Origin of the sequence: Sphingobium ummariense RL-3, assembly GCF_000447205.1 — a bacterium.
Classification (GTDB): domain Bacteria; phylum Pseudomonadota; class Alphaproteobacteria; order Sphingomonadales; family Sphingomonadaceae; genus Sphingobium; species Sphingobium ummariense.
In genome coordinates this window covers 7501-65171 of record NZ_AUWY01000048.1, presented here as the reverse complement: position 1 = coordinate 65171, position 57671 = coordinate 7501, and the positions used below count along the sequence as shown (strand labels likewise).

50 protein-coding genes, 1 other RNA gene and 1 pseudogene (2 of these 52 only partly in view) are annotated in these 57671 nt (G+C 66.2%); 43 read left to right on the top strand and 9 right to left on the bottom strand.

The window, feature by feature from the left end:
* The 7 genes from M529_RS30895 to M529_RS30865 all read left to right on the top strand — a co-directional run.
* Positions 1 to 615: the 3' end of a DEAD/DEAH box helicase gene (locus M529_RS30895; RefSeq protein ID WP_021317125.1), read on the top strand. It extends 762 nt beyond the left edge of the window; 615 of the gene's 1377 nt are visible here — the last part of the coding sequence; its start codon lies beyond the left edge, outside the window; its stop codon occupies positions 613 to 615.
* A 98-nt stretch (positions 616 to 713) separates the two neighbouring features.
* Positions 714 to 1271: a nicotinamide riboside transporter PnuC gene (pnuC, locus tag M529_RS30890; RefSeq protein ID WP_021317124.1), complete on the top strand. Its 558-nt coding sequence runs from the start codon at positions 714 to 716 to the stop codon at positions 1269 to 1271.
* On the top strand, positions 1268 to 2236 hold the full coding sequence (locus M529_RS48260) for an AAA family ATPase (RefSeq protein ID WP_021317123.1): 969 nt from the start codon (positions 1268 to 1270) through the stop codon (positions 2234 to 2236). Before pnuC ends, M529_RS48260 begins: the two co-directional genes overlap by 4 nt.
* A gap of 63 nt (positions 2237 to 2299) precedes the next feature.
* Entirely contained in the window at positions 2300 to 5194 is a 2895-nt protein-coding gene (locus M529_RS30880; RefSeq protein ID WP_021317122.1) for a M16 family metallopeptidase, read from the top strand.
* A 69-nt stretch (positions 5195 to 5263) separates the two neighbouring features.
* Positions 5264 to 6541 carry a Xaa-Pro dipeptidase gene (locus tag M529_RS30875; protein ID WP_021317121.1) on the top strand — a complete coding sequence of 426 codons (1278 nt, stop codon included), beginning with the start codon at positions 5264 to 5266 and terminating at the stop codon, positions 6539 to 6541.
* Positions 6542 to 6714: 173 nt separating this feature from the next.
* Positions 6715 to 7830, top strand: coding sequence for a glycosyltransferase family 4 protein (locus tag M529_RS30870; RefSeq protein ID WP_021317120.1), 1116 nt, complete (start codon positions 6715 to 6717; stop codon positions 7828 to 7830).
* Between the two features lie 45 nt (positions 7831 to 7875).
* Positions 7876 to 8997: a glycosyltransferase family 4 protein gene (locus M529_RS30865; RefSeq protein WP_021317119.1), complete on the top strand. Its 1122-nt coding sequence runs from the start codon at positions 7876 to 7878 to the stop codon at positions 8995 to 8997.
* Position 8998: 1 nt separating this feature from the next.
* On the opposite strand, the gene M529_RS30860 is transcribed toward M529_RS30865, so the two are convergent.
* The gene (locus M529_RS30860; RefSeq protein WP_031294610.1) at positions 8999 to 9586 is read right to left on the bottom strand and encodes a TetR/AcrR family transcriptional regulator; all 588 of its coding nucleotides are present in this window, start codon (positions 9584 to 9586) and stop codon (positions 8999 to 9001) included.
* A 116-nt stretch (positions 9587 to 9702) separates the two neighbouring features.
* Between M529_RS30860 and M529_RS30855 the strand changes: the two genes are divergently transcribed.
* Together M529_RS30855 and M529_RS30850 are read left to right on the top strand one after the other, a co-directional pair.
* Positions 9703 to 10851, top strand: a complete 1149-nt coding sequence (locus M529_RS30855) for an efflux RND transporter periplasmic adaptor subunit (RefSeq protein WP_021317117.1) — start codon at positions 9703 to 9705, stop codon at positions 10849 to 10851.
* 4 nt (positions 10852 to 10855) lie between these two features.
* Complete coding sequence (locus M529_RS30850) at positions 10856 to 13591, top strand: efflux RND transporter permease subunit (RefSeq protein WP_021317116.1); 2736 nt, start codon at positions 10856 to 10858, stop codon at positions 13589 to 13591.
* Here M529_RS30850 and M529_RS30845 read toward each other — a convergent pair.
* A complete protein-coding gene (locus M529_RS30845) occupies positions 13486 to 14850 on the bottom strand; it encodes a transposase (protein ID WP_013039168.1) in 1365 nt (454 codons plus the stop codon). The genes M529_RS30850 and M529_RS30845 overlap by 106 nt on opposite strands.
* 70 nt (positions 14851 to 14920) lie before the next feature.
* Here M529_RS30845 and M529_RS48255 point away from each other — a divergent pair.
* From M529_RS48255 to M529_RS30805, 9 genes and pseudogenes are all read left to right on the top strand, one after another.
* Positions 14921 to 15496 (top strand): annotated as a pseudogene (locus M529_RS48255) (efflux RND transporter permease subunit); the annotation flags it as partial.
* A 17-nt stretch (positions 15497 to 15513) separates the two neighbouring features.
* Positions 15514 to 16941: an efflux transporter outer membrane subunit gene (locus M529_RS30835; protein ID WP_031294606.1), complete on the top strand. Its 1428-nt coding sequence runs from the start codon at positions 15514 to 15516 to the stop codon at positions 16939 to 16941.
* Positions 16942 to 17023: 82 nt separating this feature from the next.
* Entirely contained in the window at positions 17024 to 17518 is a 495-nt protein-coding gene (locus M529_RS30830) for a methylated-DNA--[protein]-cysteine S-methyltransferase (RefSeq protein WP_021317113.1), read from the top strand.
* Positions 17519 to 17568: 50 nt separating this feature from the next.
* Positions 17569 to 17973, top strand: a complete 405-nt coding sequence (locus M529_RS30825) for a DUF6766 family protein (protein WP_021317112.1) — start codon at positions 17569 to 17571, stop codon at positions 17971 to 17973.
* A gap of 90 nt (positions 17974 to 18063) precedes the next feature.
* Complete coding sequence (locus tag M529_RS30820; protein WP_021317111.1) at positions 18064 to 18576, top strand: hemerythrin domain-containing protein; 513 nt, start codon at positions 18064 to 18066, stop codon at positions 18574 to 18576.
* Between the two features lie 15 nt (positions 18577 to 18591).
* Positions 18592 to 18935: a transfer-messenger RNA gene (gene ssrA / locus M529_RS48250) on the top strand.
* 292 nt (positions 18936 to 19227) lie between these two features.
* Positions 19228 to 19596 carry a tetratricopeptide repeat protein gene (locus M529_RS30815; protein WP_330217773.1) on the top strand — a complete coding sequence of 123 codons (369 nt, stop codon included), beginning with the start codon at positions 19228 to 19230 and terminating at the stop codon, positions 19594 to 19596.
* A gap of 227 nt (positions 19597 to 19823) precedes the next feature.
* Positions 19824 to 21410 carry a hypothetical protein gene (locus M529_RS30810; protein WP_021317109.1) on the top strand — a complete coding sequence of 529 codons (1587 nt, stop codon included), beginning with the start codon at positions 19824 to 19826 and terminating at the stop codon, positions 21408 to 21410.
* A 92-nt stretch (positions 21411 to 21502) separates the two neighbouring features.
* Entirely contained in the window at positions 21503 to 23800 is a 2298-nt protein-coding gene (locus M529_RS30805; RefSeq protein ID WP_021317108.1) for a TonB-dependent receptor domain-containing protein, read from the top strand.
* Positions 23801 to 23838: 38 nt separating this feature from the next.
* On the opposite strand, the gene M529_RS30800 is transcribed toward M529_RS30805, so the two are convergent.
* Positions 23839 to 25188: an IS1380-like element ISSp1 family transposase gene (locus M529_RS30800; protein ID WP_013039775.1), complete on the bottom strand. Its 1350-nt coding sequence runs from the start codon at positions 25186 to 25188 to the stop codon at positions 23839 to 23841.
* 169 nt (positions 25189 to 25357) lie between these two features.
* On the opposite strand from M529_RS30800, the gene M529_RS30795 reads away from it, so the two are divergent.
* Positions 25358 to 25825, top strand: coding sequence for a hypothetical protein (locus M529_RS30795; RefSeq protein WP_236617655.1), 468 nt, complete (start codon positions 25358 to 25360; stop codon positions 25823 to 25825).
* Positions 25826 to 25955: 130 nt separating this feature from the next.
* Here M529_RS30795 and M529_RS30790 read toward each other — a convergent pair whose 3' ends face one another.
* Entirely contained in the window at positions 25956 to 26300 is a 345-nt protein-coding gene (locus tag M529_RS30790) for a GntR family transcriptional regulator (protein WP_021317106.1), read from the bottom strand.
* Between the two features lie 72 nt (positions 26301 to 26372).
* Positions 26373 to 26951 (bottom strand): nitroreductase family protein, encoded by a 579-nt coding sequence (locus M529_RS30785; RefSeq protein WP_031294601.1) that lies wholly within the window; start codon positions 26949 to 26951, stop codon positions 26373 to 26375.
* A 209-nt stretch (positions 26952 to 27160) separates the two neighbouring features.
* Between M529_RS30785 and M529_RS30780 the strand changes: the two genes are divergently transcribed.
* From M529_RS30780 to M529_RS30770, 3 genes are read left to right on the top strand one after another with little or no spacing between them, the layout of a single operon-like run.
* Positions 27161 to 28681, top strand: a complete 1521-nt coding sequence (locus M529_RS30780) for a peptide MFS transporter (protein ID WP_021317104.1) — start codon at positions 27161 to 27163, stop codon at positions 28679 to 28681.
* A 14-nt stretch (positions 28682 to 28695) separates the two neighbouring features.
* Complete coding sequence (locus M529_RS30775; protein WP_031294599.1) at positions 28696 to 30093, top strand: amidohydrolase; 1398 nt, start codon at positions 28696 to 28698, stop codon at positions 30091 to 30093.
* The gene (locus M529_RS30770; protein WP_021317102.1) at positions 30090 to 31439 is read left to right on the top strand and encodes an amidohydrolase family protein; all 1350 of its coding nucleotides are present in this window, start codon (positions 30090 to 30092) and stop codon (positions 31437 to 31439) included. The genes M529_RS30775 and M529_RS30770 overlap by 4 nt, the downstream gene beginning before the upstream one ends.
* A gap of 31 nt (positions 31440 to 31470) precedes the next feature.
* Here the strand turns inward: M529_RS30770 and M529_RS30765 are convergent, their stop codons facing one another.
* Positions 31471 to 31938, bottom strand: coding sequence for an SH3 domain-containing protein (locus M529_RS30765; protein WP_021317101.1), 468 nt, complete (start codon positions 31936 to 31938; stop codon positions 31471 to 31473).
* Positions 31939 to 32065: 127 nt separating this feature from the next.
* Between M529_RS30765 and M529_RS30760 the strand changes: the two genes are divergently transcribed.
* The 4 genes from M529_RS30760 to M529_RS30745 all read left to right on the top strand — a co-directional run bounded on the left by M529_RS30760 (position 32066) and on the right by M529_RS30745 (position 35438).
* On the top strand, positions 32066 to 33064 hold the full coding sequence (locus M529_RS30760; RefSeq protein WP_021317100.1) for a 2-hydroxyacid dehydrogenase: 999 nt from the start codon (positions 32066 to 32068) through the stop codon (positions 33062 to 33064).
* 70 nt (positions 33065 to 33134) lie between these two features.
* The gene (locus M529_RS30755) at positions 33135 to 33320 is read left to right on the top strand and encodes a DUF1328 domain-containing protein (RefSeq protein ID WP_021317099.1); all 186 of its coding nucleotides are present in this window, start codon (positions 33135 to 33137) and stop codon (positions 33318 to 33320) included.
* A 5-nt stretch (positions 33321 to 33325) separates the two neighbouring features.
* Positions 33326 to 33529, top strand: coding sequence for a DUF5818 domain-containing protein (locus M529_RS30750; protein WP_021317098.1), 204 nt, complete (start codon positions 33326 to 33328; stop codon positions 33527 to 33529).
* Between the two features lie 157 nt (positions 33530 to 33686).
* Positions 33687 to 35438, top strand: coding sequence for a DUF885 domain-containing protein (locus M529_RS30745; RefSeq protein WP_021317097.1), 1752 nt, complete (start codon positions 33687 to 33689; stop codon positions 35436 to 35438).
* Between the two features lie 30 nt (positions 35439 to 35468).
* Here the strand turns inward: M529_RS30745 and M529_RS49105 are convergent, their stop codons facing one another.
* Positions 35469 to 35702, bottom strand: a complete 234-nt coding sequence (locus M529_RS49105) for a hypothetical protein (RefSeq protein ID WP_152522546.1) — start codon at positions 35700 to 35702, stop codon at positions 35469 to 35471.
* A 257-nt stretch (positions 35703 to 35959) separates the two neighbouring features.
* Here M529_RS49105 and acnA point away from each other — a divergent pair, with 257 nt between their 5' ends.
* A complete protein-coding gene (gene acnA / locus M529_RS30740; protein ID WP_021317096.1) occupies positions 35960 to 38629 on the top strand; it encodes an aconitate hydratase AcnA in 2670 nt (889 codons plus the stop codon).
* Between the two features lie 106 nt (positions 38630 to 38735).
* On the opposite strand, the gene M529_RS30735 is transcribed toward acnA, so the two are convergent.
* Positions 38736 to 39383, bottom strand: a complete 648-nt coding sequence (locus M529_RS30735) for a prolyl hydroxylase family protein (protein WP_021317095.1) — start codon at positions 39381 to 39383, stop codon at positions 38736 to 38738.
* A 183-nt stretch (positions 39384 to 39566) separates the two neighbouring features.
* Here M529_RS30735 and M529_RS30730 point away from each other — a divergent pair, with 183 nt between their 5' ends.
* From M529_RS30730 to M529_RS30665, 14 genes are all read left to right on the top strand, one after another.
* Complete coding sequence (locus M529_RS30730; RefSeq protein ID WP_021317094.1) at positions 39567 to 40415, top strand: type II secretion system protein N; 849 nt, start codon at positions 39567 to 39569, stop codon at positions 40413 to 40415.
* On the top strand, positions 40412 to 42613 hold the full coding sequence (gene gspD / locus M529_RS30725) for a type II secretion system secretin GspD (RefSeq protein ID WP_031294597.1): 2202 nt from the start codon (positions 40412 to 40414) through the stop codon (positions 42611 to 42613). Before M529_RS30730 ends, gspD begins: the two co-directional genes overlap by 4 nt.
* 77 nt (positions 42614 to 42690) lie before the next feature.
* Positions 42691 to 44232, top strand: coding sequence for a type II secretion system ATPase GspE (gspE, locus tag M529_RS30720; protein WP_084490929.1), 1542 nt, complete (start codon positions 42691 to 42693; stop codon positions 44230 to 44232).
* Positions 44225 to 45442 carry a type II secretion system inner membrane protein GspF gene (gene gspF / locus M529_RS30715; protein WP_021317091.1) on the top strand — a complete coding sequence of 406 codons (1218 nt, stop codon included), beginning with the start codon at positions 44225 to 44227 and terminating at the stop codon, positions 45440 to 45442. The genes gspE and gspF overlap by 8 nt, the downstream gene beginning before the upstream one ends.
* Positions 45443 to 45516: 74 nt before the next feature.
* Positions 45517 to 45993: a type II secretion system major pseudopilin GspG gene (gene gspG, locus M529_RS30710; RefSeq protein ID WP_031294593.1), complete on the top strand. Its 477-nt coding sequence runs from the start codon at positions 45517 to 45519 to the stop codon at positions 45991 to 45993.
* 49 nt (positions 45994 to 46042) lie between these two features.
* Positions 46043 to 46534 (top strand): GspH/FimT family pseudopilin, encoded by a 492-nt coding sequence (locus tag M529_RS30705; RefSeq protein WP_021317089.1) that lies wholly within the window; start codon positions 46043 to 46045, stop codon positions 46532 to 46534.
* Complete coding sequence (gene gspI / locus M529_RS30700) at positions 46527 to 46910, top strand: type II secretion system minor pseudopilin GspI (RefSeq protein ID WP_021317088.1); 384 nt, start codon at positions 46527 to 46529, stop codon at positions 46908 to 46910. Before M529_RS30705 ends, gspI begins: the two co-directional genes overlap by 8 nt.
* Positions 46907 to 47560: a type II secretion system minor pseudopilin GspJ gene (gene gspJ, locus M529_RS30695; RefSeq protein ID WP_021317087.1), complete on the top strand. Its 654-nt coding sequence runs from the start codon at positions 46907 to 46909 to the stop codon at positions 47558 to 47560. The genes gspI and gspJ overlap by 4 nt, the downstream gene beginning before the upstream one ends.
* Positions 47553 to 48542, top strand: a complete 990-nt coding sequence (gene gspK, locus M529_RS30690; protein ID WP_021317086.1) for a type II secretion system minor pseudopilin GspK — start codon at positions 47553 to 47555, stop codon at positions 48540 to 48542. The genes gspJ and gspK overlap by 8 nt, the downstream gene beginning before the upstream one ends.
* Positions 48539 to 49657, top strand: a complete 1119-nt coding sequence (gene gspL, locus M529_RS30685; protein ID WP_021317085.1) for a type II secretion system protein GspL — start codon at positions 48539 to 48541, stop codon at positions 49655 to 49657. The genes gspK and gspL overlap by 4 nt, the downstream gene beginning before the upstream one ends.
* Complete coding sequence (gene gspM / locus M529_RS30680; RefSeq protein WP_021317084.1) at positions 49654 to 50139, top strand: type II secretion system protein GspM; 486 nt, start codon at positions 49654 to 49656, stop codon at positions 50137 to 50139. Before gspL ends, gspM begins: the two co-directional genes overlap by 4 nt.
* Positions 50136 to 50858 carry a type II secretion system protein N gene (gspN, locus tag M529_RS30675; RefSeq protein WP_031294590.1) on the top strand — a complete coding sequence of 241 codons (723 nt, stop codon included), beginning with the start codon at positions 50136 to 50138 and terminating at the stop codon, positions 50856 to 50858. The genes gspM and gspN overlap by 4 nt, the downstream gene beginning before the upstream one ends.
* On the top strand, positions 50855 to 51610 hold the full coding sequence (locus M529_RS30670) for a prepilin peptidase (protein ID WP_021317082.1): 756 nt from the start codon (positions 50855 to 50857) through the stop codon (positions 51608 to 51610). Before gspN ends, M529_RS30670 begins: the two co-directional genes overlap by 4 nt.
* A gap of 87 nt (positions 51611 to 51697) precedes the next feature.
* Complete coding sequence (locus tag M529_RS30665) at positions 51698 to 53845, top strand: glycoside hydrolase family 43 protein (protein WP_021317081.1); 2148 nt, start codon at positions 51698 to 51700, stop codon at positions 53843 to 53845.
* A gap of 228 nt (positions 53846 to 54073) precedes the next feature.
* Here the strand turns inward: M529_RS30665 and M529_RS30660 are convergent, their stop codons facing one another.
* Positions 54074 to 54958: a LysR family transcriptional regulator gene (locus M529_RS30660; protein WP_021317080.1), complete on the bottom strand. Its 885-nt coding sequence runs from the start codon at positions 54956 to 54958 to the stop codon at positions 54074 to 54076.
* A gap of 95 nt (positions 54959 to 55053) precedes the next feature.
* On the opposite strand from M529_RS30660, the gene M529_RS30655 reads away from it, so the two are divergent.
* Both M529_RS30655 and M529_RS30650 read left to right on the top strand, forming a co-directional pair.
* Positions 55054 to 56553 carry a CoA-acylating methylmalonate-semialdehyde dehydrogenase gene (locus M529_RS30655; RefSeq protein WP_021317079.1) on the top strand — a complete coding sequence of 500 codons (1500 nt, stop codon included), beginning with the start codon at positions 55054 to 55056 and terminating at the stop codon, positions 56551 to 56553.
* A gap of 215 nt (positions 56554 to 56768) precedes the next feature.
* Positions 56769 to 57671, top strand: partial view of a hypothetical protein gene (locus M529_RS30650; protein ID WP_021317078.1) — the 5' end (the start) only. 1518 nt of this gene lie beyond the right edge of the window; 903 of the gene's 2421 nt are visible here — the first part of the coding sequence; it begins with the start codon at positions 56769 to 56771; its stop codon lies off the right edge, out of view.

The window sequence follows — 57671 nt, the reverse complement described above, 5'->3', positions numbered from 1 at the left end:
CATGGCGCCGACCGCGTCGTGCGTTTCCTGGAAGGGGCCGGCATCGAGGCCTTTGCGATCCATGGCAACAAGAGCCAGGGCCAGCGCACCACCGCGCTGCAGGCGTTCCGCCAGGGCAAGGTCAAGCTGCTGGTGGCGACCGACATCGCCGCGCGCGGCATCGACGTGTCCGGCGTGTCGCACGTCATCAATTTCGAGCTGCCCAACGTGCCCGAGCAATATGTCCACCGCATCGGCCGCACCGCGCGTGCCGGCGCGGAGGGCGTGGCGATCAGCTTCGTGGCGGATGACGAGCGGCCTTACCTCAAGGCGATCGAGCGGGCGACGCGGGTGAAGCTGGACATCGTGCCGCTGCCGGAGAATTTCAGCGAGGCGGTGCGCAACCTGCCGAAGGCCGCGCCGCAGCGGAAGGGCAAGCCGCAGACCCCGGCGCAGCAGACCAAGCGTGCCGACGGCCAGCGCCGGTACCAGGACCAGCAGAAGCAGCAGCGCGGCACGGCCGATCGCGCCCATCGTACCGATGGCGAACAGCCCGCGAAGAAGCCCTTCCACCGCCGTCGCGGCAGCGTGGGCGCGCACAAGGGCGCGGTGCAGCGTACCGGCGCGCCGCGCTAAATCGCATCGTCCCTCGCAATCCGTTCCGCACGGGACGGATTGCGAGGGACTGGCGCTTCCTCTAGGCCCGCTGGCGCAATGATGACGAAGGCGCCGGCGTGAGTTCGCTTGAATGGGTCGCCGCCGCATTGGGGCTGGTCAATATCTGGCTGGTCGTGCGGCGGAGCATCTGGAACTATCCGTTCGGCATCGCGATGGTGGTGCTCTATGGCTTCGTCTTCTTCGAGGCGCGGCTCTATTCCGACGCGCTGCTGCAGATATTCTTCCTGATCGTGCAGTTTTACGGCTGGTGGAACTGGGCGCATGCGCGGGCGGACGCAGGTGCGGTGGAGGTGCGGCTGCTGACGGCGAGAGCCCGCATCGCCTGGCTCGGTGGCGCCGCTGCGGCGACGCTGGGCTGGGGATGGCTGATGCACCGATATACCGATGCCGCCTTCCCCTGGTGGGATGCGGGCGTGGCGATGCTGAGCGTCGCGGCGCAGATCCTGATGTCGCGGCGTTATGTCGAAAACTGGCTGTTGTGGATCGCGGTGGATGCGATCGCCATCGGCCTCTACGCCGCACGCGGATTGACGCTGACAGCCTTGCTCTATGCGGTCTTCCTGGGGATGGCGATCGGGGGATTGCTGGGCTGGCGGCGAGCGCTGCGGCGATGACCCGCGGCTTCCTGCTGGGCAAGTTCATGCCGCCCCATGCCGGGCATGTGCTGCTGTGCCGCACGGCGGCCGCGCTGGTCGATGAACTCACGATCCTGGTCTGCTGGTTGCCGGACGATCCGATCCCCGGGCCGTTGCGGCTGGAGTGGATGCGCGCGCTGTTTCCGAATGCGAGGGTGATCGGCCATGACGCGGTGGTGCCGCAGACGCCGGACGAGCATCCCGATTTCTGGCCGATCTGGCGCGCCATCGTCCAGACCGTGCACCCCGATCCGATCGATGTCGTCTTCGCGTCGGAAAGCTATGGCGCAAGGCTGGCGGCGGAGGTCGGCGCCCGTTTTCATCCGGTCGATCCGGGGCGGGAGGCGGTGCCGATCTCATCAAGGGCGATCCGTGCCAATCCCTGGGGGCATTGGCCGCACATTCCCGGGCCGGTGCGGCCTTATTATGCGCGCACCATCTGTCTGCATGGTCCGGAAAGCACTGGAAAGTCCAGCCTCGCGCCCCGGCTTGCCGCGTCCTTCGACACCGGCATGGTGCCGGAATACGGCCGCACCTGGTGCGAACAGTTCGGCACCGACCTCACGATGGATGACCTGTTGCATATCGCCACCACCCACGACGCGATGACCCGCGCGATGCTGCCCGAATGCAACCGTCGCCTGATCCTGGACACCGATCCGCTGATGACGGCGGCGTGGGCGCGGATGCTGTTCGGCCGGCGCGATCCCTGGTTCGACCGATGGCGCGGACATGCGGACCTCTACCTGCTGCTGGATATCGACCTTCCCTGGATCGACGATGGCACCCGCCTTTTCGGCACGGTGGAACGGCGGCGGCTTTTCCTCGACATCGCGCGCGAGGAGCTGGAACGGGCCGGCGTGCGATGGGCCTGGGTGCGCGGCGACGGCGAGGCACGGTTCGAAAGCGCGATGGAGGCGATCCGTGCGGCCGGGCTGGCCTGACGCTGCGATGCACCCCCATTTGTCAGTAGCCATTCAGGAAAATGCCACTAGGCTGCGGCGCCTATGAACCTTTTCACCCGGCGTTCCGCCGCTTCGCTTTCGGTCCTCGCGCTGTTTCTGTCTGGCCCCGTTTCGGCTGGAGCCCCGGCTGTCGCGCCGACGACGACTGCTCCTGCAACCCCCGGATCGACCAGGGCGCAGGTGCGCCCGTGGCTCTACGAGAACAGCGACGTCCCGATCGACACCGCCTGGACGTTCGGCACCCTGCCCAACGGCCTTCGCTACGCCGTCCGGCGCAATGGCGTGCCGCCGGGACAGGTGTCGGTGCGGTTGCGCATCGACGCCGGGTCGCTGATGGAGCGGCCCGACGAGCTGGGCTATGCCCATTTCATGGAGCATCTGACGATGCGCGGGTCGCGCCATGTGCCCGATGGCGAATCCAAGCGCATCTGGCAGCGGCTGGGCGTGACGTTCGGCAGCGACAGCAATGCGAGCACGACGCCCACCGGCACGACCTATGCGCTCGACCTGCCGCAGGCGACGCAGCAGAGCCTGGGCGAAAGTCTGAAGATTCTGGCCGGGATGATGGCCGACCCCAACATCGTCGACAGCGCGGTGGATGCCGAGCGGGCAGTGGTGCTGGCCGAGAAGCGGGAGTCGGATGGGCCGCAGCTTCGCGTGTCGGATGCGAGCCGGGAACATTTCTTCGCCGGGCAGCCGCTTGCCAAGCATCCGCCGATCGGCAGTATCGCGACGCTGAACGCCGTGACCGCATCGAAAGCGGAGGCGTTCCATGCGCGCTGGTATCGGCCGGAAAACACCGTGATCGCGATTGCGGGGGACATTGATCCGGCGCTGGCCGAGCAGCTGATCAAGGAGAATTTCGCGAGCTGGACGGGCACCGGCAAGGCAGAGCCGTTGCCGGATTTCGGCGCGCCCGATACCAAGGCGCCGGCGACCGCGGTTGTGGTGGAGCCGGGCGTGCCGCTGGGCCTTACCATGGCCTGGCTGCGGCCGTGGAAGCCCCATGCCGACACCATCCTCTATAACCAGGACAAGCTGACCGACATGCTGGCGCTGCAGATCGTCAGCCGCCGGCTGGAGCAGGCGGCGCGCGCGGGCGGCAGCTTCCTGCAGGCCGGCGTCGATCAGCAGGACGTCAGCCGATCCGCCGACGGCACGTTCCTGACCATATTGCCGTCCGGCGACAATTGGGAAAAGGCGCTGCAGGATGTGCGTGCCATCATCGAGGATGCGAAGGCCGCGCCGCCCAGCCAGATCGAGATCGACCGCGAATATGCGCAGATGGATACGGCGCTCGCGATCCAAGTCGAGAATATGGACACCGAGCCGGGCTCGCGCCAGGCGAGCGACCTGGTGAGCGCCGTCGATATTCGCGAGACGACGGTGAGTCCCCAGGCCGCGCTCGACATTTTCCGCAGCGGCAAGCCTGCCATGACGCCGCAGAAGATCCTGGATTCGACCCGTCGGCTGTTTTCCGCGGGCGTCTTTCGCGCGTTGCTGGTGACGGGCAAGGTGCAGCCCGGTATCGACGCGAAGCTGGCGGCCGCCGTTGCCGCACCGGTCAAGGCAGCGACCAATGCCCGCCTGGCCGAAAAGGCGGTGACGATGGACGACCTGCCGCCGCTTGGGACGCCCGGCACGGTGGTGTCGCGCACGCCCGTCGGCTTGCAGGGCATGGAAAGCATCACCTTTGCGAACGGCGTGAAGCTCACCCTGTTCGCCAATGACGTCGAGACCGAGAAGGTACGGATCAACGTCCGTTTCGGGCGGGGCCAGCAGGCCTTTTCCCCGACCCGGCCGGAACCGGGCTGGGCGGCGGACTATGCGCTGGTGGCGAGCGGCATCGGCAAGCTGGGCCAGCGGGAGCTGGACGACCTGACCAATGGCCGCCGCATGGGAATGGAATTCTCCATCGCCGATGACGCCTTCGAGCTGAAGGCGTTGACCCGGCCGGCGGATTATAAGGACCAGCTGAGGTTGTTCGCGGCGAAGCTGGCGGCGCCCGGCTGGGATTCCGCGCCGATCGCGCGGGTCAAGACAGGCGCGGCGGTCGCCTATGACGCGATGTCGCGATCGCCCGACGCGGTGCTGGGGCGCGACCTCAACTGGCTGCTGCACGACAAGGACGTGCGGTTCCGCACGCCCTCGCGCCAGGAGATCGAGGCGCTGACGCCGCAGGCTTTCCGCGCGACCTGGGAGCCGATCCTGGCTTCGGGGCCAATCGAGGTACAGCTGTTCGGCCAGGTCAAGGCGGAAGAGGCGATTCAGGCGGTCGCCGCAACCTTCGGCGCGCTCGCGCCGCGCGCCGCGCTGCCGGTGCCGCAGGCGAACCGGCTGATGCGTTTCCCGGCCCATGTCGAAACGCCCGTGGTGCTGCGGCACAAGGGCGACAAGGAGCAGGCCGCGGCGGTCCTGGCCTGGCCCACATCCGGCGGCTTCACGATGATGAAGGAAGCGCGCCAGCTGGAGATCCTGACCCAGATCTTCAACGATCGCCTGTTCGACAAGCTGCGCTCCACCGAGGGCGCCGCCTATTCGCCCAATGTCCAGAACAACTGGCCTTTCTCCTTCGAGAGCGGCGGCTATATCCTGGTGTCGAGCCAGGTGCGGCCGGACCGGATCGGCTATTTCTACCAGGTGGTGAAGGATACGGCGGCGGACCTCGCGAAGACGCCGGTCAGCGACGACGAGTTGCAGCGCGCGGTCGCGCCGATGCGCCAGTTGCTGGCCCGGGCGAGCACCGGCAACGCCTTCTGGATGAGCCAGATGGCGGGCGCGGCGCAGGACCCGCGCTATGTGACCGCGATGCAGACCATGTCGCAGGACATGCTGAACGTGACCCCCGCCGATATCCAGGCGCTCGCGGTGAAATATCTGCTGCCCGCCAAGAGCTGGTCGGCGGTCGTCCTGCCGGAAGGCGTGGCGGCGCGCTGAGAGGCCGTATAGGGTGATGCGCGGAATGTCCTCCCCGGCTGGAACCGGGGAGGGGCAGATGAAGGGGGAATGATGGTCGCAGGTCTTCGTTTATCCGTGGCGCTGGGCGCTGCGCTGGCCCTTGCCGCGCCGGCCCGGGCGGAGCAGGTGGTTGTCACCGCGGATCGCATGATCGACGTGCTGGCGGGCAAGGCGGTGGAGCATCCGGCGGTCTTTATCACCGACGGGCGGATCACCGGCGTCGCGGATGCGCGAACCGTACGTTGGGGCAGCGGCGTCAGGCACATCGACCTGACCGGCAAGACGATCCTGCCCGGCCTGATCGACATGCACGTTCACCTGACGGGGCTGGCCGAGGTCGGCGGCTATCAGAGCCTGCGCTACACCGACAGCTTCTGGACGGCGGTGGGCGTCGCCAATGCGCGCAAGACGCTGAAGGCCGGGTTCACGACCGTGCGCAATGTCGGCTCCGAGGACTTCGCCGACGTCGGCCTGGAGCAGGCGATCGACGGGGGCTATGTCCAGGGGCCGCGCATCGTGCCGGCGGGCTATGCGATCGGTGCTACCGGCGGCCATTGCGACGGCGGCGGGCTGCCGCCCTCCATGGACCGCAAGAGCCCGTCGGTCGTGGACAGCCCGGAGGAGGCGCGGGCCAAGGTGCGCTGGCTGCACAAATATGGCGCGCGGGTCATCAAGATCTGCGCGACGGGCGGGGTCTTCTCGCTCGGCGACTCGGTCGGCGCGCAGCAGCTGACCTTCGAGGAGATGAAGGCGATCGCGGACGAGGCGCACATGCTGGGCCTGAAGGTCGCGGCGCACGCGCACGGCAATGACGGCATCCGCACCGCGATCCAGGCCGGGATCGACACGATCGAGCATTGCAGCCTGGCCGACGACGAGACCATCAAGCTGGCCGCGCAGAAGAAGACGTGGTTCGACATGGATATCTATAATGACGACTATATCCTGGCGACGGGCATTGCGAACGGCACCGAGCAGGAGAGCCTGGACAAGGAGAAGTTGATCGGCCGCCTGCAGCGCGAGACGTTCCGCAAGGCGGTGCGCGCCGGGGTGCCGATGCTGTTCGGCACCGATGCGGGCGTCTATCCCCATGGCGACAACGGCAGGCAGTTCGCCAAGATGGTGGAATGGGGCATGACGCCGCTGCAGGCAATCCAGGCGGCCACGGTATCGGGCGCGAAGGCGCTGGGTTGGGAGGCCGATGTCGGCGCGATCGCCGTAGGGCGCTATGGCGACATTGTCGCGGTAGAGGGCGATCCGCTGCAGGACGTGACGCGGCTGGAGCATGTGACCGACGTCATCAAGGCCGGGGTGCTGGTGGAGTAGGGGATAGTTGGTGGGAATGGCGGATTGGGTGGGAGGCGGACGTCAGTTTCATCCTCCCCTGCCAAGGGAGGATGCTATGGCCGCCAGTGGCCGGAGCCTGACATTTCGACTAAGCGCCATCGATCAGTCATGGGGAAAGCGGCCATCATTCCAAGCCTTGAGGAAAGCGCCCCATGGGCCTGAAGGTCGCCCTTTCGGTCGAGGCGCTGTCGCCGCGCCTGTCGGGCATCGGGCGTTACAATCTGGAGCTGGTCCGGCGCCTGCGTGAAGAGCCGGGCTTGGAGGCGCTGCGTTTCTATCGCGGGACGCAATGGATAGAGGCGCCCGAGCGGCTGTTGATGGAAACCTCGCCGGCCGCGCGGCGCTGGCTTCGCCTGCCGCGCCCGCTGCGCGTCGCGCGCGACCGGCGGGTCGGGCGGGGGCATGTGTTCCATGGGCCCAATTATTTCCTTCCCGACTGGGTCGAGGGTGGCGTGGTCACCGTGCACGATCTGTCGATCCTGCGCTTCCCCGAAACCCATCCCGAGGAACGGCGGCGCTATTTCGAGCGGCGCTTCGCGGACTCGCTGGCGCGGACTGCGCATGTCGTCACCGACAGCGAGACGATGCGGCGCGAGGCGGTCGAGACGCTCTCGCTCGATCCGGAGCGGGTGACGGCGGTCCCGCTGGGCGTGGACGCGCGATTCCATCCGCGCAGCCGGGAGGAACTGGCAGGACCGCTGGCGCGCCATGGCCTTTCCACCGACGGCTATGCGCTCTGCGTATCGACGGTCGAGCCGCGCAAGCGCATCGCGGAGCTGCTGCTGGCCTGGGAGCGGTTGCCGGCATCGGTGCGCAGTCGCTGGCCGCTGATGGTGACGGGCGGCGAGGGGTGGCTGAGCGACGCCGTCCGCGCGGCCATGGAACGCGGCGCCCGAGAAGGCTGGGTACGCTATCTGGGCTACGTGCCGGAAGAGGAATTGCCGCTGCTCTATGCCGGAGCGGCGCTGTTCGTCTATCCGTCGATCTACGAGGGTTTCGGCCTGCCGCCGGTGGAGGCGATGGCGAGCGGCGTGCCGGCTCTGGTCGCCAATGCCTCCTGCCTGCCGGAAGTCACCGGGGCCGCCGCGATGCTGGTCGAGCCGGAGGACATTGCCGGCTTTTCCGCCGCGATCGAGCAGGCATTGACCGACGCGGCCTGGCGGGCGAAGGCAACCGCCACCGGCCTGGAGGTCGCTTCCGCCTATGGCTGGGATCGCTGCGTGCGGGAGACGGTGCGGGTGTACGAAGCGGTTGCGGCGAATTTATAGGGACAGCATGGACAGAAGCGACTTTCAGCAGGCCGGGAAGAGCCAGTGAGCCGGCAGGTCATCCTGTCCGTCGAGGCGCTCGACCCGGTGCTGACGGGCGTCGGCCGCTATGTGTGGGAACTGGTGCAGCGCATTCCCCGCGCGCCCAGCATCGGCCGCGTGCGCTTTCTGCGCAATGGCGAGTGGATCGCCGATCCGGCCAAGCTGCTGGTCGACCCCTCGCCGATCGAGCGGGCGCGCTGGCATCGCATCCTGCGCAAGAAGACGAAGCCGCAGCGCCAGTGGATGGAGCGGCAGCTGGCGCGGGCATCCGTCTGCCACGGGCCCAATTTCTTTCTGCCGGACATCGCCGAGACCGGCATCATCACGGTCCACGACCTGTCGGTCTTCCGCTTTCCCGAAACCCATCCCGCAGAACGGCGGGAGGAGTTCGACCAGCGGTTCGAGGATTCGCTGCGCCGCGCCGCCCATGTCATCACGGTGTCGGAAACGGCGCGAAAGGACGTGATCGACTTCACCGGTATCGATCCCGCGCGGGTATCGGCGGTTTATCAGGGCGTGGGAGCTGCCTTCCGTCCCCGCATGGCCGAGGAACTGCTGCCCGTGCTGTCGCGAATGGGGCTGATCCCGGGCGGCTATGGCCTTTGCGTGTCGACCATCGAACCGCGCAAGCGGGTAGCGGAATTGGTGCGGGCTTGGCGGATGCTGCCGGCGGGCCTACGCGTGCTGCGGCCGCTGGTACTCGCGGGCAGCTCCGGCTGGCTCAGCGACTCGATTTTCGAGGAGATCGCGCAGGGCGAGCGCGAGGGATGGTTGCGCTACATCCGCTATGTCGAGGAGGGCGATCTGCCGTTCCTCTACGCAGGGGCGGCGCTGTTCGTCTATCCGTCGATCTATGAGGGTTTCGGCCTGCCGCCCGTGGAGGCGATGGCGAGCGGCGTGCCGACGGTGGTTTCGGACGCGTCCTGCCTGCCCGAGGTGACGGCGGGCGCGGCGCTGCTGGCGAAGCCGGAGGATGTCGAAGGATTTTCCGGGCTGCTGCAGAAGGCGCTGCTCGATGAAAGCTGGCGTGCCGCTGCGCGCGACCAAGGGCTGGAAGTCGCCGGACGCTATAGCTGGGACCGCTGCGTGCGCGAGACGGCGGCGCTATACGCCAAGGTCAGGTAGCTCATCTCGCTGCGCGTAGCGCCGCCACGATCATCTGCGCGCCGCGCCGAGCTGTGGCGTCCGCGTCGAGATTGGGACGGGAAAGGGTGCGGTGGCCGAGGCCGAAGATGCAGGAAAGGATGACGTCCTCCGCGCCGTCCAGCGCCTCGCCGGACAGGTCGGGATTGGCGGCGCAGGCGAAATGGCGAAGGAAGCGGCGATAGCGCATGAACATGTCCTCTATCGTCTTTCCGACCGTTGCATTGCGCGTGCCTTCCGCCAGGATATCGAAGGATAGCGCTTCGTCCTTGTCCTCCAGCACCTGAAGCAGGAGCTGCTCGAAGGCTTTCTCCACGCTGAACTCGCCTGCGTCCAATCGCTCGCGAAGCAGAGTGGTCCGCGCGATATTCTCATCCACGTCGCTGGCCACGATGGCCTCGATAATGTCTTCCTTGCCCTTGAACAGGCGGTAGATGAGGCCGACCGATACCTGCGCGCCGTTCGCCAGTTCGGCCATGGACGTCTGGTGAAACCCCCTGTCACCGAACAGGCGCCGCGCGGCATCCAATATCCTCGCCTGCGCACCTGTTTCTTGTTTTGTCATCATCATTTTTTGGTTCAACCCCACCCGCCCCTTGAATATTATTTGCCAGTTTCCTACGTGCGCGGCAAGCGGAATGAACGTTCATTCCAAGCCAGGCACATCTGACAGGGATGGAATAGTCGATGCGAAAGGGGAACTTCTTCGGGCTGCTGGCCTGCGGCTCGGTGCTGGCGCTGAGCGCGTGCGGCAAGGAGCAGCCCCCCGCTCCGCCACCGCCCACCGTGGGCGTGGTCACGCTGAAAGTGGAAGCGGCGCCGCTGTTCAATGAGCTTCCCGGCCGTATCACCGCGTTCGAGACGGCCGAGGTGCGCCCACAGATCAGCGGCGTCATCCGCCGCCGGCTGTTCACCGAGGGCGGCTATGTGAAGGCCGGCCAACTGCTTTACGAGATCGACGACGCGCCCTACCGCGCGGCGCTGGGTCAGGCGCAGGGCGCGCTCGCCCGGGCGCAGGCTTCGATCAGCGCCACGGGCCTGCAGGCCCAGCGCTATCGCGAATTGGTGGGGATCAACGCCGTGAGCCGGCAGGAGCTGGACAATGCCGAGGCCGCGGCGCAGCAGGCCCGCGCCGACGTGACGGCGCAGCGGGCGGCGGTGCAGGCGGCGCAGGTCAACCAGAATTTCACCCGTATCCGCGCGCCCATTTCCGGCCGGATCGGCCGGTCGCTGTTCACCCCAGGCGCGCTGGTGCAGGCCGGGCAGGCCGACCCGCTGGCGACGATCCAGCGCACCGACACCGTTTATGTCGACGTGACCCAGTCGGCGGCGCAGATCATCGACCTGAAGCAGGCAATGAAGAGCGGCGGTATCAGCGAGGCGGACGGCGCGCGCGTGCAACTGCTGCTGCCCAACGGCAGCACCTATCCGATCGAGGGCCGGCTGCAGTTCGCCGAGGTGACGGTCGATCCCAGTTCCGGCGCTGTGACGCTGCGCGCGACCTTCCCCAATCCTGACGGGCTGCTGTTGCCCGGCATGTATGTCCGTGCACGCGTGGTCGAGGGGCAGCGCAGACAGGCCATATTGGCGCCGCAGCAGGGCATCACGCGCGACCCGCGTGGACGTGCCACGGCGCTGGTCGTGGGCGCAGGCGACAAGGTCGAGGCGCGCGAGGTGGAAACGGATCGCGCGGTCGGCGACAAGTGGATCGTCACCAAGGGGCTGAAACCCGGCGATCGGCTGATCGTCGAAGGGCTTCTGAACCTTCGGCCGGGCACGGTGGTCAAGCCCGGCGCGCCGCAGCAGGTGACCCAGGCGCCGGCCGGGGCGCGCTGACGCCATGGCCCGTTTCTTCATCGACCGACCCATTTTCGCATGGGTCATCGCAATCGTCCTCATGCTTGCGGGCCTGCTGGCGATCCGCGAGCTGCCGGTGGCGCAGTTCCCGGAAATCGCGCCTCCCACGGTGCAGATCAATGCGGTCTATCCAGGCGCCAACGCCGAGACGCTGGAAAGCACGACGACCCAGGTCATCGAGCAGCAGCTCAAGGGCATCGACCATCTTCGCTATTTCTCTTCGACCAGCGATTCCGCGGGCAATCTGGCCATTACCCTGACATTCGAGCAGGGGACGGATCCCGACATTGCGCAGGTCCAGGTGCAGAACAAGCTGGCGCAGGCGACGCCGTTGCTGCCGCAGGAAGTGCAGCAGCAGGGGTTGCGCGTCACCAAGTCGACCGCCGCCTTCCTGATGGTGCTCGCGGTCTATTCCGAGGACGGGGTGCATGACGACGTCGATGCGGCGGACTTCATTGCATCGACGCTGCAGGACCCGATCAGCCGCGTGACGGGCGTGGGCGACACGACGTTGTTCGGATCGTCCTATGCGATGCGCATCTGGCTCGACCCCTACAAGATGGCGACGCTGCGCGTCACGACGGGTGACGTGAAGAACGCGATCCGTGCCCAGAATGCGCAGGTTTCCGCGGGGCAGATCGGCGGCACGCCTTCGCCCGACGGGCAGGCGCTCAACGCCACCATCACCGCCCAGTCGCGCCTGAAGACGCCGGAGGAGTTCCGGGAGATACTCGTCCGCAGCAATCCCGACGGGTCGACGGTCCGCATGAAGGACGTCGCCCGCGTCGAAATGGGCGCGGAAAGCTACGGCTTCAAGGTGAAGTTCAACGGCCACCCGGCTTCCGGCTTCGCGATCCGGCTCGCGCCGGGCGCCAATGCGCTCGACACCGTGGAGGCGGTGAAGGCGCGCGTCGCCGATCTGTCCAAGACCTTCCCGACCTGGGTGAAATATGATTTCCCCATCGACAATTCGACCTTCGTCAAGCTGTCGGTGGAGCAGGTCGTCCATACCCTGGTCGAAGCCATCCTGCTGGTCTTCGTCGTCATGTTCGTGTTCCTGCAGAACTGGCGCGCGACCCTGATTCCAACTATCGCCGTGCCCGTCGTGCTGCTGGGGTCGCTGGCGATCCTCTACGCGGCCGGCTTCACGATCAACACGCTGACGCTGTTCGGCATGGTGCTGGCGATCGGCCTGCTGGTCGACGACGCGATCGTCGTCGTGGAGAATGTCGAGCGCATCATCCAGGAAGAGGGGCTCAGTCCCAAGGAAGCCGCGCGGAAATCCATGGACGAGATCAGCGGCGCGTTGATCGGCATCGGCCTGGTCCTGTCCGCCGTGTTCCTGCCGATGGCCTTTTTCGGCGGGTCGACCGGCGTGATCTTCCGCCAGTTCTCCATCACGATCGTATCGTCGATGGTGCTGTCGGTGCTGGTCGCGCTGATCCTGACGCCGGCGCTGTGCGCGACGATCCTGAAGCCGCACAGCAAGGATCATGGCGAACAGAAGGGTGTTTTCGGCTGGCTCGACCGCACCTTCTTCAGCTGGTTCAACCGGACGTTCGACAATGGCCGGCGGCGCTACGGCGACACGGTCGAGAAGGTGGAGCGGCGCTGGGGCCGCACCATGCTGGTCTATGCGCTGATCGTCGGCGGCATGGCATTCCTGTTCCTGCGCCTGCCGACCGGCTTCCTGCCCGACGAGGATCAGGCGCGCATCATCAATCAGGTGTCGTTGCCCGCGGGCGCGACGATCGAGGAGACCGAGCGGACTCTCGCCAAGGTGCGCGACTATTATCTGAACGACGAGAAGAAGAATGTGGATGCGGTATTCACCGTCGCCGGTTTCGGCTTCGTCGGGCAGGGGCAGAATGTCGGCATCGTCTTCGTTCGCCTTCGCGATTGGGAATATCGCAAGGGCAAGGAGAACGGCATCGCCGCCGTGGCGCAGCGCGCCAACGGGGCGTTCCGCAAAATCACGTCGGGCATGGTCATCGCCTTCGTCCCGCCACCGGTGCAGGAACTGGGCAACGCGTCCGGCTTCGACTTCCAGCTCCAGGACCTGGGCGGGCTGGGGCACGAGAAGCTGCTCGCCGCGCGCAACCAGCTGCTGGGGATGGCGATGGCCGATCCGCGCCTGATCCAGGTCCGGCCCAACGGCCTGGAGGACGTGCCGCAGCTCAAGCTCAACGTCGATCAGGCGGCCGCGGGCGCGCTCGGCATCGCGCAGGCCGACGTGAACGATGCGCTGGCGACCGCCATGGGCGGCTCCTATGTCAACGACTTCATCGACCGCAACCGCGTGAAGCGCGTCTATGTGCAGGCCGATGCACCGTTCCGCACCACGCCAGAGGCGCTGGGCAACCTGCATGTGCGCGGCAGTTCGGGGATCATGGCGCCGCTGTCGTCCTTCTCGACCACGCAATGGGCTTACGGACCGGCACGCCTGGAGCGCTTCAACGGCGTCCCGTCGATGCAGATCATGGGGGCTCCGGCTCCCGGCGTCAGCAGCGGCGACGCGATGCAGGCGATGGAGGAATTCGCCGCCAAGCTGCCGGCGGGCATGGGCTTCTCGTGGAACGGGATTTCCTATCAGCGCGGTGACGAAGTCGGTTTTCAGCCGGGTCTGTCAGCGCCTTCAGGGGTAAAAACGATGAGGAGCATGGCCCTTTCTCCGTCGAACTCGGCGACGAGGGCGATGACGAGCGCAACATCGGTCTGAACTACGAACAAGAATGCCTTGGATGCGCCCCTGGCGCCCCTCGGAGTGCCGCAACCGAACAGGGCGCGCATGAGAATGCCAAGATTGAACCCGGCGACGTGGATCAAATAACGCTTGTGAACATTCTCGCGCCCGCGCAGCCACGCGCGGCGCATGCCGCCGCGATCCAGGACGTGGGCAAAGCTACGCTCGACCATCTCACCACGCTTGCGCATCGCCTTGCGTCCGACGGCGGATTTCAGGCGAGACCGATTGGCGTAGACGGCCTTCTGGGCAGCCTCGTCGCCGTGCCAGCGCAGATATCCATTCGGCGGTGCCGGCTCGGCGATGCGCGTCTTCCAGATGTCGCCGTCGAGACCCTTGAGGAGCTCGCGCGAATGATAGCCTTTATCGGTCACAAGATCGCAGGGATCCCCGGACGTCGGCGCCAGGCCAATGTCGGCGAGGTTGCGTGCTGCCGTCTCCAGCGTGGCGTCGAGCGTTGTCGTGTCGCCCTTGTCGGCCGGGTGGATCGGCGCTGCCACGATAACACCCGTGTCGAGATCGACCGCGTGTTCGGGCTTGTAGGCCAGACGCGTCGAGCCGTTCTTCATCCGCGCGACCTTCGCGTCGGGATCGGTCTTGCTCGCCCAGTCCGCATTCGACAGCTTCTTGCCCTTGCGTTTGCGATCGAGCCGGACAAGGTCGTCGATCGTCGGCGTGTCGATGCCGCTCTCTTGCGCCATGCGCACCAGCATCTCGCGGTAGGTCTCGCCATTGTCACGCCGCACGATGGTACGCAGCGCGGCGTTCGCCTCCATGGTCGAGCCATCGACGCCGATCCGCTCGCCTTTCACCAGATCGTGCCCGGCGACGAGGGCCAGTACCCAGCCGAAGATCTGGTCATGTACCTCGTGCGGCAGGCGGCTCCGCGTCTTCGACAACCAGCTATGATCAGGGACCTTGTCGCGGCTCGACAGTCGCAGGAACTCCCGCAGCGACAGCGAATCCGAACAGCGCCAGACAATCCCGCGTTCGCTGTCGATGCCCTCGAAATAGCCGATCAGCAGCATGCGGAAATAGCGGCCCGGCGGCAGCGACGGGGCTCCCATCCGCGGCGCATAATAGGGCTTGCACGTCTTCTCGACAAAGCCATCGAAGCCCGCCTCGGCCAGCAGCTTCTGGAGCTTGTCGTAGAAAACATGCCCCGGTGAACGCGGTATCTCCGCCCACGTCACGATCAAATCGGACTGGACCTCGCTATCACGCCCCATCGCCATCGCCGCTAACCCGCCAGACAATCCCACTGCCGCACTGAATCAGCCACCGCCGACTTCGTCAACGGCCTGCTATGAGGAACGGACGGCGGGCGGACAGGCGCCGGCGCTCTATGCGCTGTCGCTGCTGATCGTCTTCCTGTGCCTGGCCGCGCTCTATGAAAGCTGGTCGGTCCCGATCGCCGTTATCCTGGTGGTGCCGCTGGGCGTCATCGGCGCCGTGTTGGCATCGACCCTCGTGGGGCTCAACAACGACATCTATCTTCAGGTGGGCCTGATCACCACGATCGGCGTGTCGGCGAAGAACGCGATCCTGATTGTCGAGTTCGCCGAGGAAAAGATGCGGGAAGGGATGCCGGCCGCGCGAGCCGCGCTGGAGGCGGGCAAGCTGCGCCTGCGACCGATCCTGATGACCAGCTTCGCCTTCATCTTCGGCGTGCTGCCGCTGGCGGTATCGACCGGGGCGGGTGCGGGCGGACAAAATGCGATCGGCTGGGCGGTGGTCGGCGGCATGCTGTCGGCGACGGTGCTGGCGATCTTCTTCGTCCCGGTCTTTTTCACCGTGGTGAAGCGCCTGTTCCGCGAGCATCACCACGGCGCGCACGAGCAGGAGGCTGGGGATGTGCCTGCCCAGCCGCAGGAAAGCTGAGAAAGTCCATGAAGACGATGACCACCATCCGACATCTGCTTTCCGGCGGCCTGCTGCTGAGCCTGGCGGCGTGCGACATGGCGCCCAAATATGTCCGGCCCGAACTGCCGGTGCCGGCCGACAGCCCGCAAGGGCCAGCCTATCCGCAGGACGGCGGTGCGGCCGCAGTCGCCGCCGCCGATACCGCTTGGCGGGACTTCTTCGTCGATCCCCGCCTCGCGCGAGTGATCGACACAGCGCTGGCCAACAATCGCGACCTGCGCATCGCCCTGGCCAATGTCGAACAGGCGAGGGCGCAATATCGCGTGCAGCGGGCGGGGATTTTCCCCACCGTCAGCGCCAATGGCAGCGCCACCTACCAGGACCAGCCCTTCGCCCAGCAGGGGCCGGGCGGCGGCGCAGGCGGAATTTCCGGCCGGACCGACATCTATAATGCGTCGGTCGGCATCTCCGCGTGGGAGATCGACCTGTTCGGCCGCGTGCGCAACCTCAGTCGGGCCGCGCAGGAGCAGTATTTCGCTTCGGTCGAGAACCGCAACGCGGCGCAGGTGGCCCTGGTCGCGGAGATCGCCACCGCCTGGGTCACCATGGCCGGCGATCAGGAGCGGCTGCGTATCGCGCGCGGCCTGGAAGCGGCGTTCGGACAGACGCTGGAACTGACCAGGGCGCGCTTCGCCAAGGGGATCGCGTCGGAACTGGAAGTGCGGCAGGCGCAGACCAGCTACGACCAGGCCCGGTCCGACATCGCCCAGGCGACGACACTGGTGGCGCAGGACCAGAATGCGTTGAACCTGCTCGCCGGCACGACGCTCGGCGCAGATGACCTGCCGTCCACCCTGCCGGAAGGCGACGTGACGCTGGCGAACCTGCCCGCGGACCTTCCGTCGACCCTGCTGCTGCGCCGTCCCGACATCGCCGCGGCGGAGCATCAACTGCGCGCCGCCAACGCCAATATCGGCGCGGCGCGGGCTGCCTTCTTCCCCACCATCTCGCTGACGGCGGCGTTCGGCACACTCAGCCTGGGGCTGTCGAACCTGTTCGGGTCGGGCAGCGACTACTGGTCGGTGGCGCCCTCGGCGCGGCTGCCGATCTTCGACTTCGGGCGCAATGCGGGCAATCTGCGCTATGCGCGGGCGACCTATGACGCGATGGTCGCGACCTATGAGAAGAGCGTGCAGACCGGCTTCCGCGAGGTTGCCGATGCCCTTGCCCGGCGCGGCACCATGACCGCGCAGCTGGAGGCGCAGACGTCGCTGCGGGATTCGGCGCAGACTGCCTATCGCCTGTCGGAGGCCCGGTTCCGTGCGGGGATCGACCCGTTCCTGACGACATTGGATTCGCAGCGCGCGCTGTACACGGCCGAGCAGTCGCTGCTCGCCACGCGGGTGGCGCGGGCGGCCAATATGATCGAGCTGTATCGTGCGATGGGCGGCGGGCTGAAATAAATAGCCGCTTTTGGCCGCAAGGTCCGGGAAGGCGTGGCGGAAAGACAGGTCTATCCCTTCCGCAGGCAGGAAGGAGAAGACCATGCTGGGATTCAGGACTTTCGCGTCGCCCGTGGGCGAGTTGGGGCTGGTGGCAAGCGACACCGGGCTGGTGGCCGTGCTGTGGGAGGATGACGATCCGAAGCGAGTGCGCCTTGCGGAACGGGCGGCGCGGCACGATCATCCGGTGCTTGAGGAAACGGCGCGGCAGCTCGACGGATATTTTGCGGGCGAACGCCGCGCGTTCGACCTGCCTCTGGATTTTCGAGGGACGGATTTTCAGCGGGCGGTGTGGGGCGCGCTCCTCGCCATACCCTTTGGCGAGACGCGCAGCTACGCACAGGTGGCGCGGGCGATCGGACGGCCGACGGCCAGTCGAGCGGTGGGGGCAGCCAATGGCCGCAACCCCATTTCCATCATCGCGCCCTGCCATCGCGTCGTCGGCGCCGACGGTGCGCTGACCGGCTTCGCGGGCGGTCTGGAGGCGAAGCGCTACCTCCTCGACATGGAAAGGGGACGACAAGGCCTCCTGTCCTGAACCAGCCCTGCCGGCGGGCGTTCTTCCGTCTCCGCTCGAGGAGGAGGAAGATGATGAAGCGCTACGCCTATGGCTGGATCACGGCCCTGTTTTTCCTGGTGTCGATCGCGGGGCACTGGCTGTTCGGCTGGTGGGCCTATGTCGATGAGGCGCAGGCGCATGGGCAGCCGCCGGAACTGGCGGCCTATGCCATCGAAATGGGCCGTGACACATTCGAAAACTGGCAGTCGGAATTCCTCCAGCTCATCTGGCAGGTCGTGGGACTCGCCTATTTCCTCTATGTCGGATCGCCCGCCTCCAAGGAGAATGACGATCGGCTGGAGGCGAAGGTCGATGAACTCATGAAGATGGTGGGCGGCGAGAAGGCGGAAGAGCTGCTTGCAAAGATCGATGCGCGCTATCTGCGCACCGACGGGCATGCAAAGCCCCATGCGCATGACGTCGGCTACGAATGAGAGGCAGCTTGATCCAGAGCAGTATGATTTCCTGGAACCCGTGAGCGCCTCGACCGCTTCCATCGCGCCCGGTTTCATGAGGAGGACAAGATGGTGCAGGAACAGTTCACGGACGCGATTGCTCTTTTGAAGGCCGACCACCGCAAGGTCGAGGATCTGTTTGAAAAGTTCGAGACCGCCAGCGCCGCCGCTCGCAAGCGCGATATTGCCCGGCAGATCTGCCTGGAGTTGAAGGTCCACACCATGATCGAGGAGGAGATCTTCTATCCGGCGTTTCGCGGGAAGATCGAAGACGACACATTGGACGAGGCCTATGTCGAGCATGACGGCGCCAAGGTGCTGGTGAACGATATAGAAGCGGGATCGCCGGAGGACGATTTCTATGACGCCAAGGTCAAGGTGCTGTCCGAGGAGATCAAGCACCATGTCCATGAGGAAGAGATGCGGGGCGAGGGCATGTTCGCCCAATGCCGCAAGACCGATGCCGACCTGGTGGCGCTGCGCGACGCGATGATCGCCCGCAAGCAGGAACTGATGACCCAGGCGAAGAGTGCCGGCCTGCCGCCCGCCGAGCCGCGCGTGGTCAATCTCGCCATCGCTTGAACGCGTCATGGGGAAGCGGTTGAAAATCGCGGCCGTTTCCCCCATATGGATAGTGCCGGGTTCGCCCGGCTATGGTGATAAATCGTGTCGTGCAATAGGCGCAGCGGACCCGGGGGCAGTACCCGGCGGCTCCACCAAAAGCCCCGTCGAACGGGGTGTTCTGATGGGGCCGAACTAGGATCGACGTGTGTTGAAAAGCGGTGCCTTCACCCGGCCTGAGTACGCCGTAAAAAGGTTCAAAACCTACAAGTGCCAACGATAACGAGGCTCTTGCTCTTGCTGCGTAATTGATGGCCTCACGGCCTGACATTACCCAAAAAGAACGCGGTTGAACCCACCGGGCAACAGAAGGGAATTCAGCGGCCGCCGGAGGGGCCGGGCAACAGAACCCTCCGGACCCTTCCCCACAGATGTTAAGCTGACGCCGTCCCGCCAGGGCAGGGCGGCCGTCGCGATTCGAATCGCGGGATTTTTTTGCTTCATCTTTCGATTGCACTTTTATGACAATATGGCGAAAATGTCATAACACTCTGATTCTTATGCTATAAAATTTGCTTGCGTGGCCTCCCGCCCATCTTGCTGCCATGTCATCAAAGTGAAATACTCCTGGCTATGATAGAAAGTTTTTTCAGGAGAAATGAGATGCGGAAGATGGCGATGGTTATCGGGTTCGCGTTCGCTGCGGCGCCGGCGATCGCCCTGGCTCAACCCCAGCAGGCAGTCAGCTCGTCCGACGGTCGGCTGGCGGCGGCGTCTTTGCAGGCTGGCGACTTCGAAAATGCAGTGAAAGTGCTGAACGCCGACCGCATCATCGACTCGGCAAGTGATCCTGCGCGGTTGATCAACCTCGGCAATGCCTATGCCGGCATGGGCAGGATGAAGGAGGCGCGTGCCTATTATTCGGCGGCGCGCGCAGCGCCCGACATGACGCTCGCGCTGGCGGATGGCAGCGAAGCGTCGTCGCGCCAGATCGCCATTCGCGCCATGGAGCGGCTGTCGCCCAGCTACGCGATGCGCTGATCGCCGGTCATAGGGCCTGGCAAGACAAGGGGGCGTCGCCGATGGGTGGCGCCCTTTGTCATGGAAGTGAAATTTTATCGTCTCCGTAGAGTCACAAAAGGAAAACGAGCCTGTCATCTGCGACGCCTAACTGCCGCCCCAGGGCGACAGGGGGCGTTGTCCGATTCGCATCCCCTTGGCGCTCCGCATTCCTATCACAAGCCGGCGCGCGCCGGAGCGGAGACCTCATGGCCAAGATCAACCGTTTCAACACCATCCTCATGGCGAGCTGCGCCTGCGTCGCCCTGAGCGCCTGCGGCGCTGACGACATCGCATCGCCCGGCACTGGCGGTGACGTTATCATCAATCCGCCGCCGACGCCGACCCCGACGCCCACCCCCACGCCGACACCGCCCGCGACGGTGACCCCGGCCGGCGGCTGTCCGACCCTGCCTGCGGGCGCAAATCCCTTCGTCGACCGTGGCGTGACGCAAACCACCCCGACCGGCGTGTGGCGCATCTGCGAGCTGCCCGCGACGATCAACCAGTCGATCACGCTGACCAAGGTGCCCGGCCTGCTCTATGCGCTGCCCGGCCGCGTGAACGTCGGCTGCGACCGCGGCCCGAGCGACAGCGCTGTTCCGGCCGGCTGCACCATTCCCTCCGTCACGCTGAGCATCGAGCCGGGCGTGATCGTCTATGGCTCGACCGGCACCTCCTGGCTGGCCGTCAACCGCGGCAACCGGATCAATGCCGTCGGCACCGCCGAGAGGCCGATCATCTTCACCAGCCGCGACAATGTGCTGGGCCTGTCGACCGACTCGTCGATCGGCCAGTGGGGCGGCGTCGTGCTGATGGGCCGTGCGCGCGTCACGGACTGCACCACCGGCTCGGTCGGTGCGGGCACCTGCGAGCGCCAGACCGAAGGTTCGGCTGACCCGGCCGTGTTCGGCGGCCAGATCGACAACGACAGCAGCGGCACGATGCGGTACGTCCAGATCCGCTATTCGGGCTACGTCCTTGGCGCCAACACCGAACTGCAGGCGCTGACCACCGAGGGTGTCGGCAGCGGCACCACCCTGGACTATATCCAGAGCCACAACAGCTCCGACGATGGCGCGGAATTCTTCGGCGGCGTCGTGCGGCTGAAGCACTATATCGCCACCGGCGCGGACGACGACAGCATCGACAGTGATACGGGCGCGAATAACCGCATCCAGTATGCGCTGGTCATCCAGCGTCCGGGCGCGGGCGACGCGCTGTTCGAGATCGACAGCAACGGCTTCGAGTCCGATACGCCGCGTCAGAGCCTGATGGTCGCGAACTTCACCGCGATCCAGAGCCAGACGAGTGCCAACAACGAAGGCAACGACCTGGCATCCGGCCTGTTCCGCGGCAATTCCGACACGACGCTGATCAACGGCATCATCGTGTCGCCGAACAATGAGTGCATCCGCATGAACGGTTCGGGCACGACGCCGGCGACGCTGACCGCCCGCTCGGTGGTCATGCAGTGCAACGCGACCAAGTATCTCGGCACCGGCAGCATCACCGCCGCACAGGTCGCGACGGCCTTCGGTACCGGCACGAACAACAACAACGATGCCTACACGGCTACACTGAGCAGCCTGTTCATCAACGGCGCGACCGAGACCGCTGTGCCGGCCTTCGATGCCAAGACGCTCGACTCCTTCTTCGACACGACGACCTATATCGGCGCGGTCAAGGACGCGAACGACAACTGGTACAAGGGCTGGACCTGCAACTCCGCCTACGCGCCGTTCGACAGCACCAGCAACGCGAACCGCGCGTGCACGTCGCTGCCGATCACCTAAGGGCCGCCTGAGCCCATATACGGGGCGGGAGACGGTCTCATGCGAGCCGCCTTCCGCCCCGATTGCGCAAATTCAATATTAGGGGACATTAGATGGCGACGCCGCTCAAGTTCGCGGGCCTGCTGCTCCTTTCATCCGCACTGATCGCCCCCGCCGCGATCGCGCAAACCGCTGATCCGCAGGCCGCCGATCCGGCCGCCGCGCCGGGGCAGTCGGCGACCGAAGCCGGCCAGGACGAGGGAACGCCGCCGGACGTGTCCATCCCTGGCGGCGACATCGTCGTGACCGGGCGGCGCACCGCCAACATCCAGCGCAGCGCGCCCGCCGTCGTGTCGGTTCTGTCGTCGCAGGACATCGCGCGCACGGGCGAAGGCAATATCGCCGGCGCGCTGGGCCGCGTCACCGGCCTCAGCGTCGTGGGCAACGGCTTCGTCTATGTCCGCGGCCTGGGCGACCGCTATTCGCTCGCGCTGCTCAACGGCTCGCCGCTGCCCAGCCCCGAGCCGCTGAAGCGAGTCGTCCCGCTCGACCTGTTTCCGACCAACATCGTCTCCTCCTCGCTCGTGCAGAAGAGCTATTCGGTCAACTATCCGGGCGAATTCGGCGGCGGCGTCATCAACCTGACCACCAGCGCGGTTCCGGCCGAAAGCTTCCTGACCGTCAGCGGCGGCATTGGCGCCAATACCGAAACGACGTTCCAGATGGGCTACAGCTATTATGGCAGCGCCAGCGACTGGACCGGCTTCGACAACGGCCGGCGTGATATCGCCCCTGCCATGGCCGCCTTCCTGAAGAGCGGCGAGCGGATCAGTTCCGGCAATGTCGACACCACGGCGATCGCAGGACAACTCGTCAACGCGAACAACGGCCTGGTGCACCGCATCAAGGACATCGAGCCCAATTTCACGACGACCGTCTCGGGCGGCACGTCCTTCGACCTGGGCGGTTCCACCCTGGGCCTGATCGCGACGGCGGGCTACAGCAATCGGTGGGTGACGCGCGACCAGCGCCAGCAGAACTCGCTGACCCCCGACCTCGGCACGCTGGAAAATGATTTCCAGCGCGTCACGACCGACAACCGCATCATCGTGAACGGCCTGCTCGGCCTCGGCCTGGAGTTCGGCGACAACAAGATCCGCTGGACCAACCTCTATATCCGCGACACGCTGAAGCACACGCGGCTCGGTATCGGCCATCGCCAGGAAACCGACGTCGATTTCATGCAGCAGGACACCGCCTGGTATGAGCGGCAGCTGATCGACACCCAGCTCGTCGGTGAATTCAAGCTGTCGCCCGAGTTCAGCGTGGACGTGCGCGGCGGCTATGCGAACTCGCAGCGCGAGGCGCCCGAGGAGCTGACGCTGGAATATGTGCGGACCAATGCGGCGTCCGACCCCTATGGCAATTATTTCGTCAACCGCCTGAACAACGGCAATGGCGGTGATGCAACGATCAGCTATTCGGACCTGAACGAGGATCTGTGGTCCGGCGGCATCGACCTGACCTACAAGCCCGTTCCGGACCTGTCGTTGACCGCGGGCTATGCCTACCTGGACACCAACCGCACCAGCTCACGCCGCGACTTCCAGTTCACCGCGCCCAGCGATTTTCCGCAGGGCGTCGGCATGTTCCGGCCCAACTATCTGCTCGAGCCGGCGGTCGTCGATCATTACAATATCGTCCTGATCGAGACCAACGAGGGCAATCCCGCCTTCCGCGCGACGCTGCGCAACCATGCCGGATACGGCAAGCTCAACTGGCAGATCACGCCGGAGCTGTCGATCGACGCCGGCGTCCGCTACGAGAAGGCCAAGGAAGTCGTTTCCCCGATCCAGGTCTTCACCGTTCCGGGCGCGAGCACCGCGGCGACGAGCCTCGATAACGATTATTGGCTGCCCGCCGCCACGCTCACCTGGCAGTTCCGCCCGGACATGCAGGTTCGCCTGAATGCGTCGAAGACCATCGCGCGGCCGCAGTTCCGCGAGCTGATCTATCAGTTCTACTTCGACCCGGACACCAACCGCCGCTATCAGGGCAACCCCTTCCTGCAGGACAGCAAGCTGTTCAATGCGGAAGCCCGCTATGAATGGTATTTCGGGCGTGACCAGCGCTTCTCGCTGTCGGGCTTCTACAAGAATATCGACAACCCGATCGAGACCTTCATCACGGGCGGCGAGTTCATCACCAGCTTTGCCAACGCCCCCAAGGCGCGCCTCTATGGCGGCGAAGTCGAGCTGCAGAAATATTTCGACCTCTCCAACCTCTCTTATTCACGACGCTCGGTTTCGGGCCCGCTCTGGGCATTTGCTGCGGCTGGCTGTATTGCGCGGACGACCGGCATCGCTGGCGTTTGTTTCACCGCATTCGGATTGATGGGCTTTTCGGGTTGAAGGGCTGGGCTCGGAGTTCTGCGGCGCTGCCGCATGGGCTACGTCGGCGCAGGCTTCAGCCGGAGAACGAGGGCGCGGAACAGGTCGGCATCCGGACAGGCGGAAGCGAAGGCAATGCGGATGCGGCTAGCACTTTCTACGACGCGCGCAGCGACCTTGAGCAGCCGCAGGCGCAAGGTGGTAAACTCCGCGCTTGCCAGAGCAGCGGTCCTGGGCATCGCCTGCTGGATGCGCCATAGCAGCCAGTATGCGGCAGTGTGCAGTATCAGGCGCATCTGATTGGCATTGGCCGAGCGGCACGAGGTTCGGTCGCTGGCGAGCTGGGACTTGTGGCGCTTGATCAGGTTCTCGGCCTGACCACGCGCGCAGTAGAGCGTGTCGTAGATGTGCTCGGCCGATCCTGTTGCCAACGAGGTGACGACATAGCGGATGTCCATGCCCAGCGTGCTGGCCTCGATCCGTGCAACGACGCGACGCTGGCACTTCCAGGTCTTTGCCCCATAGCGGGTCTCGGCATAGTTGCGCAGGACGGGACACTGACGCTGGGCGCGCTTGACCGCGCAGGCATCGGCGACCGCAACAATGGCGGGATCGGCGCGCAGCGCTGAATTGGTGGGCAGGCCGAACACGTAATCGACGCGGGCCGCATCGCAGTAGGCCATGACCTCGGGTCGACCATAGTGCCCGTCGCCGCGGATAGTGATGTGGGTATCGGGCCAATTACGGCGCAGGTGACGCACCAGGCGTCGGATGTGCCCCGCCGCCTCCTTTCCAGAAGGCGTCTTGCCTGTGCGCAGCAGCATGGCCACCGGCCTGCCGGTCGCGGTGTCGTAGATATGGATCGGTAGGAAGCAGCGCTCCCCATGATGCCCGTTCCAGAACGAGAGCTGTTGATAGCCATGCACGACGTCGCACGTGTCGTCGATATCCAGCGTGACCGCTGTCGGAGGGGCGGGATAGCTGGCGCAGTAGATGTCGATCATCGCGGCCATCATGCTGGCCAGTTCGCGCGTAGTCGGTGCATTTTCCCACCGGCTCATCGTCGGTTGGCTGGCCAGCCCCGCGCCCGATTCCGGCAGCTTGCCGAGCGCCAGGCGGAAGCCTGGATCGTCGCGCAGAGCATCGAGATCATCGGCATCCTCATAGCCGCACGCAATCGCGAACACACGGGCACGCAGAATGTCATCCAGGCGATGGATCACCCGCGCTGGATCGCGCGGATCGGCAATACAAGCCGCCAGGCGCTGGCAAATCCCCATCGCGCGCTCGGCCTGTGCAAGCAGTAGAACACCGCCATCCGAGGTAAGCCGGCCACCGTCGAACGCAGCTGTGATTTTCTTGCGGCCGACTGCTGGGAATCCAAATGAGCTTGCGATATCATCGTTCATGGCGGGTGTGGCCCGTGGCATTTTCTGCCCTGCGGCAGGTTCGGCTTAGACACCCAGTTCCTAATTCAGATCAGAGGCTTACGCCACTCCCGCCAACCCTTCAGGACACTTTTGGTGAATAAGGCGGGCCAACCTGGCGAGCGGCGAATTCTTCTCGACCCGCCGCGTGGTGGCGATCGCCAACTACACCTATACCAAGTCCAAGCTGAAGGTCAGCGAGGGCGACACGGTCGCGGTGTTCGGCGCATCGTCGACCCTGGCGACCGACTTCTTCCGCGACGGCGCGCCGCTCACGGGGCAGTCGGACCATCTGGTGAACTTCCAGCTTGGCCTGGAAGACCAGGAGAATCTGTCGCAGCAGACCCTGATCCTGTCCTATGCCAGCAAGCGCGTTACCAGCCGCGGCCTTGCCAACCAGGACCAGCCCGACGTGTATGAATATCCGGGCATAAACCTGGACTTCGTCGTCCGGCAGGGCATCCATGTGCTGGACCGCCAGTTCGACTTCAAGTTCGAAGCGCGGAACATCACCGGCAACAAATATAAGGAAACCCAGTCGAACGGCACCAATACGGTGACGTACAACGCCTATGACATCGGGACGACCTTCAACTTCTCGCTGTCGACGACCTTCTGATCCGCGGGATCAGGATGGAATGGGAAGGGCGCCTCTAGGCGCCCTTTCTTTTGCCGGTACCGGTCATGCCGGGCGGCATAATGGAAAACCCGACGCTGCTTCTTTCTTGCGAAGAAGGGCGGGAAAACGGTCAGGCCTTCTGCAGGTCCAGATCGTCCAGCCGCAGGCCGAGCCGGCGGATCTGCTGCGCCACCGGCGGCCACACCGTATCGAGGAAGCGGGAGCGTTCCGTCTCGCGCAGGCGACGGGTCGCGCCCTCGGCGACGAACATGCCGACCCCGCGCTTCACCACCACCAACCCGTCATCCTGAAAGCTCTGATAGGCCTTCGCCACGGTCAGCGGATTGGCGCCCTGCTGCGCCGCGAAGGCGCGAACCGAGGGAAGCAGATCGCCATCAGCATAGTCGCCGTCCAGGATGGAAGCGGCAATAATCTCCCGCAGGCGGAGATATACGGGCTTGGAGTCGTCGGCCATAGTGCATCAGTGGCATAATACAGCCATGCGCGTCAACTCAGGACGCTATGCTATTTTGTCGTACAAAAGTAACTATCTGTCCCATATAGATACTATTTTGTCATAATCTGGCCGCGGTCGTTCTTCGAGCGGCTTCCCCGGCGTGCCCAGAAACACGAAACCGGCGATCCGCTCGCCCTCACCGGCAAAGGCGGTGCGCACATCCCCGTTATAGCAGGGCCAGCCCGTCAGCCAGCCGCCGGCGAACCCCAGCGCATGGGCGGCGTGGAGCAGGTTCATGATCGCCGCGCCAGCCGACAGTTCCTGTTCCCACAACGGAATCTTGCTCCCCTCGACAGGGGCGGACAGAGCGACCACCAATGTCGGCGCCTGATGCGCGAACTGGTGCATCGCCTCGATCTCCAGCCGCCCGGCATCGGGCTTCTCGGCGCGGTAGGACGCTTCCAGCAGGTCCGCCAGGGCGCTGCGCTTGTCCGCCGGCACGATCACAAAGCGCCAGGGGGCGAGCTTGCCGTGATCGGGCGTGCGCAGCGCGACTTCCAGTATCTCCCGCAACTGCGCGTCATCGGGGCCGGGTGCGACCAGGTCGCGCGGCTTGCCGGAGCGACGAGTCTGGAGGAGCGAGAGAGGGGTAGAACGGTCGTTGAACATCGGCAGGACAGATGGCGCGGCTCGGCTCTCGGCGCAAGGGCGCGTTCGCGCTTTCCCATCCGGCCTGGAGCTGTGTATCAGGGGAAGGCGCTGCAACCCAAACTTTCGCCTGCCCAAGCTCCGCTTTTGACAGGACGGGCCGTCCCGCTCTACACCCATGCCATCCGCCGGCCGTGGGCCGGAACGATATAAGGCAACCAAAGGGGCTCATGGCGACCTCAGACATGGCAATCGCCGGGGCGGGCAAGACCTGGCTCGGCCATCCGCGCGGGCTGTACCTGCTGTTCTTCGCGGAAATGTGGGAGCGCTTTTCCTATTACGGGATGCGCGCGATCCTGATCTTCTACCTCACCAAGCATTTCCTGTTCGGCGACGAGCAGGCCTATCTCCTCTACGGCGCCTACACCTCCCTGGTCTACATCACGCCGGTCATCGGCGGCTATCTGGCCGACCGCTATCTCGGGCCGCGCAAGGCGGTGTTCGCCGGCGGCATCTTCATCGCCTTCGGCCATTTCCTGATCGCGGTGACGGAGGGGCCGGGTGGCCAGGATCCGTTGTTCCTCAACGGCTTTTACCTTGCGCTCGCCAGCATCATCGTCGGCACGGGTTTTTTGAAGGCCAATATCTCGGTCCTGGTGGGCGAGCTTTATCCGCGCGACGACACGCGGCGAGACCCGGCCTATTCGATCTTCTACATGGGGATCAACATGGGTGGGATGCTGGGGCCGATCGTCTGCGGCCTGCTGGGCGAGCGCTGGGGCTGGAGCTGGGGCTTCGGCGCGGCGGGCGTCGGCATGCTTCTGGGCCTCGTCATGTTCGTGTGGCTGAAGCCCTGGCTGCTGGGGCAGGGCGAGCCGCCCGAGCCGAAGGCCCTGTGCGAGCCCGTCGCGGTCGGGCTGACGCGCGAATGGGCGATCTATGTCGGCGCGGCGCTGGGCGTGGTCGCGATCTGGCTGGTGATCCGCTATGCCGAACTGCTCGGCTATGCGCTGCTGGTCTTCTCCGCGCTGACCGTCGCCTATATCGTCTGGCGCGCCGTGGCCGTGCTGTCGCCGGTGGACCGCGACCGGATGTTCGCGGCGCTGTTCCTGATCGCGCTCAACCCGCTTTTCTGGGGCCTGTTCGAGCAGACCGGATCGTCACTCAACATCTTCACCGATCGCCATGTGGACCGGGCCATATTGGGGTGGGAGGTGCCTGCGTCGCTGTTCCAGTCGGTCAACTCGGTCTTCATCATCCTGCTGGCCCCGCTGTTCGCGCTGCTCTGGACCCTGCTCGACCGGCGGCGCCTGGAACCGTCCTCGCCCGCGAAGTTCGGCATCGGTCTGGTGCTGTGCGGCGCCGGCTTCCTGGTGCTGGTCGCAGGGGCAAAGATGGCGGGCGCCAGCCTGACGCCGGTGATCTTCGTCTTCCTGATCTATCTGCTCCATACCATGGCGGAACTGTGCTTTTCTCCGGTCGGCCTGTCGGCGATGACGCGGCTGTCCGTCTCCTCGATGGTCGGGCTGGTAATGGGCACCTGGTTCCTCGCGATGGCGGCGGGCAATTTCATCGCCGGCCTGATCGCTCGCGCGACGGGGGGCGGGGAGGACGGATCGGTGACGCAGGTGCTTGACGTCTATGGCAAGATCGGCTGGTTTGCCATCATCGTGGGGGCGCTGGTGCTGCTGGTGTCGCCCTATGTCAAACGCATGATGCACCTGGGCGAAGGCGCCCCGGCGCAACAATAACAGGGGATCGCATGATGAAGAGACGCAGCCTCATGCTGCTGTCGCTCGCGCTGCTGGCGGGCGTAAGCGGGCAGGCCGTGGCGAAGAAGGAGGACGACAAGCCGGCGCAGACCCAAGGGTCCTCCGCCGAGCCGGAAAACCCCTATCCCTCGACCTATGTGCCGTTTCCGGGCCGACCGACGGTGATCCGCGGCGCGACGATCTTCGACGGCGAAGGCGCGCGGATCGACGGGGGCGTCGTCTTCCTGTCGGATGGCAAGGTGACGGCGGTCGGTGGTCCCGACACGCCGATCCCGGCCGATGTCGTCGTGATCGACGGCACCGGCAAATATGTGACGCCCGGCGTCATCGACATCCACAGCCATCTGGGCGACTATCCGTCCCCCAGCGTCGAGGCGCTGTCGGATGGAAATGAGGCAACCTCTCCTGTCACGCCGCATGTCTGGGCGGAGCACAGCGTCTGGCCGCAGGATCCCGGCTTCTCGCGCGCGCTTGCCAATGGCGGCGTGACGACGCTGCAGATCCTGCCCGGATCGGCCAACCTGTTCGGCGGGCGCAGCGTGACGCTGAAGAATGTCTACGCCCGCACGATGCAGGGGATGAAGTTCCCCGGCGCGCCGCAGGGCCTGAAGATGGCCTGCGGCGAGAATCCCAAGCGGGTCTATGGCTCCAAGGGCCGCGAGCCCAGCACCCGCATGGGCAACATGGCCGTCAACCGCCAGACTTGGATCAAGGCGCGCGAATATCAGAAGAAGCGCGCCGCCGGGAAGGAGCAGGTCCGCGACCTCGCCATGGAAACGCTGGCCGACACGCTGGAAGGCAAGATCCTGGTCCACAACCATTGCTACCGCGCCGACGAAATGGCCAATGTCATCGATATGTCGAAGGAGTTCGGCTACAAGGTCGCGGCCTTCCACCATGCGGTCGAAAGCTACAAGATCGCCGACCTGCTGCGGGAGAACGGTATCTGCTCCGCCATGTGGGGCGACTGGTACGGCTTCAAGATGGAAGCCTATGACGGCATCAAGGAGAATATTCCGCTGGTGCACCAGGCCGGTGCCTGCGCGATCGTCCATTCGGACGACGAGAACGGCATCCAGCGGCTGAACCAGGAAGCCGCCAAGGCGCTGGGCGCCGGGCGGCGGATGGGGATGAATATCTCGGACGAGGTCGCCTGGACCTGGCTCGCGATCAACCCGGCGCGGGCCATGGGCATCGCCGACCGGACCGGCAGCCTGAAGCCCGGCAAGATGGGCGACGTCGTGCTGTGGAACGGCAACCCCTTCAGCACCTATACCCGGCCGGAAAAGGTGTGGATCGACGGCGCGCTGCTCTACGACGCGATGGACCCCAAGCGGCGTCCGGTCAGCGACTTCGAACTCGGCCAGATTGGCGCGGGAGACGTGAAATGAACAAGAACAGTTCTACCCTTCGGGTCGCTCTTCGCCTTCGCCCGGCGCGGGCGCTGCTCGCCGCCGCTCTGCTCGGCGGATCGGCCGGCGTTCCCGCGCTTGCCCAGACGATCGCCATCACCGGCGCCACCGTCGCGATCGGCGACGGGTCGGAGCCGATTCAGAACGGCACCGTGGTCATCACCGGCGGCAAGGTCGTGGCGGCCGGTGCGGGCGTCGCGGTGCCCCCCGGCGCCAAGACCATCGACGGCAGCGGCAAATGGGTGACGCCAGGCCTCGTGTCCGGCTATTCGCGCGTCGGCCTGGTCGAGGTGCCCGGCGTGCGCCAGACCAACGATACGGAGGCGCGCTCGCCCTTCTCCGCGGCGATCGACGTCGCTCCGGCGATCAACCCGCTGGCCAATCCGGTGGCGATTAGCCGCACGGCCGGGGTGACCCGGGCGGTGGTCGTCCCGTCGGCCGGCAGCGGCATCTTCGCGGGGCAGGGCGCTGTCGTGGATCTGGGTGCTGACATGAGCCCGATCACCAAGGCCCGCGCCTTCCAATATGTCGAGATGGGCGAGGAGGGCGCGCGCGGTGCGGGCGGCAGCCGCCCGGCGGCCTATCTGACGTTCAGGACGATGCTGCGCGAGGCGCAGGACTATGCGAAGGCGCCGGCCAGCTATGACGGTCGGTCGAAGGACAGCCTGCTCAACCGTGCCGATGCCGAGGCGCTGGTGCCGGTGGTGAACGGCCAGATGCCGCTGATGGTCCATGCCGAAAGCGCGCGCGACATCCTGTCGGTGCTTGCGCTGAAGCAGGATTTCCCGATGCTGAAGCTGATCCTGGCGGGGGCGACCGAAGGCTGGATGGTCGCGCCGCAGATCGCGGCGGCTAAGGTGCCGGTGATCGCCGGCGGCTTGGACGACCTGCCATCCGCCTTCGAGAAACTGGCGGCGACGCAAAGCAATGTCGGGCGGATGGTGAAGGCGGGCGTGCCGGTCTCCATGGGCCTGATGGACCGTGACGAGGGGCTGCAGTTGAGGCTCGCGACGCAGCAGGCGGGCAATATGGTGGCGCTGAACAAGATACCGGGCGCGACCGGGCTCAGTTGGGGGCAGGCTTTCCGCACGATCAGCTCCGCCCCGGCCGAGGCCATGGGGCTGGGCGACCGGATTGGATCGCTGAAGGCCGGGAAGGCGGCCGATGTCGTGATCTGGGACGGCGATCCGCTGGAGATGGAATCCGCGCCGGTCGCGGTGTGGATCGACGGCGTGCAGCAGCCGATCGATAACCGCCAGACCAAGCTGCGGGATCGCTATGCGACGCCGCGGCCCGGCGCGCTGCCCAAGGCCTATGAATGGTAGGGTATTGAACGAGGGGGTGGCGGTGGAGCGACTACTCCACCGCCCCCCATATGTCCCCCGCCTTCACGAACCCGCGCTGGCCGTGCGCATCAAGGACGCACCAGCCCCCGGAGCAGGACGACAGGCGACCCACCACGCCCTTTTCCGCGCGATAGAGGGCGCGGGCGCCATCGCTGGCGGATTCGCGCAGAGGTGCGACCGTGGCGCGCACGATCGCGGTCGGCGTGTCGCTCAGCAGGCGGACATGCATCCAGCCCTGCGTGCCGTCGGGATCCTCCACCTTGCGCCACTGGCCCAGCACCTGCACCACCTTCACCGGCAGGTCGCGACGGCGATAGATCCAGCTGGAGGGGTAATCCAGGCTGGGGCCTACGCGCATGCGCGCTTCGTCCTGGGAAATCGACGCCCAATAGGGCACCTGCTTGGTGGGCGCCGCCACAGCGTTGCCCGCAACCATGAGCGTGGCGACCATGCTTGCCGCCAGCAGATACCCCTTCATCACCGGATCATTCCCAACCAGCCCTACAGCCCTCTCATAGACCGGGGCCGGCCCGCGCGACAATCACTGACTTGCAGCGCGGGCATAAGCGCTTGACCGGGCGGGCGGGCAGGAATAGCGGCCATTCATGGCCAGAAAACCGCGCCCCGCCAAGCCGCGCGTCATCGTCACGCGCCGCCTGCCCCCCAATGTGGAGGCGCGCATGGCCGAACTGTTCGACACCAGCTTCAACGTCGAGGACTGTGCGATGGACCGCACCGCGCTCGCCCGAGCCATGGCGCAGTGCGACGTGCTGGTGCCCACCATCACCGACCAGATCGACGCGGCGATGATTGCCGCCGCCCCGGAGCGGTTGCAGATGATCGCCAGCTTCGGCAGCGGGGTGGACCATATCGACCTGGCGGCCGCGCGGCGGAAGGGCATCATCGTCACCAACACGCCCGGTGTCCTGACCGAGGATACGGCGGACATGACCATGGCGCTGATCCTCAGCGTCCCCCGGCGCCTGGCCGAAGGGGAGAAGCTGGTCCGCACCGGGCAGTGGCGCGGCTGGAGCCCGTCGGGCATGCTGGGCCATCGCATAGGCGGCAAGAAGCTGGGCATCATCGGCATGGGTCGCATCGGCCGCGCGGTCGCCGCGCGGGCTCGGGCCTTCGGCCTGACCATCGCCTATCACAACCGCCATCGCCTGCCCTTCGAGGTGGAGCAGGAACTGGAGGCCGCCTGGTATCCTGAGCTCGATTCGCTGCTGCGCGACAGCGACATCGTGTCGATCCATTGCCCGCTGAACGCCGACAGCCGGCGGATGATGGACGGACGGCGGATCGCCCTCATGCGGCCCGACGCCTATTTCATCAACACCTCCCGCGCGGAGATCACGGACGAGGAAGCCCTGATCGTCGCGCTTTCCGAAGGGCGGATCGCGGGCGCGGGGCTGGACGTCTATACGCATGAGCCGGCGGTGGATACGCGGCTGTTGGCCCTGTCCAACGTCGTGCTGCTGCCGCATATGGGGTCGGCCACCTTCGAGGGGCGCGATGGCACCGGCGCGCGCGTGATCGCCAATATCCGCAGTTGGGCCGACGGCCACCGTCCGCCCAACCAGGTGCTGGAAGGCTGGGTCTGATCCGGCTGCGGAACAACCCGTCACCCCGACCGTTCAGAAATCATCTGTTCATGAAGGGAAGGACAATCCCATGATTCGCCTAGCCATCATCGCCCTCGTCATTGCGGCCGTGCTCGCCATTCTCGGCTTCGGCGGCGCGGCCGGCACCTTCGTCGGTATCGCCAAGCTGCTGTTCGGCATTGCCGTCGCGCTGTTCCTGATCTTCCTCGTGCTCGGTCTGCTGGCCGGCAAGGGCGTCAAGGACGCGATAGACTAAAATCCATGGAAGAGGCTGGAGCAGGCGTGGACGAGACCGGCAGGTTGCTACGCGATGAGGCCGGTTTCCTGCTCCAGCGCGATCTGGGCGGCACCTATCGGCTGGTGCTGCTCCGCGTCCCCGTCGATCATGTCGAAAAGCGCGTCCGCGTGCGGGGGTGGCATGCTGGCGAGGGCGTGATCGAGGTGGAAGGCGTGGCGCCGGTATAGATATCTCATCCTCTTTGTCATCCCAGCGAAAGCTGGGATCTCATTTCCCTTCGTCGCACGCGCCACAGAAGGGAGAGCCCAGCTTTCGCTGGGATGACGAGTTGAGCTCCACTATCGCTCTTGCCAAGGAGCGGCGCAGGAAGGATCAATTGCGCCCATGCGCAAGATTCCGTCCTTCCTTCTCGTCCTTTCCGCCGCGCCCGCCTTGGCGCAAAGCCCGTCCGACCAACTCAATTCCGTACTCGCCGACCACTGGCGCTGGTATCTGGCGGAGCATCCGGTCGAAGCCACGCAGCGCGGCGTGCGGGATTATGACGACCGCATCACGGATATCTCGCTGAGGGCGCAGGACGCGCGGATCGCGGCGGAGAAGGCCTTTGCCGCGCGACTCGACGCCATCCCGGAAGCCGGACTGGACGAGACCGGTCGCACCAATCGCGCGGTGCTGCTGTGGATGCTGCGCGACGATATCGAAAGCGACCGGCATCAGCCTGAGCGACTGATGCTCTTCACCACCTATTATGGCTGGCACCAGGGCTTTGCCGGCATGGCCGACGGGCTTCCCTTCTACACCGCTGCCGATTATGAGAGTTATCTGAAGCGGCTGGCCCTGTACCCGAAGCAGAATGGCGATGCGCTCACGATCACGCGGCAGGCGATTAAGGGCGGCTATGTCCAGCCCTGCTCGGTCCTGGGCCACTATGCCGACAGCATCAGTGGCGTGGTGGCGGGCAAGCCGGAAGAGACGCGCTTCTACGAGCCGTTCAAGCGGACGAAGCCGCGCGACGTGAGCGACGCCGAATGGGCGGCGATGCAGGCGCGGGCGGTCGCGCTGATCCGCGACGTCGTGGCGCCTGAATATGGGAAATGGCACGACCTGTTCGTGAAGGACTATCTGCCGCGTTGCCGGAAGAACGACAGCGCCTCCACCTTGCCGGGCGGACGTGAATGGTATGCCAGCCGCGTGCGTGCGCACACCACCACCGACCTGACGCCGGACCAGATCCACGAGATCGGCCTGAAGGAGGTCGCGCGCATCCGCGCCCGGATGGACGCGGTGGCGGCCAAGGCGGGTTATCCCGACCGGGCCGCCTTCATAGCGCATCTGCGCACCGATCCCTCCTATTATGCGAAGACGCCCGAGGAACTGCTGCGTGCCGCGGCACGGCAGGCCAAGGCGATCGACGGGCTGCTGCCCCGCTATTTCGCGACGCTGCCGCGGCTGCCCTATGGCCTCAAGCCCATTCCCGCGGCCGAGGCGGAGGGGACGACCACCGCCTATTACATGCCCGGCGCCCCGGAGGCCGGGATTGCCGGCACCTATTATGTGAACACGTCGAAGCTCGACCAGCGGCCCTTCTGGGAGCTGCCGGCGCTCACTGCGCATGAGGCGGTGCCGGGGCATCACAACCAGATCGCGCTGCAGCAGGAACTGCCGCTGCCGCCGTTCCGCAAATATGTTGCCGGCTTCACCGCCTTCGTGGAGGGGTGGGCGCTCTACACCGAATATCTGGGCGAGGAGATGGCCCTCTACGACACGCCCGAAAAGATGATGGGGCGCCTGTCCTACGAGATGTGGCGCGCCTGCCGGCTAGTGGTCGATACGGGCATCCATGCCAAGGGCTGGGACAAGGCGCGCGCGGTTGCCTTCATGAAGGAGAACAGCGCGCTGACCGACGCCAATATCGATGCGGAAGTGAACCGCTATATCAGCTGGCCGGGGCAGGCGCTGGGCTACAAGCTGGGCGAGATCAAGATCCGGGAGCTGCGCGTCCGGGCGGAGCAGGCGCTGGGGCCGAAATTCGACCTGCGCCGCTTTCACGACGCGGTGCTGGGGCAGGGCGCTGTACCGCTCACAGTTCTCGACCGCCAGATCGACGCGTGGATCGCTGCGGAAAAGGCGCGGTAGTGCTTTTGCGTCAGCGAGGAGGCTGCCGGCCTAAAGGATGATTTGACGCGTCCGGGCGGGCGTTACCGTCGCCCAGCGCCGATAGCCCGCGTCCAGCGGCAGCGCCGTCGCGCAGCAGGCGCATTCGGCGACCGTTCGCCCAACCAGCCATTGCCGTGCCCCGCATTGCGGACAGCTCGCGCCTTTCCCTGGGCGATAGGCAGGCAGAAAGAAACCCGTCGATCCTATAGGATCGGGCGTGATGCCACCGGCAGGCGTGTCCATGCTGGAACTCCCCATGTTACGCGCCGACAACGCAGGAGGTCGGGATTGTTTCCCGTGCCGCAGGCGGATCGTTGAAACCCTTCTTTTGTCCATTTGACTCCCGCCCGACAGGCGTTATGGCGGCGCAGCATCGGGACATACCTGCTTCGACCGTCGGTTGGGGCGCATCCCTCCGCCCGCCGCTCGACGGGCATCTGGTGGAATCGCGTCATCCTCCCGCCTCACGGTCGGGGCGCTTGCGAGGAGACGCACGACTTATGACCGCCATCGGACAGGATACACTCGGCACCCGCGACAGCATGGCTGTCGGCGGCAAGGACATTGCCTATTATTCGCTCAAGAAGGCCGCCGCGAAGCTCGGGGACGTTTCGCGCCTGCCTTTCTCGATGAAGGTGCTGCTGGAGAACCTGCTCCGCTTCGAGGATGGCGTGACCGTGACGGTCGAGGATATCCAGGCGATCGTCGACTGGCAGAAGGAGCGCCGGTCGGAGCGCGAGATCCAGTATCGCCCCGCCCGTGTGCTGATGCAGGACTTCACCGGCGTGCCCTGCGTGGTCGATCTGGCCGCGATGCGCGACGCGATGAACGCGCTGGGCGCCGACGCCGCCAAGATCAACCCGCAGGTGCCCGTGCACCTCGTCATCGACCACTCGGTCATGGTGGACGAATTCGGCACGCCCCAGGCATTCGAGGACAATGTCGAGCTGGAATATCAGCGCAACATGGAGCGCTACGACTTCCTGAAATGGGGCTCCAAGTCGCTCGATAACTTCAAGGTCGTGCCTCCCGGCACCGGCATCTGCCACCAGGTGAACCTGGAGAATATCGCGCAGGCGGTGTGGACCTCGACCGATGCGGACGGCGCCACCGTCGCCTATCCCGACACCTGCGTCGGCACCGACAGCCACACCACCATGGTCAACGGCCTGGGCGTGCTTGGCTGGGGCGTCGGCGGCATCGAGGCCGAGGCCGCGATGCTGGGCCAGCCCGTGTCCATGCTGATCCCGGAAGTCGTCGGCTTCCGCTTCACCGGCGCACTGCGCGAGGGCATCACCGCCACCGACCTGGTGCTGACCTGCACCCAGATGCTGCGCGCCAAGGGCGTGGTCGGCCGCTTCGTCGAATATTTCGGCCCGGGCCTCGCCACGCTGACGCTCGCCGACCGCGCGACGCTCGCCAACATGGCGCCGGAATATGGCGCGACCTGCGGCTTCTTCGGCATCGACGACAAGACGCTGGACTATATGCGTCTGACCGGCCGTTCGGAGGAGACCATCGCGCTGGTCGAGGCTTATGCGAAGGAGCAGGGCTTCTGGCTCGACCCGAATGTCGAGCCGGTCTTCACCGATATCCTCGAACTCGACATGTCGACCGTCGAACCCTCGCTCGCCGGCCCGAAGCGCCCGCAGGACAAGGTCGTGCTGTCCAGCGTCGACGACGTGTTCAACGCCGATCTGGAGAAGGTCTACAAGAAGACCGCCCCGGCCCGCGTCGCCGTGGAGGGCAAGGATCACGATATCGGCGACGGTGACGTCGTGATCGCCGCGATCACCAGCTGCACCAACACGTCGAACCCCAGCGTGCTGGTCGCCGCCGGCCTCGTCGCCAAGAAGGCAGTCGAAAAGGGACTGAAGCCCAAGCCCTGGGTCAAGACCTCGCTCGCTCCCGGCTCGCAGGTCGTCACCGACTATCTGGAGAAGGCGGGCCTCCAGTCCTATCTGGATGCCGTCGGCTTCAACCTGGTCGGCTATGGCTGCACCACCTGCATCGGCAACAGCGGCCCGCTGGCCGAGCCGATCAGCAAGGCCATCAACGGCAACGACATTGTCGCCGCCTCCGTCCTGTCGGGCAACCGCAATTTCGAAGGCCGCGTGTCGCCGGACGTGCGCGCGAACTTCCTCGCCAGCCCGCCGCTGGTCGTCGCCTATGCTCTCAAGGGCACGGTGACCGAGGATTTCGTCAGCACGCCGATCGGCACCGGATCGGACGGCGCCCCCGTCTATCTCAAGGACATCTGGCCCTCGAACGAGGAAGTCCGCTCGGTCCTGGACGGCGCGATCAGCCGTGAGATGTTCCAGAGTCGCTACGCCACCGTCTTCACGGGCGATGCCCGCTGGCAGGCGATCGACGTCACCGGTTCCGACACCTACACTTGGCGCGCCGGGTCGACCTATGTCGCCAACCCGCCCTATTTCGAGGGGCTGACCATGACCCCGGCGCCCGTCACCGACATCGTCGAGGCGAAGCCGCTGGCGATCTTCGGCGACTCGATCACCACCGACCACATCTCGCCGGCCGGCTCCATCAAGGCCAGCTCGCCCGCGGGCAAGTGGCTTAGCGAGCATCAGGTCGCCCAGGCCGACTTCAACAGCTACGGTTCGCGCCGCGGCCATCATGAAGTGATGATGCGCGGCACCTTCGCCAATATCCGCATCAAGAACCTGATGCTGGACGGCGTCGAGGGCGGCATGACCCGCTACAATGGCGAGGTGATGCCGATCTACGACGCGGCGATGAAGTACAAGGCGGACGGGACGCCGCTGGTCGTCATCGGCGGCAAGGAGTATGGCACCGGATCGTCGCGCGACTGGGCTGCCAAGGGCACCAACCTGCTGGGCGTGCGCGCCGTCATCGTCGAGAGCTTCGAGCGCATACACCGCTCGAATCTGGTCGGCATGGGCGTGCTGCCGCTGCAGTTCAAGAATGGCGAGACTCGGGACACGCTGGGCCTGACTGGCGACGAAAGCTTCACCATCACCGGCGTCGCGGACCTCAAGCCCCGTCAGGATGTCGAGGTGAAGGTGACCCGCGCCGCCGGATCGACCTTCAGCTTCACGGCGCTCTGCCGCATCGATACCGTCAACGAGCTGGATTATTTCCTGAACGGCGGCATCCTGCAGTACGTCCTGCGCAAGCTGGCCGCCTGATCGCTGCCGCGGATAATGAAAAAGGGCTTCTCCTTCGGGAGGAGCCCTTTTTTGCGGGCCGAGCGATCGCGTCCCGTAACGCCGACCCGCGCGCGGATGCGCCGACTCAGCCCCAGGGCCGTTCCCGGTACCATTTGGTGATGACGTGCTTGACGCCGCTGCGCACCTTCATCGCGTGGTGCAGCGTGGCGGCGTTGTAGCGGCCGGGCTCGATCCGGTTGTTCCAGGCGAGCAGCTTGCCGGTTTCCGGCTGCACCGTCTTGCCGATCTTGGGAAAGCGGGTCGCGCCGCCGGCCTTCGGCGCATTGAGATAGACCATCAGCGTCCAGGTCCGGTTGCCCGAGGTTGCGCAAAACCGGGCATAATCCACGCCATTAGGGTCGAAATAGTCGGTGTGCGCCTTGAATTCCTGCCCCACCGCATAACGCTGCCCCTGTATGGGTTCACCATGGGCGGGATCGATCCCGGAAAAGGCGCAGAGCTTGGCGTCGATCGCGGCCACGAAGGGGTCTTCCCCGTCAAGGTCGCAGGTCTCGCTGGTACGGAAGGCGTAGTCGCCATTGGCATCGGCGATGGTCGACGGGCGGCGTCCCGCCTCGATCCGTTCGATGAGGCCAGTGCATTCCTCCGCCGAGAGGAAATCGCGCCGGATGAACAGCGTCAGCTCGCGGCTGGGCACGCGCTGGACTCGGGGATGCGCCGCGATCCATTCGGGATCGGCGTCGGTGGCAAAAGGGATATCTGTAACGGACATGACGTCTCGCAAGGGACGGCTGGGCAGTCGGGCTTACGGCTCCTAGCTATCGTCCGTCGCAGGAATTGCAAGCGTCCTTCCCGCACTTCCGGCCTGGTCATAATTATGACACATAACTGTCATCTGCGAGTAAGAACAGGGGCCTAGCAGGCTGCTCAGCGACAAGGGGGAACAGCGACTTTCATGCGGGTGCCGTACGGCGATACCATCCGGGGTTTGGGCGGTCGCGTGCCGCGCATCGACTGGCTGCGTGTTCTGGAATATGGCGCGCTGGCGATCCTGGCGCTGCAGCTCGCCCGCCTCGCATGGGTGCTGGTAACGCCGGTGGGCAGCTTCGGCCCCTGGGAAGGCCGACAGGCGCAACTGCTGTCGCCCGCGGCCCGACAGGCGCTGTTTTCCAGTTTCGATCCCTTCTTCCGCACCGGCACGCCGCAGCAGGCGGGCAGTGGCGTGGTGACCTCGCTCGCGTTGACGCTCTACGGCATTCGCCTCAACGAAGGATCCGGCCAGGGATCGGCCATCGTCGCCGGGCCTGACGGAGTGCAGAACAGCTTCGCCGTGGGTGATGAGATCATGCCGGGCGTCGTGCTGAAGGCAGTCGCCTTCGACCATGTGACGATTGACCGGGGCGGGGCGGAGGAACAGCTCTTCCTCGACCAGTCGCAGCCGGCGGACGCCGCAGCTCCGGCAAGTGCGGCACCGACAACATCGCAGCCTTTCACGGCCGCGCCGCCCACCTCGCCTGGCCGCGACAACCCGACTGCCGAGAGCCTGAAAAGCGATATCGGCGTTGCACCGCGCATGGAAAGCGGACGCGTGACCGGCCTGGTCCTGCTGTCCAAGGGGCCGGGTTTCCAGAACGCCGGTTTCCAGTCCGGTGATGTCGTGACCCAGATCGACGGCCGCCCCGTCGGATCGGCGGGCGACCTCCAGGCGCTCCAGGGCAGGATCATACCCGGCGCGCGCATTTCCCTGATGGTGGAACGCGGCGCGTCTACGGTCCCCATCAATCTGACCTTGCAGGGCCAATGACCAGACCATTGCTTTATTCCGCCGCCATGGCCCTTGCGCTTGCGGCGCCGGTCGCGACGCCCGTTCTGGCGCAGCAGACGCTGAACGTGCGCGACGCTGATATCCGCGCCTTTATCCAGGATGCAGCGCGGGTGACGGGGCGCACCTTCATCATCGACAACCGGGTGCAGGGCAAGGTGTCGGTGGTGACCGACCGGCCGCTCTCACGCTCCGAATATTTCGAAATCTTCCTCTCGACCCTGCGCGCCAATGGGTTGGTGGCGGTGCCGGCTCCCGGCGGCGCGTACCGGATCCAGCCCGCCGACGGCGCGGCGGGTCAGCCAAGCGCGGTGGGCCGGGCGGCCAGCCGCAACAGCTTCGTGACGGAGGTGTTCCGCCTGCGTTCCATCGACGCGGCAAGCGCCCTGGAAACGCTGCGCCCGCTGGTGAGCAGGGACGGTTCCGTGACCGCCAACCGCGCGGGCAATAGCGTGGTGGTGGCCGATTATGCCGACAACATCGCCCGCATCCGCCAGGTGATCGCTCGGATCGACCGCGACAATGCGGCGACCCAGGTGGTGACGCTGACGAACGCCGGCGCACGCGAGATCGCGACCTCTCTCCAGGCGCTGGTGGCGGGTGGCGGCGGCGAGGGCGGGGCGCCCGCGTCGGCGCAGGTGGTCCCGATCGACAGCAGCAACAGCATCGCCATCCGGGGCGATGCCGGCACTGTCGCGCGGCTGGCGCAGATGGCCCGCGACCTGGACCGGCAGGCGGCGAGTGGCACTGAAATCCGCGTTTACTGGCTGGAGCATGCCGATGCCGAGAAGCTGCTGCCGGTGCTGCAGCAACTGGTCGGTCAGTCTTCCGCCCAGCCTGTGACGGCCTCCACAACCTCGGCTGGTGGCGCGCCCTCTGCTGCGCCCGCCAGCCAGGCGGCGGCACCGGTGGCAGCGGTGTCCACTGGATCGGCATCCGGTGGCGGCATCTCGACTCGCGGCCCCGCGATCGTCACCCGCTATGAGGGCGCGAATGCGATCATCGTCGCGGCGAACAGCGACGTGCAGCGCATGCTGGGCGAAACCATCCGCCAGATCGACACGCGGCGCGAACAGGTGCTGGTCGAAGCGATCATCGTCGAGATCAGCGACGCCGCCGCCAAGAAGCTGGGCGTGCAGTTTCTGATCGGCAGCACCTCGACCGGCTTTGCCGCCACCAACTACAGCAATGCGCAGCCCAACTTGCTCACCCTCGCGGGCGCCTATGCGGCAGATCGGCTCGGCACCACCACGACCACGGTAGTCGCGCCGGACGGGACACGGACGACCACCGAGGTGCGGGAAAATGGCGACCTCGCCAGCACGCTCCAGCAGGCGGCGGTCAGCAGCCTGCAAAGCGCCACCGGCGCGATCGCGGGGCTGGGCGGCAGCATCGGCAATAACGGCATTTTCGGCGCGATCATCAACGCGGTGAAGTCCGACACCGAAAGCAACCTGCTCTCGACTCCCTCGGTAATGACGCTCGACAATCAGAAGGCGTCGATCCTGGTCGGCCAGCAGGTGCCGATCACCACCGGAGAGGCGTTGAGCCAGAATTTCGACAACCAGTTCCGCACAGTCCAGCGGCAGGATGTCGGCATCAAGCTGGAGGTGAAGCCGCAGATCAACACCGGCGGCGCGATCAAGCTGTTCCTGAAACAGGAAGTGTCGAGCGTCGCCGGCCCGGTCAGCAACGACAACAGCGACCTCATCATCAACAAGCGCGAGATCGAGACCACGGTGACCGTGGACGATGGCGAGATATTGGCGCTGGGCGGGCTGCTCGACGACAATGAACGCCGCACGATCGAGCGCATCCCGCTGCTGTCCGACATTCCCGGGATCGGCGAACTGTTCAAGTCGCGCTCGAAGAACCGGACCAAGACCAACCTCATGGTCTTCATCCGCCCGACGATCTTGCGCTCCAAGGAGGATGCGCAGAAGCTGACGCAGCAGCGCTACGGCTATGTCCGGGGGATGCAGCTCCAGCGCAATCCCGACGCGGAGCCGAGCATCGACGAACTGGTGCGCGACTATATGGGCGCGGTGCCGCCGGGCGTTGCGGCCGGCCCGGGCGACATGGTGGCCCAGCCCCCGGCGCAGGTGATCGAGCCCACCGTGCGCGAATCGAGCGGCGTGGTGCGGCCCGTGGACCTGCCGCCGAGCGGGGGGCAGCAGTGAGCGAAGAGAGCAATTCCGGTGCTCCTGCGAAGGCAGGAGCCCAAGGTTCGAGTGCGGAACCCGATCGCCCCGAGCTCCTGCTTTCGCAGAAGAACGGAGAGAGCATCTCCCCTGCAATTCCCCTCCGCCCGGTCGACATCCCTTATGGCTTCGCCCGCAAGCATGGCGTGGTGATCCTGCCGGAAGAAGGCGCTCGCCTGATCATCGCGGTGCGTGAAGGCAGCGACCCGCGTGTGCTGCTGGAGGTACGTCGCCATCTGGCCAGGAGCTTCGACGTCCGCTTCGTCGATCCGGCGCAGTTCGACCGGCACCTGTCCGATCATTATGCGATGGACGGCAGCGCCGCGGCCATGGCCGGATCATTGGACGTCGGGGCGGACGAGCTCGACATGCTCGCCGCCGACATCCCCACCGCCGACGACCTGCTCGACAGCGCCGACGACGCGCCCGCCATCCGCCTCATCAACGGCATCATCGCCGAGGCCGCGCGGCAGGGCGTGTCGGACATCCATATCGAACCCTATGAAACCGGCCTGATCGTGCGGATGCGGATCGACGGCGTGCTGCGCGAAACGCTGCGCATGCCGCCCCATGTCGCGCCCGTGGTCGTCAGCCGCATCAAGGTCATGGCCCGGCTCGACATCGCCGAGCGGCGCGTGCCGCAGGACGGGCGCATCGGCCTGACGCTCGGCGGCAAGCTGCTCGACGTCCGCGTCTCCACCCTGCCGAGCCGCGCGGGCGAGCGTGTGGTGCTGCGCATTCTCGACAAGGAGAATGCAGGCATCAACCTCGACCTGCTCGGCATGACGGGCGCGCCCGATCGCATCTTCCGCGAGGGGCTGTCCGAACCCAATGGCATCATCCTCGTCACCGGCCCGACCGGATCGGGCAAGACGACGACGCTCTATGCAGGCCTGCGCCAGCTCAACGACGGCACCCGCAACATCCTGACGGTCGAGGATCCGGTCGAATATGCGATCGAGGGAGTCGGCCAGACCCAGGTCAATGCGAAGGTCGGCCTGACCTTCGCCGCCGGCTTGCGCGCGATCCTGCGGCAAGACCCCGACGTGGTGATGGTAGGTGAAATCCGCGACCGCGAAACCGCCGAGATCGCGGTCCAGGCGTCGCTGACGGGCCATCTCGTCCTTTCCACAGTCCACACCAACGACGCCGTGGGCGCGATCACGCGAATGCGCGACATGCGGGTCGAGCCCTTCCTGCTCGCCTCTACCCTGCGCGCAGTCATCGCCCAGCGGCTTGTCCGCCGCCTGTGCCAGCATTGCCGCGAGCCGGTGCAGGCGGACAAGTCGGCGAGCGCGCTGCTGGGCTTCGACCCCGGCACGATCATCTACAGGGCGCGCGGCTGCGAGGAATGCAGCGGCACCGGCTACAAGGGCCGGATCGGCGTGTTCGAGGCGATCCGCGTCGACGACACCATCCGCCGCCTGATCAACGACGGTGGCGATGAATCCCTGATCGCGCGCCACGCCTTCCTCAACGCCCCGAATCTGGGGTCGGCGGCCCGTGCGCTGGTGCGCGACGGACAGACCACGGCGGAAGAGGCCATCCGCGTGTCGCGCCGCGACGTGGTCGAGGTGGAAACCATCGCCGATGGCTGATTACGACTATGTCGCGATCGACCCTGCAGGGAAGGAGCGCAAGGGATCGGTCAAGGCCGAGACGGTCGAGGATGCGCGCGCCCGGCTGGACGCGCGCAAGCTTTTCATCGTGCGGCTGGAGCCGGGCGCAGCGGAGGTGGCGCGCAAGCGGGCCGGACTGTCCTTCCGCGCGCAGCGCCTCTCTGCCAAGGAACTGACCCTCTTCACGCGCCAGCTTTCGACTCTGGTGCAGGTCAGCCCGATCGAGGAAGCGCTGCGCACGATTGGCCGTCAGAGCGAACAGCCCCATGTCCGCGCGATCGTGGGCAAGGTGCATGGCGGCGTGCTGGAGGGGCGGCGGCTGGCCGACGCGCTGGGCGCGGAGCCCAAAAGCTTCCCCCCGCTCTACCGCGCGATGATTTCCGCCGGCGAAAGCTCTGGCAGCCTGCCGACGATCATGGAGCGGCTCTCCATCCTTATGGAACGACAGGCGGTGATGCGCTCCAAGGTGCTGACCGCGATCGCCTATCCCACCGTACTGGCGGTGTTCGCCGTCTGCGTCGTCGCCGCGCTGATGATCTTCGTCGTGCCCAAGGTGGTGGAGCAGTTCGACACCGTAGGGCAGAAGCTGCCGCTGCTGACCCGGCTGGTGATGGGGCTGTCCGCCTTTCTCGCCGGCTACTGGTGGCTGCTGGCGATCCTGATCGGCCTCGGCGCCTTCGCCTTCTGGCGCGCGCTGAAGGTCGAGGGCTTCCGCTACCGCTTCGACGCGATGCTGCTGGGCCTGCCGCTGCTGGGGCGGCTGATTCGCGACCTTCATGCGGCGCGGATGGCGCGCACGCTCTCCACCATGGTCGCGAGCCGCCTGCCGCTGATGGAGGGGCTGACGCTCACTACCCAGACGGTCCACAACCGGGTGCTGCGCCAGGCATCGGACCAGATCGTCGAGGCGATCCGCGGCGGCGGCAGCCTGTCGGCGGCGCTGCGCCGCGCCGGCGTCTTCCCGCCGCTGCTGGTCTATCTGGCGGCGAGCGGCGAGAGCGCCGGCCGGCTCGACACCATGCTGGAGCGCGCCGCCGACTATCTCGAACGCGAATTCGACAGCTTCACGTCGGCCGCGCTCGCCATGCTGGAGCCGGTCATCATCATATTGATGGGCGGCATCGTCGCCGTCATCATCCTGTCCATCCTGCTGCCGATATTGCAGCTGCAGAGCCTCACAGGGGCCTGAAGGAGTTGAATATGGATCACCTTTCCTCCCGTTATCCCGGCGAAAGCCGGGATCTCACTTCTCTTCGGAGATTTGTGGCGCTTCCCGAAAGCAAGCGGGATCCCGGCTTTCGCCGGGATGACGAAGATCAAGGGAGCGAAGCCGGATTTACCCTGGTGGAGCTCATGGTCGTCATCGTCATCATCGGCCTGCTGGCGACGATCGTGGCGATCAACGTGATCCCTGCGACCGACACCGCCCGGGTGGAGAAGGCGAAGGCGGACATCTCCACCATCGAGCAGGCGCTGGAGCAGTACCGGCTCGATAACCTGACCTATCCGGCGGCGACCGACGGGCTGCAGGCGCTGCTGACGCCGCCCGCCTCGCTGGCGCAGCCGCAACGCTATCGCCGGGGCGGCTATATCAAGAAGCTGCCGCAGGATCCGTGGGGCCGGGCCTACATCTACACCGTGCCGGGGCGGAAGGGCGCGTTCGACATCAGCTCGCTGGGCGCCGACGGCCAGCCGGGCGGCGAGAATGAGAATGCGGATATCCTTTCCAGCGAACTCTGAGGCCCCGCCCTCTCTGTTCCCCGGCGAAGGCCGAGGTCGAGAGCCCTGGGTGCAGCGTGTCGCTTCCTGGGTCCCGGCCTTCGCCGGGGCGCGCTCATCGCGCGAGGACCGCGGCTTCACCCTGATCGAGCTGATGGTCGTCCTGACGATCATCGGTTTCATTTCCGCTGCCGTCGTGCTGGCGATCCCCGACCCGCGCGGGCGGGTGATCGAGGATGCCGACCGCTTCGCCGCGCGCGTGGCCGCCGCGCGCGACGAAGCGGTCGTCACCGCACGCCCGATGGGCGTGTGGGTTTCCGCCTCGGGCTACGGCTTCCAGCGACGCGACGGGTCGCTATGGGTGCCGCTGGAGGACAAGCCCTTCGCCACCGCCGACTGGAAGGGCGGCACGCGGGCGCTGGTGGGCAGGGAAGGCCGCCAGCAGATCGCCTTCGACGGCACGGGCCTGCCGACCGATCCCATGACCATCACCCTGGCGCGCGAGGGCGAGCGGGTGTCCGTGACCGTCGACATGGCCGGAAAGGTCATGGTCGGTGGGTAGGAAGCGTCGCACCGCGCGGGACCGCGAGAGCGGTTTCACCCTGCTCGAAATGATGGTTGCGTTGGCGGTGTTCAGCCTCGCCGCCCTCGCGCTGGTGCGGTTGCAGAGCGTGACGCTCCACACCGCTGCCGATCTCGACAGCAAGGCGATGGCGCAGATCGTGGCGCGCAACCTGATGGTGGAGGTCCAGACCGATCCCGCACCGCCTTCCGTGGGCATGGAGGAGGGCGATGTCGACAATGGCGGCCGCCGCTGGCACTGGGCACGCACGGTCAAGGCGACCGATGATAAGCGATTGCTCCAGGTCGACCTGACGGTGGATGGGCAGGGCGGCGCCTCACCCGTGGTGCTGAGCTTCGTGCGGGTGGTGGGATGATGGCGCCCCGATCCCGAGCGGAAACCCGCGAGTCAGGCTTCACCCTCATCGAGCTGCTCGTCGCGCTGATGATCTTCGCCATGCTGGCGGCGGCGGGCGTGCTGCTGCTGGGCAACAGCGTGTCGGCGCAAGCCCAGGTGAAGGCGCGGCTGGACGACATGGCGGCGGTGCAGCGAACCGCAGGCGCGCTCGCGGCCGATCTCGGTCAGGCGGTGCCGCGCATCAGCCGTACCGAAACGGGCACGCTGGCGCCCGCCTTCTGGTCGCATCGGGAGGGGGAGAGCCTGCCGGTGATGCAGTTCGTGCGCGGCGGTTGGGACAATCTGGGCGACCTGCCGCGTCCTTCCCTGCAAAAGGTCGAATATTGGGTGCGGCAGGGGCGGCTGGAGCGGCGCACCTATGCGCAGGTGGACGGCGCGGTGGGGGACGATCCGGCGGCGCTGCTCGACCATGTCGAGGACGTCGCCCTGCGTTTCCGCGACGCGCGCGGGGATTGGCGCGAGGAATGGACCCCGACCCAGCCCGACCTCATGCCCCGCGCCGTCGAGATGACCATCGCCCGCACCGGCGAACCGCCGGTCACGCTGCGCTTCCTGGTGGCGCCGGGACCGATGGAGAAGCCCCTGGTCGAGGAGGCGCCCGGTGCCTGACCGCAAGCGCCCGTCCGAGGAGGGCGCCGCGCTGCTGACCGTGCTGCTGCTGGTTGCGGTGATGGCGGTGGTCGCCTCCACCGCGCTGGAGCATCTCGCTCTGGCGACCCGCATGACCGGCAATGGCGGCGCGGTCGAGCAGGGGCGTGCCTTCGCCGATGCCGGGACGGAGATCGCCCGCCTGCGCATCGGCGACCTGGTGCAGGCCAATCCGGGCAAGATCACGCTGGCGGGCGGCTGGATGGGGACGCCGCAGGCGATCCCCGTGCCGGGCGGCGTCGCCACGGCGCGGGTGACCGACGGGGGCAACTGCTTCAACCTCAACAGCGTGGTTTCGGGCGAGAGCGAGTCCGCGTTGAGCGTGCGTCCCGTGGGCGTCATCCAGTTCCAGGCGCTGCTCCAGGCGCTGGGCGTGGACGCGCGGCAGGCCCAGGCCGTCGCCGCCTCGCTCGCCGACTGGATCGACAGCGACAGCGTGCCCCAGCCGGGCGGTGCGGAGGACGAGACCTACGCCCAGCTGACGCGCCCCTATCGCACTGCCAACCGCTTCATGGTGGACGCGAGCGAACTCCGTGCGGTCAACGGCGTGAGCCCGGCGATCTACGATCTGGTGAAGCCCTGGGTCTGCGCGCTGCCGACCGACGACCTGTCGCCGCTCAACGTCAACACGCTGCTGCCCGATCAGGCGCCGCTGGTGGCGATGCTGCTGCAGGGACAGGCGAGCGTGGCGCAGGTGCGGCAGATACTGGCGCAGCGCTCGCCGGACGGCTACGGAGGCGTGCCGCAATTCTGGGACCTGTTCAAGGCCATGGGCATCAATCCGCTGGATGAGGCGGGGCAGCAGGTCAAGGTGACGACGGGATTCTTCAGGGTGGATGTGACGGTCGATGTCGGGGGGACGCAGGTGGTGGAACGGGCCTTGATCGATGCCCGGCAGAGCCCGGCCGTGCTGGTGCGCCGCAACTGGGGCGCCGGCGCATGAGCGTGCGCGAAGGGCTGATCGTCGCGATCCCGGAGGCCGCCGACGCGGAACCGCTCTGGATGCGCGTCGTCGATGGCGCGGTGGTGAAAACCGGCGCCGGATCGAACTGGCTCGCCGCCTGCGGGCTGCAGGTGCTGCCGCCCGAAACGGTGGTGATGCTGGTCCCGCCCGCTGCTCTGGTAACGTTGCGCTGGGTGTCCCATCCCGACCTGCCACCCCGGCAGGCGCGCGCGGCGGCGCGGCTGGCGGCGCTGGCGGACGCGATCGTGCCGGCCGACCAGCTGTTCGCTGCCGCCGACGAGAATGACGATCCAGCCCGGCCGCACATCATCGCCGTCGCGGCGCGCAGCGACATGCAGCACTGGCTGCTCTGGGCGCAGCATCATGGGTTGGACCCGGACGTCATCGTGCCCGCGCCGCTGTTGCTGCCCGAGCCGGAGGAGGGGTTGACGCAGGGCACGATCGGCGGCGAGCCGGTGCTGCGCGGACGGGACATGGCGCTGCCGGGCGATCTGGCGCCCCTGGGGTTGGCAGGCGAAGCGCCGGTGCGCGACGCTCTTCCGGCTGAGGTGGATGCCATCGCCATCGTCGCGCTGGAACGCCCGCCACTCGACATGCGGCAGGGCGACTTCGCCAAGCGTGTGCGGCGGAGCTGGGACCGGCGGGCGCTGGCGCGGATCGCCGTCTGGGTCGGTTTCATCCTGCTTGCCAGCCTGCTGATCGCGCTGGTCCAAATCACTCGGCAGAATCTGGCCGCCAGCAGCCTGGACAGCGAGAGCCTGGCGCTGGCACAGCAGGTCGTGCCGGGCGCGCAGGATGTCACCGCCGCGGAGGCGGAGATGGACCGGCAGCTCGCCGCGCGCGGCGCGGGCGGCTACGCCTTTACCGCCCCGGTCGCAGGGCTGATGACAGCCCTGCAGGATGCGCCCGGCGTATCGCTCACTGCCCTTTCGCGCGATCCCGACGGCGTGATCCGCGCCACGCTGGCGGCGGCGAAGGCCGAAGACATCAACCTTGTGCTGATCGCCTTGCAGGCGGCGGGCTACACGATCACGGCAACTCCTTCGCGCGATCCCGGCGGTCAGACGCTGGCGGACATCACGGTGCGGTCATGACGGAACGGTTGAAGGCCCTTTGGGCGGAACGCTCGGCCCGCGAGCAATGGATGCTGGGGGTGATGTTCGCCCTGCTGGCGATCGTCATCCTGTGGCTGGGCATCGCCATGCCGCTCGATCGCGCGCAGCGATCGGTGCGGGGCGCGCTGCGCGAGGCGACCGACCGCAACGCGGCGGTCCGCGCCAAGGTGAAGCTGCTGAAGTCGCTGCCTCGGGGCGCCGCCGCCGGTCCAGCCCTGCCGCTGGAGCAATTCGTGGGGCAGAGCGCCGGCGAAGCCGGGCTGACGGTGGAACGCCTGCAGGCACAGGGCGATGATCGGATCGACATCGCTGTCGGATCCGTACGACCGGTGGCGCTCTTCTCCTGGTTAGCGACGCTTGAGGCGCAGGGCGTGCGGGTCGAGACGATGAGCGCGCGGCCCTCGCCGACCGCCGGCAGTGTGTCGGTGCAGGCGGTACTGGTGCGGGGTGTGGGGCAATGATGGGATTGCATCTCTCCCGCCGGGCCAGGATCGCCCTTTTTCTCGTCCTGCTGCTGGGCCTCATCCTGTTCCTGCCGATGCGCGTGGCATTGGGGCTGGCAGGGCTGGAGCGGCTCGGCGTTTCCGCGCGGGAGGTGCGGGGCACCATCTGGGGCGGTCGGATCGACGGGCTGATGCTGGGCGACATGCCGCTTGGCACGGTACGCGCCGGCCTCTCCCCCATCTCCTTGCTGATGGGCCGCGCGCGCTTCGATATCTTGCGGCGGCGCGGCCAGGCGGATGATATTTCCGGCGCGCTGACGGTCGGCATCGGGCGCATCGGCATCGACGACGTTACCGGGCCGGTGCCGCTCGGCCGCACCTTCGCGCCGCTGCCTGTGGGCAGCCTGTCGCTGGAGGATGTGAGCGGCTATTATAGCGGCGATCGCTGCGGCCATGCCGAAGGGCGCGTGCGCGCGCACATGGCGGGCCAGATTGCCGGGCTGAACCTGTCGCAGGGCCTGTCGGGCATCGCCACCTGCGACGGCGACGCGCTGCTGCTGCCGCTGGTCAGCCAGTCGGGCCTGGAAAAGGTCGACCTGCGCATCTGGCGATCGGGCCGCTATGTCGCGGAGATGCGGGTCGAAACTGCCGATCCCACGCTCGCGCAGACGCTGGCGCAGGCCGGCTTCGCGCAGGTCGGCAATGCACGGCTGTTGAAGATCGAAGGGATGTTGTGATCGATCCGCTGGCGGCCGCAGCCGGCGGCATTGCGGGGGCGATCGCTGGCAGCTTTCTGGCGACGCTGATCCTGCGCTGGCCGCAGGGGCGGGGCATCGCGCGGGGACGATCGGCCTGTGACGGTTGCGGCCGGACGCTGCGTTCTACGGAGTTGGTGCCGCTGCTCAGCTGGCTCGTGCAGCGCGGACGCTGCCGCGCCTGCGGGGCGCGGATCGACCTGCTGCACCCACTGGTGGAGATGGGCTGCGCACTCATCGGCGGCGCTGCGTTGGGTCTGTCACCCGATCTCGGCGGCGTCGGCTGGGCGTTGCTCAGCTGGCTGCTGCTGACGCTGGCGATACTCGATTGGCGGCATTTCTGGCTGCCCGACGCGCTGACCTTTCCGGTGGCCTTCCTCGGGTTCACCATCGGATCGTGGTCGACTGATGCTTCCTTGGTTGACAGGGCGATCGGTGCGGCGCTGGGCTATGGCGCGCTGCTGCTGATCGCGCTTAGCTATCGTAAATTGCGGGGGCGCGAGGGGCTGGGGCTGGGCGATGCCAAGCTGCTGGGCGCGCTGGGCGCCTGGTTCGGGTGGCAGGCATTGCCCTTCATCCTGCTCGTGGCTTCCGGTACGGGACTGCTGGCGGTACTGGGTGCGGCCATGCTGGGGCAGGGCGTGCGGACAAGCACCCGCGTGCCGCTCGGCACATTCCTCGCCCTGGCGGCGGTGCCCGGCTGGATGCTGGCCTCCGCCGTGGGCGTCTCCTGATTATCGACATTTACTCCGACAAATAATTGCCGCTAATACCGCTATCAGGCGTTCGGAGATTCGGCGCGGCGAGGAAAGGATCGGGACGTGTCGAATTGGAGCCAGAAGCACTTTCGCGCCTGGACGGGCATCGCCGTGGCCCTTTTCCTCGCCGGGCCGGCCGCGGCCCAGGTGAAGCCGACGCCATCCGATGCGACGAAGACGTGGACGCCGGATAACGGCAATGGCACCTTTACCAACCCATTGTTCAACGACGAGTTTTCCGATCCCGACGTCATCCGGGTCGGCGACGATTTCTATATGACTGGCACGACCATGCACGTCATGCCCGGCCTGCCGGTGCTTCATTCGAAGGACCTGGTGAACTGGACGCTGCTCGGCTACGCCTTCGACCGGCTGGACATGGGGCCGGAATATCGCTTCGTCGATGGCAAGGATGCCTATGGCAACGGCATCTGGGCGCCGGCGTTCCGCTATCACGACGGAACCTTCTACATCTTCTCGAACATCAACGGCCATGGCACGCAGGTTTTTCGAGCGAAGAACCCGGCCGGGCCGTGGACCCGCAACGCGCTGGGCGCGACGCTGCACGATCTGTCTGTGCTGTTCGACGACGATGGGCGGGTTTACGCCGTCTATGGTTATGGCGCGGTGCATCTGGTCGAGCTGAAGCCCGATCTCAGCGGCATCGTCGAGGGCACCGACCGCGTCGTCATCCCGGAGGGGAGCGCGATGGGGGAAGGCCATCATTTCTACAAGATCAACGGCAAATATATCCTGATCACCGCCGATTACGCCCCCGTCGGCCGGATGATGGCGGCCCGCGCCGATCGGGTCGATGGCCCCTATGAAACCGTGAACATCTCCAGCCGGGAGACCATGGGCTTGGGGAAGGGATGGTCCGCGCCTACCGTTCGGGGCCGCCCCGTTCCCGCACCCGGCGATCGCATCGATCTGGTCGAACCCAATCCCCGGGAACTGGGCGTCGTGCCTCTGCACCAGGGCGGCATCGTTGACCTGCCGAACGGAGACTGGTGGGGCTTCTCGATGATGGACACCAAGGCGATGGGACGCACGACCTTTCTCTCCCCGGTGACATGGAAGGATGGCTGGCCCTTTTTTGGCCTGCCCGGCAATCTGGGGCGCAGCCCGCGGACCTGGATCAAGCCGGCGACCGGGGCGGGTGGGCCGCCCACGCCTACCTATCAGCGGAACGACAGCTTCGCCGGGCCAAAGCTGCAACCCGTGTGGCAGTGGAACCATGTGCCCGACGACAGCAAATGGTCGCTGCGCGAGCGTCGCGGCTTCCTGCGCCTGCACAGCCTGGCCGCGCCGCATTTCCTGCTGGCGCGCAACAGCCTGACGCAGCGGGCGGTGGCACCCGAGTCCATCGCGACCGCCGTGCTCGATGCTTCGGGGCTGAAGGCCGGGGATGTCGCCGGCCTGGGGCTGCTCAGTATTCCCTATTCCTATGTGGCGGTGGTGCGCGACGGCGCGGCCTTCCGGCTGCGTTTCTATGACCTTCTCACCAACCGGACGATCGAGGAGCCGTTGCCGGAGCCTCGCGTGAGCCTGCGGGTCGACGGGGATTATGAGACGGAGGTGGCCCGGTTCAGCTACAGCACCGACGGCCGCACCTTCCGCCCGATCGGCGGCGATGTGCGGCAAGCCTTCCAGCTCAAGACCTTCCAGGGCGTTCGCTATGCCCTCTTCGCCTTCAACGAGAAGGGCTTGGCGGCAGGTCACGCGGACTTCGATGACTTCCGCCTCGACGAGCCCTTCGCTGACCGATCGGCCAATATCCCGAGCGGCAAGGTGGTCACCATCCGCAACCTGGCGGATGACCGGCCGATCCGTACCGATCCGCATGGCATGCTGAACTTCGCACGGCCGGACTCACCGCAGGCACAGGGGCCCGGCACGCGCTTCCGCATCCATGATCGGGGGCAGGGGCGCGTCGCGATCGAGGCAATGGACGGCAGCGGTTTCCTGACGGTCGTGGGGGAAGGGCTACCGGCCGACGTGCGGCTGATGAAGGCCGAGACGAAAGACAGCTTGTTCCAGTGGCAGGACATGCTGCGTCACCAGTTCATGCTGATGTCCCTGCGCACCCACCGCTATGTCGGATTGAATCCCGCCACCGGCGAACCCTATTCTGCCGATTGGCCGGGTACCGGCCCGGACCGCAAGGATGGCACCGTGCTGGTCTGGACGGAAGCGCGGCCTGCACCCTGAGCGGATCGAGGGACGCCGGTCGCCGGCCTCAACAGGGTGTTTCGAGCTGGGCAGGCCGCAGGAACGTGATCCTGCACTGCACGTCGGTTCGGCTTTCTACCAGACCTTCCACGGCGAATGATACGTCAATAAAGAAATCAATTACTTAGGCGCATGGTTCGATCCTGTCGCCCCAGGCCAAAGCCGACCGGAGATCCGGGCGAAGCGGCGCCACTGCCTGCCGGTGCTCTACAGCACTTCCCTTCTCAACCGCACCGCTTCGTCCAGGAAGTCGACCGTTGCGCGAACCCGCGGCAGCCTCTGCAGGTCCGCGTGCATCACCAGCCAGTAGCTGCGCCAGATCTCGACCTGATCGGGCAGGAGCCGCACCAGCCGGGAATCATCCCTCGCCGCGAAGACGTGAAGTACGCCCAGGCCCATGCCCGCCGCGACCGCCGCATGCTGCGCTGCGCTGGAGCTTGCGCGAAAGGCTATGCGCGCGCCTGATAGTATCTGGTCAAGCGCGATCATCTCTGGAAAGCCCGCCAGCTCCTCTATATAGGAAACGAAGGGGTGCTGGCTCAGATCGGCGCGGCTTTCGGGCATGCCGGTCGCCTCCAGATAATCCCGTGCACCATAGAGACCCAGCCGATAATCGGTGAGCTTTCGCGCCACCAGCCGTCCGCGTGGAGGCGGCTTCAGCATGACGGCTATGTCCGCCTCTCGCTTGGACAAGCTCGTCGAGCGGCTTTCGGACGCCAGCTCCAGCATCAGCCGGGGATGACGCGCGCGCAGCGCCGCGATATGCGGCGCGACCAGATGCGCGGCGAAGGCTTCCGGCGTCGTCAGCCGAACCGTACCGTCAACCTCCCGGTCACGCCCCGCGACGCTCGCCGCCGCTGCCAGCAATTCGCTCTCGATCCGCTCGGCATGGCCCAGCAGGGCAAAAGCGGCCGGGGTCGGCGTTACCCCGCGCGGCGATCTGTCGAAAAGGCGTGCGTCCAGCATCGCTTCCATGGCGTTGAGCCGACGTGCGACCGTACTATGGTCTACCCCTGTGCGGCGCGCCGCAGCAAGCATATTTCCTTCGCGCATCATCGCCAGGAACAGGCGCAGGTCGTCAGAACTCAGCATAGGCACTTCTGCACAATCAATGTGTTCATAACCCTGTATCTCTGCACAACCACCGGGTCTATACCATCCCGCATAAAGACCGCAGGAGAGCGATCATGCGTTCAGTCACTCATTTCATCCATGGGAAGGTTGCCCCGCTGCCCGGCGCGCGGCTGTCCGACATCCTCGATCCCTCGACCGGGGCAGTCCAGGCGCAGGTCGAGCTGGCGGACGCCGCCCATCTTTCCAGGGCAGTCGATTCCGCCCGCGCGGCGCAGCCCGATTGGGCGGCGGTCAACCCGCAGCGCCGAGCCCGCGTGATGTTCCGTTTCAAGGAACTGATCGAGCAGAATATGGACGATCTCGCCCGACTGCTCTCCTCCGAGCATGGCAAGGTGATCGCCGACGCCAAGGGAGACATCCAGCGAGGGCTGGAGGTTGTTGAGTTCGCCTGCGGCATCCCGCATCTGCTGAAGGGTGAGTATACCGAAGGCGCCGGTCCCGGCATTGACGTCTATTCGATGCGCCAGCCGTTAGGCATTGTCGCGGGCATCACCCCCTTCAACTTCCCTGCGATGATTCCGCTCTGGATGGCGTCCATGGCGATCGCATGCGGCAATGCCTTCATCCTGAAGCCCTCCGAGCGTGACCCATCGGTGCCGGTGCGCCTGGCCGAACTGGCGCTGGAGGCGGGCCTGCCCGAAGGCATCCTGAACGTCGTCCACGGCGACAAGGAAGTGGTCGACGCGATCCTCGACCATCCCGATATCAAGGCGGTGAGCTTCGTCGGTTCGTCCGATATCGCCAACTATGTCTATGCCCGCGCCGCCCAGAACGGCAAGCGCGCCCAATGCATGGGCGGCGCGAAGAATCATGGCATCATCCTGCCGGACGCGGACATGGACCAGGCGGTCGCCGATATCATCGGCGCGGCCTATGGATCGGCGGGCGAGCGCTGCATGGCGCTGCCGGTCGTGACCCCGGTGGGCGAAGCGACGGCCGAGATCCTTCGCGAGAAGCTCGTCGCCGCGATCGACACGCTCCGCCCCGGCATCCCGACCGACCCCGACGCGCAGTACGGCCCACTCGTCACCGGCGCCCATAAGGCGCGGGTGGAAAGCTATATCCAGATGGCGGTCGACGAAGGCGCGGAGATCGTCGTCGACGGGCGCGGCTTCTCACTCCAGGGCTATGAGCAGGGCTTTTATCTCGCCCCGACGCTGATCGACCGGGTGACGCCGCAGATGAAGAGCTACCAGGACGAAATTTTCGGCCCTGTGCTCCAGATCCTGCGCGCCGAGACCTTCGAAGAGGCGTTGGCCTATCCGAGCCGGCACCCATATGGCAATGGCGTCGCCATCTTCACCCGCAACGGCGACATGGCGCGCCGGTTCGCAGCGCAGGTGGAGGTCGGAATGGTCGGGATCAATGTGCCCATCCCGGTGCCGGTCGCCTATCACAGCTTCGGCGGCTGGAAGCGCTCCGGTTTCGGCGACCTCGACCAGTACGGCATGGACGGCGTGCGCTTCTACACTCGCACCAAGAAGATCACGCAGCGTTGGCCCTCGGGCGGCGCGGTGGTCGACCAGAGCTTCGTCATCCCGACGATGAAATAGGGCAGATCCCACCGGGCGAAGGGCCGCGACTCCAGGAAGGGGTTGCGGCCTTTTCTGTTGCGGGGAGAGGATGCGAGCCGACATAGAACCGTCGCTGGATGCAATGGCGCGCAAGCTCCGCTGACTTGCTTTCGCCATTTGCGCAGGGGCTTGGCATCACCGGGCCGATGTGGGACAGGGGGCTGGGGCGCTGAATGATGATGCTGGAAGGATAGATGCCCCTGCACCGCAATTGCCGACGCCTGGTTCTCCCGTTGATCGCGTCGGCCGCTCTGGCCCTTGGCATTGCGCCAGCGGGCGCCGCCGATCCCGCCCCGTTCGAACTTCCCGGCCCCGGCCTTCGCATCACGGTGAAGCGCGGCGATGCGGTTCTGCCGATCGCGCAGGTGCCCAGCCTCACCGCAGGGGACGAGCTTTCGATCAAGGCGGAGCTTCCGGAAGAGCAGGGCGCGCACTTCATCCTTCTTTCCGCCTTCCTGCGCGGCGCGACCAATCCGCCGCCCAAGGACTGGATCAAGGCGGCCGAAACCTGGAAGCCCAAGGAAAAGGATAACAGCCTCCGCCTCACCGTGCCCAAGGGCGCTCGGCAGATGACGCTGTTCCTTGTCCCCGACACCGGCGGGGCGGAAGGAACCATTGCCGATGCCGTGCGCGGCAAGCCTGGCGAGTTCATTCGCGCCACGCAGGAGCTGAATCAGGCCTCGCTCGACCGCTCGCGGCTTGACGCCTTCATGGCGGCGATCCGCGCGCAGGACAATTATCATCCCGAATATCTCCGCAGCGTCGCCCCCGCGCTCGCCCGCAGCCTGTCGATGAAGCTGAACGAGGAATGCCTGTCCAAGGTGATTGAGCTGCAGGCCTCCTGCCTGCTCGAAAATCGCGACGCGCTTGTACTCGCCGATGTGCACAGCAGTTCCGTCGCCGAGACGCTGACCGGGGCACCCACGGACCTCGTCCTTCAGCTCAGTTCCACGCGGGAGGCGGGCTATGGCTATTACAGCCCCTATATCGGCGTGGTGCGCGACCTTGCCCGGATCTTCGGGGCGTTCAGCAACCCGCAGTTCAACTATCTGCCGACATTGAGCGTCCGTCGCGACGACGGCGTGTCCTTGCTGCTC

Bases quoted from the DNA above. Each gene is read 5' to 3' on its own strand.
- M529_RS48260 (WP_021317123.1), top strand. From the start codon at position 1,268: ATGACCCGCGGCTTCCTGCTGGGCAAGTTCATGCCGCCCCATGCCGGG.
- M529_RS30880 (WP_021317122.1), top strand. From the start codon at position 2,300: ATGAACCTTTTCACCCGGCGTTCCGCCGCTTCGCTTTCGGTCCTCGCG.
- M529_RS30875 (WP_021317121.1), top strand. From the start codon at position 5,264: ATGATGGTCGCAGGTCTTCGTTTATCCGTGGCGCTGGGCGCTGCGCTG.
- M529_RS30870 (WP_021317120.1), top strand. From the start codon at position 6,715: ATGGGCCTGAAGGTCGCCCTTTCGGTCGAGGCGCTGTCGCCGCGCCTG.
- M529_RS30860 (WP_031294610.1), bottom strand. From the start codon at position 9,586: ATGATGATGACAAAACAAGAAACAGGTGCGCAGGCGAGGATATTGGAT.
- M529_RS30855 (WP_021317117.1), top strand. From the start codon at position 9,703: ATGCGAAAGGGGAACTTCTTCGGGCTGCTGGCCTGCGGCTCGGTGCTG.
- M529_RS30850 (WP_021317116.1), top strand. From the start codon at position 10,856: ATGGCCCGTTTCTTCATCGACCGACCCATTTTCGCATGGGTCATCGCA.
- M529_RS30845 (WP_013039168.1), bottom strand. From the start codon at position 14,850: ATGGCGATGGGGCGTGATAGCGAGGTCCAGTCCGATTTGATCGTGACG.
- M529_RS30835 (WP_031294606.1), top strand. From the start codon at position 15,514: ATGACCACCATCCGACATCTGCTTTCCGGCGGCCTGCTGCTGAGCCTG.
- M529_RS30830 (WP_021317113.1), top strand. From the start codon at position 17,024: ATGCTGGGATTCAGGACTTTCGCGTCGCCCGTGGGCGAGTTGGGGCTG.
- M529_RS30825 (WP_021317112.1), top strand. From the start codon at position 17,569: ATGATGAAGCGCTACGCCTATGGCTGGATCACGGCCCTGTTTTTCCTG.
- M529_RS30820 (WP_021317111.1), top strand. From the start codon at position 18,064: ATGGTGCAGGAACAGTTCACGGACGCGATTGCTCTTTTGAAGGCCGAC.
- M529_RS30815 (WP_330217773.1), top strand. From the start codon at position 19,228: ATGGCGATGGTTATCGGGTTCGCGTTCGCTGCGGCGCCGGCGATCGCC.
- M529_RS30810 (WP_021317109.1), top strand. From the start codon at position 19,824: ATGGCCAAGATCAACCGTTTCAACACCATCCTCATGGCGAGCTGCGCC.
- M529_RS30805 (WP_021317108.1), top strand. From the start codon at position 21,503: ATGGCGACGCCGCTCAAGTTCGCGGGCCTGCTGCTCCTTTCATCCGCA.
- M529_RS30800 (WP_013039775.1), bottom strand. From the start codon at position 25,188: ATGAACGATGATATCGCAAGCTCATTTGGATTCCCAGCAGTCGGCCGC.
- M529_RS30790 (WP_021317106.1), bottom strand. From the start codon at position 26,300: ATGGCCGACGACTCCAAGCCCGTATATCTCCGCCTGCGGGAGATTATT.
- M529_RS30785 (WP_031294601.1), bottom strand. From the start codon at position 26,951: ATGTTCAACGACCGTTCTACCCCTCTCTCGCTCCTCCAGACTCGTCGC.
- M529_RS30780 (WP_021317104.1), top strand. From the start codon at position 27,161: ATGGCGACCTCAGACATGGCAATCGCCGGGGCGGGCAAGACCTGGCTC.
- M529_RS30775 (WP_031294599.1), top strand. From the start codon at position 28,696: ATGAAGAGACGCAGCCTCATGCTGCTGTCGCTCGCGCTGCTGGCGGGC.
- M529_RS30770 (WP_021317102.1), top strand. From the start codon at position 30,090: ATGAACAAGAACAGTTCTACCCTTCGGGTCGCTCTTCGCCTTCGCCCG.
- M529_RS30765 (WP_021317101.1), bottom strand. From the start codon at position 31,938: ATGAAGGGGTATCTGCTGGCGGCAAGCATGGTCGCCACGCTCATGGTT.
- M529_RS30760 (WP_021317100.1), top strand. From the start codon at position 32,066: ATGGCCAGAAAACCGCGCCCCGCCAAGCCGCGCGTCATCGTCACGCGC.
- M529_RS30755 (WP_021317099.1), top strand. From the start codon at position 33,135: ATGATTCGCCTAGCCATCATCGCCCTCGTCATTGCGGCCGTGCTCGCC.
- M529_RS30750 (WP_021317098.1), top strand. From the start codon at position 33,326: ATGGAAGAGGCTGGAGCAGGCGTGGACGAGACCGGCAGGTTGCTACGC.
- M529_RS30745 (WP_021317097.1), top strand. From the start codon at position 33,687: ATGCGCAAGATTCCGTCCTTCCTTCTCGTCCTTTCCGCCGCGCCCGCC.
- M529_RS49105 (WP_152522546.1), bottom strand. From the start codon at position 35,702: ATGGACACGCCTGCCGGTGGCATCACGCCCGATCCTATAGGATCGACG.
- acnA (WP_021317096.1), top strand. From the start codon at position 35,960: ATGACCGCCATCGGACAGGATACACTCGGCACCCGCGACAGCATGGCT.
- M529_RS30735 (WP_021317095.1), bottom strand. From the start codon at position 39,383: ATGTCCGTTACAGATATCCCTTTTGCCACCGACGCCGATCCCGAATGG.
- M529_RS30730 (WP_021317094.1), top strand. From the start codon at position 39,567: ATGCGGGTGCCGTACGGCGATACCATCCGGGGTTTGGGCGGTCGCGTG.
- gspD (WP_031294597.1), top strand. From the start codon at position 40,412: ATGACCAGACCATTGCTTTATTCCGCCGCCATGGCCCTTGCGCTTGCG.
- gspF (WP_021317091.1), top strand. From the start codon at position 44,225: ATGGCTGATTACGACTATGTCGCGATCGACCCTGCAGGGAAGGAGCGC.
- gspJ (WP_021317087.1), top strand. From the start codon at position 46,907: ATGATGGCGCCCCGATCCCGAGCGGAAACCCGCGAGTCAGGCTTCACC.
- gspL (WP_021317085.1), top strand. From the start codon at position 48,539: ATGAGCGTGCGCGAAGGGCTGATCGTCGCGATCCCGGAGGCCGCCGAC.
- gspM (WP_021317084.1), top strand. From the start codon at position 49,654: ATGACGGAACGGTTGAAGGCCCTTTGGGCGGAACGCTCGGCCCGCGAG.
- gspN (WP_031294590.1), top strand. From the start codon at position 50,136: ATGATGGGATTGCATCTCTCCCGCCGGGCCAGGATCGCCCTTTTTCTC.
- M529_RS30660 (WP_021317080.1), bottom strand. From the start codon at position 54,958: ATGCTGAGTTCTGACGACCTGCGCCTGTTCCTGGCGATGATGCGCGAA.
- M529_RS30655 (WP_021317079.1), top strand. From the start codon at position 55,054: ATGCGTTCAGTCACTCATTTCATCCATGGGAAGGTTGCCCCGCTGCCC.